44 protein-coding genes and 1 pseudogene (1 of these 45 cut by a window edge) are annotated in these 57,466 nt (G+C 72.6%); 14 read left to right on the top strand and 31 right to left on the bottom strand.

Annotated elements, in window-relative coordinates:
- From ACYVGN_RS10920 to ACYVGN_RS10895, 6 genes are all read right to left on the bottom strand, one after another.
- On the bottom strand, positions 1 to 808 hold the 5' portion of the coding sequence (locus ACYVGN_RS10920; RefSeq protein ID WP_460790750.1) for an alpha/beta hydrolase. 188 nt of this gene lie to the left of the window's left edge; the window shows 808 of its 996 coding nt (coding positions 1–808); the start codon lies at positions 806 to 808; its stop codon lies beyond the left edge, outside the window.
- A 27-nt stretch (positions 809 to 835) separates the two neighbouring features.
- The gene (locus ACYVGN_RS10915; protein WP_055992651.1) at positions 836 to 1,624 is read right to left on the bottom strand and encodes a hypothetical protein; all 789 of its coding nucleotides are present in this window, start codon (positions 1,622 to 1,624) and stop codon (positions 836 to 838) included.
- Entirely contained in the window at positions 1,621 to 3,504 is a 1,884-nt protein-coding gene (locus ACYVGN_RS10910; protein WP_460790748.1) for a glycoside hydrolase family 13 protein, read from the bottom strand. Before ACYVGN_RS10910 ends, ACYVGN_RS10915 begins: the two co-directional genes overlap by 4 nt.
- Before the next feature lie 77 nt (positions 3,505 to 3,581).
- On the bottom strand, positions 3,582 to 4,544 hold the full coding sequence (locus ACYVGN_RS10905) for a sugar ABC transporter permease (protein ID WP_134745587.1): 963 nt from the start codon (positions 4,542 to 4,544) through the stop codon (positions 3,582 to 3,584).
- A 1-nt stretch (position 4,545) separates the two neighbouring features.
- A complete protein-coding gene (locus tag ACYVGN_RS10900; protein ID WP_460790745.1) occupies positions 4,546 to 6,147 on the bottom strand; it encodes an ABC transporter permease subunit in 1,602 nt (533 codons plus the stop codon).
- A gap of 91 nt (positions 6,148 to 6,238) precedes the next feature.
- Positions 6,239 to 7,492, bottom strand: a complete 1,254-nt coding sequence (locus ACYVGN_RS10895; protein ID WP_055992642.1) for a sugar ABC transporter substrate-binding protein — start codon at positions 7,490 to 7,492, stop codon at positions 6,239 to 6,241.
- A 199-nt stretch (positions 7,493 to 7,691) separates the two neighbouring features.
- Here ACYVGN_RS10895 and ACYVGN_RS10890 point away from each other — a divergent pair, with 199 nt between their 5' ends.
- A complete protein-coding gene (locus ACYVGN_RS10890; protein ID WP_460790743.1) occupies positions 7,692 to 9,374 on the top strand; it encodes a glycoside hydrolase family 13 protein in 1,683 nt (560 codons plus the stop codon).
- 23 nt (positions 9,375 to 9,397) lie between these two features.
- Entirely contained in the window at positions 9,398 to 10,414 is a 1,017-nt protein-coding gene (locus ACYVGN_RS10885) for a LacI family DNA-binding transcriptional regulator (protein WP_460790741.1), read from the top strand.
- A gap of 27 nt (positions 10,415 to 10,441) precedes the next feature.
- On the opposite strand, the gene ACYVGN_RS10880 is transcribed toward ACYVGN_RS10885, so the two are convergent.
- Complete coding sequence (locus tag ACYVGN_RS10880) at positions 10,442 to 12,238, bottom strand: M23 family metallopeptidase (protein WP_460790739.1); 1,797 nt, start codon at positions 12,236 to 12,238, stop codon at positions 10,442 to 10,444.
- Between the two features lie 286 nt (positions 12,239 to 12,524).
- On the opposite strand from ACYVGN_RS10880, the gene ACYVGN_RS10875 reads away from it, so the two are divergent.
- Positions 12,525 to 14,054, top strand: coding sequence for a DEAD/DEAH box helicase (locus tag ACYVGN_RS10875; RefSeq protein WP_055992631.1), 1,530 nt, complete (start codon positions 12,525 to 12,527; stop codon positions 14,052 to 14,054).
- A 146-nt stretch (positions 14,055 to 14,200) separates the two neighbouring features.
- On the opposite strand, the gene ACYVGN_RS10870 is transcribed toward ACYVGN_RS10875, so the two are convergent.
- From ACYVGN_RS10870 to ACYVGN_RS10855, 4 genes are all read right to left on the bottom strand, one after another.
- Complete coding sequence (locus ACYVGN_RS10870) at positions 14,201 to 15,574, bottom strand: FAD-dependent oxidoreductase (protein ID WP_055992628.1); 1,374 nt, start codon at positions 15,572 to 15,574, stop codon at positions 14,201 to 14,203.
- Between the two features lie 76 nt (positions 15,575 to 15,650).
- Complete coding sequence (locus ACYVGN_RS10865; RefSeq protein ID WP_460790810.1) at positions 15,651 to 16,709, bottom strand: polyprenyl synthetase family protein; 1,059 nt, start codon at positions 16,707 to 16,709, stop codon at positions 15,651 to 15,653.
- A 29-nt stretch (positions 16,710 to 16,738) separates the two neighbouring features.
- On the bottom strand, positions 16,739 to 17,533 hold the full coding sequence (locus ACYVGN_RS10860) for a demethylmenaquinone methyltransferase (protein WP_460790737.1): 795 nt from the start codon (positions 17,531 to 17,533) through the stop codon (positions 16,739 to 16,741).
- Between the two features lie 72 nt (positions 17,534 to 17,605).
- A complete protein-coding gene (locus ACYVGN_RS10855; protein WP_134745597.1) occupies positions 17,606 to 18,142 on the bottom strand; it encodes a DUF402 domain-containing protein in 537 nt (178 codons plus the stop codon).
- A gap of 111 nt (positions 18,143 to 18,253) precedes the next feature.
- On the opposite strand from ACYVGN_RS10855, the gene ACYVGN_RS10850 reads away from it, so the two are divergent.
- The gene (locus ACYVGN_RS10850; RefSeq protein WP_460790809.1) at positions 18,254 to 19,498 is read left to right on the top strand and encodes an isochorismate synthase; all 1,245 of its coding nucleotides are present in this window, start codon (positions 18,254 to 18,256) and stop codon (positions 19,496 to 19,498) included.
- Positions 19,499 to 19,559: 61 nt separating this feature from the next.
- Here ACYVGN_RS10850 and ACYVGN_RS10845 read toward each other — a convergent pair whose 3' ends face one another.
- Together ACYVGN_RS10845 and ACYVGN_RS10840 are read right to left on the bottom strand one after the other, a co-directional pair.
- Positions 19,560 to 20,801: an FAD-binding protein gene (locus ACYVGN_RS10845; protein ID WP_460790736.1), complete on the bottom strand. Its 1,242-nt coding sequence runs from the start codon at positions 20,799 to 20,801 to the stop codon at positions 19,560 to 19,562.
- On the bottom strand, positions 20,801 to 21,922 hold the full coding sequence (locus ACYVGN_RS10840) for a glycerate kinase (RefSeq protein ID WP_460790734.1): 1,122 nt from the start codon (positions 21,920 to 21,922) through the stop codon (positions 20,801 to 20,803). The genes ACYVGN_RS10845 and ACYVGN_RS10840 overlap by 1 nt, the downstream gene beginning before the upstream one ends.
- 78 nt (positions 21,923 to 22,000) lie before the next feature.
- Here ACYVGN_RS10840 and metX point away from each other — a divergent pair, with 78 nt between their 5' ends.
- The 4 genes and pseudogenes from metX to ACYVGN_RS10820 all read left to right on the top strand — a co-directional run bounded on the left by metX (position 22,001) and on the right by ACYVGN_RS10820 (position 26,696).
- Positions 22,001 to 23,212 (top strand): homoserine O-acetyltransferase MetX, encoded by a 1,212-nt coding sequence (gene metX / locus ACYVGN_RS10835; protein ID WP_460790733.1) that lies wholly within the window; start codon positions 22,001 to 22,003, stop codon positions 23,210 to 23,212.
- Positions 23,212 to 23,841 carry a DUF4126 domain-containing protein gene (locus ACYVGN_RS10830; protein WP_460790731.1) on the top strand — a complete coding sequence of 210 codons (630 nt, stop codon included), beginning with the start codon at positions 23,212 to 23,214 and terminating at the stop codon, positions 23,839 to 23,841. Before metX ends, ACYVGN_RS10830 begins: the two co-directional genes overlap by 1 nt.
- Before the next feature lie 125 nt (positions 23,842 to 23,966).
- A pseudogene (locus tag ACYVGN_RS10825) lies at positions 23,967 to 25,017 on the top strand (agmatine deiminase family protein).
- Positions 25,014 to 26,696: an amidase gene (locus tag ACYVGN_RS10820; protein WP_460790729.1), complete on the top strand. Its 1,683-nt coding sequence runs from the start codon at positions 25,014 to 25,016 to the stop codon at positions 26,694 to 26,696. Before ACYVGN_RS10825 ends, ACYVGN_RS10820 begins: the two are co-directional and overlap by 4 nt.
- A 107-nt stretch (positions 26,697 to 26,803) precedes the next feature.
- Here ACYVGN_RS10820 and ACYVGN_RS10815 read toward each other — a convergent pair whose 3' ends face one another.
- From ACYVGN_RS10815 to ACYVGN_RS10805, 3 genes are read right to left on the bottom strand one after another with little or no spacing between them, the layout of a single operon-like run.
- Positions 26,804 to 28,186: an NAD-dependent succinate-semialdehyde dehydrogenase gene (locus ACYVGN_RS10815; protein WP_460790727.1), complete on the bottom strand. Its 1,383-nt coding sequence runs from the start codon at positions 28,184 to 28,186 to the stop codon at positions 26,804 to 26,806.
- Positions 28,183 to 29,763 carry an APC family permease gene (locus ACYVGN_RS10810; RefSeq protein ID WP_460790725.1) on the bottom strand — a complete coding sequence of 527 codons (1,581 nt, stop codon included), beginning with the start codon at positions 29,761 to 29,763 and terminating at the stop codon, positions 28,183 to 28,185. Before ACYVGN_RS10810 ends, ACYVGN_RS10815 begins: the two co-directional genes overlap by 4 nt.
- Before the next feature lie 28 nt (positions 29,764 to 29,791).
- Entirely contained in the window at positions 29,792 to 31,207 is a 1,416-nt protein-coding gene (locus ACYVGN_RS10805; RefSeq protein ID WP_460790723.1) for a flavin monoamine oxidase family protein, read from the bottom strand.
- Between the two features lie 112 nt (positions 31,208 to 31,319).
- Here ACYVGN_RS10805 and ACYVGN_RS10800 point away from each other — a divergent pair, with 112 nt between their 5' ends.
- Positions 31,320 to 31,787 (top strand): Lrp/AsnC family transcriptional regulator, encoded by a 468-nt coding sequence (locus ACYVGN_RS10800; RefSeq protein ID WP_230667712.1) that lies wholly within the window; start codon positions 31,320 to 31,322, stop codon positions 31,785 to 31,787.
- 22 nt (positions 31,788 to 31,809) lie between these two features.
- Here ACYVGN_RS10800 and ACYVGN_RS10795 read toward each other — a convergent pair whose 3' ends face one another.
- The 8 genes from ACYVGN_RS10795 to ACYVGN_RS10760 all read right to left on the bottom strand — a co-directional run bounded on the left by ACYVGN_RS10795 (position 31,810) and on the right by ACYVGN_RS10760 (position 42,332).
- Positions 31,810 to 33,027, bottom strand: a complete 1,218-nt coding sequence (locus tag ACYVGN_RS10795; protein ID WP_460790720.1) for an MFS transporter — start codon at positions 33,025 to 33,027, stop codon at positions 31,810 to 31,812.
- A 66-nt stretch (positions 33,028 to 33,093) separates the two neighbouring features.
- Positions 33,094 to 34,161 (bottom strand): Wadjet anti-phage system protein JetD domain-containing protein, encoded by a 1,068-nt coding sequence (locus ACYVGN_RS10790; RefSeq protein ID WP_460790718.1) that lies wholly within the window; start codon positions 34,159 to 34,161, stop codon positions 33,094 to 33,096.
- Between the two features lie 89 nt (positions 34,162 to 34,250).
- Entirely contained in the window at positions 34,251 to 37,580 is a 3,330-nt protein-coding gene (locus ACYVGN_RS10785; protein WP_460790716.1) for an ATP-binding protein, read from the bottom strand.
- Complete coding sequence (locus ACYVGN_RS10780; RefSeq protein WP_460790714.1) at positions 37,577 to 38,233, bottom strand: DUF4194 domain-containing protein; 657 nt, start codon at positions 38,231 to 38,233, stop codon at positions 37,577 to 37,579. The genes ACYVGN_RS10785 and ACYVGN_RS10780 overlap by 4 nt, the downstream gene beginning before the upstream one ends.
- Complete coding sequence (locus ACYVGN_RS10775) at positions 38,230 to 39,696, bottom strand: DUF3375 domain-containing protein (protein WP_460790712.1); 1,467 nt, start codon at positions 39,694 to 39,696, stop codon at positions 38,230 to 38,232. Before ACYVGN_RS10775 ends, ACYVGN_RS10780 begins: the two co-directional genes overlap by 4 nt.
- A gap of 202 nt (positions 39,697 to 39,898) precedes the next feature.
- The gene (locus ACYVGN_RS10770) at positions 39,899 to 40,228 is read right to left on the bottom strand and encodes a thiamine-binding protein (RefSeq protein WP_460790710.1); all 330 of its coding nucleotides are present in this window, start codon (positions 40,226 to 40,228) and stop codon (positions 39,899 to 39,901) included.
- A 23-nt stretch (positions 40,229 to 40,251) separates the two neighbouring features.
- Positions 40,252 to 41,469, bottom strand: coding sequence for a hypothetical protein (locus ACYVGN_RS10765; RefSeq protein WP_460790708.1), 1,218 nt, complete (start codon positions 41,467 to 41,469; stop codon positions 40,252 to 40,254).
- 23 nt (positions 41,470 to 41,492) lie between these two features.
- The gene (locus ACYVGN_RS10760) at positions 41,493 to 42,332 is read right to left on the bottom strand and encodes an ADP-dependent NAD(P)H-hydrate dehydratase (protein WP_460790706.1); all 840 of its coding nucleotides are present in this window, start codon (positions 42,330 to 42,332) and stop codon (positions 41,493 to 41,495) included.
- 53 nt (positions 42,333 to 42,385) lie between these two features.
- Between ACYVGN_RS10760 and ACYVGN_RS10755 the strand changes: the two genes are divergently transcribed.
- Positions 42,386 to 43,465: an NADH:flavin oxidoreductase/NADH oxidase gene (locus ACYVGN_RS10755; RefSeq protein ID WP_055992574.1), complete on the top strand. Its 1,080-nt coding sequence runs from the start codon at positions 42,386 to 42,388 to the stop codon at positions 43,463 to 43,465.
- Between the two features lie 70 nt (positions 43,466 to 43,535).
- On the opposite strand, the gene ACYVGN_RS10750 is transcribed toward ACYVGN_RS10755, so the two are convergent.
- From ACYVGN_RS10750 to ACYVGN_RS10740, 3 genes are all read right to left on the bottom strand, one after another.
- The gene (locus ACYVGN_RS10750) at positions 43,536 to 44,591 is read right to left on the bottom strand and encodes a hemolysin family protein (protein ID WP_055992571.1); all 1,056 of its coding nucleotides are present in this window, start codon (positions 44,589 to 44,591) and stop codon (positions 43,536 to 43,538) included.
- Positions 44,588 to 45,967, bottom strand: coding sequence for a hemolysin family protein (locus ACYVGN_RS10745; protein ID WP_082543156.1), 1,380 nt, complete (start codon positions 45,965 to 45,967; stop codon positions 44,588 to 44,590). The genes ACYVGN_RS10750 and ACYVGN_RS10745 overlap by 4 nt, the downstream gene beginning before the upstream one ends.
- A gap of 132 nt (positions 45,968 to 46,099) precedes the next feature.
- On the bottom strand, positions 46,100 to 46,579 hold the full coding sequence (locus tag ACYVGN_RS10740; RefSeq protein ID WP_460790703.1) for a hypothetical protein: 480 nt from the start codon (positions 46,577 to 46,579) through the stop codon (positions 46,100 to 46,102).
- A gap of 380 nt (positions 46,580 to 46,959) precedes the next feature.
- On the opposite strand from ACYVGN_RS10740, the gene ACYVGN_RS10735 reads away from it, so the two are divergent.
- Positions 46,960 to 50,664 (top strand): multifunctional oxoglutarate decarboxylase/oxoglutarate dehydrogenase thiamine pyrophosphate-binding subunit/dihydrolipoyllysine-residue succinyltransferase subunit, encoded by a 3,705-nt coding sequence (locus tag ACYVGN_RS10735; protein WP_460790807.1) that lies wholly within the window; start codon positions 46,960 to 46,962, stop codon positions 50,662 to 50,664.
- Positions 50,665 to 50,829: 165 nt separating this feature from the next.
- Here ACYVGN_RS10735 and ACYVGN_RS10730 read toward each other — a convergent pair whose 3' ends face one another.
- From ACYVGN_RS10730 to ACYVGN_RS10720, 3 genes are read right to left on the bottom strand one after another with little or no spacing between them, the layout of a single operon-like run.
- Complete coding sequence (locus tag ACYVGN_RS10730) at positions 50,830 to 52,125, bottom strand: GNAT family N-acetyltransferase (RefSeq protein WP_460790702.1); 1,296 nt, start codon at positions 52,123 to 52,125, stop codon at positions 50,830 to 50,832.
- 46 nt (positions 52,126 to 52,171) lie between these two features.
- Positions 52,172 to 52,417, bottom strand: coding sequence for a zf-HC2 domain-containing protein (locus ACYVGN_RS10725; RefSeq protein ID WP_055992559.1), 246 nt, complete (start codon positions 52,415 to 52,417; stop codon positions 52,172 to 52,174).
- Positions 52,414 to 53,220, bottom strand: a complete 807-nt coding sequence (locus ACYVGN_RS10720) for a sigma-70 family RNA polymerase sigma factor (protein ID WP_134746184.1) — start codon at positions 53,218 to 53,220, stop codon at positions 52,414 to 52,416. The genes ACYVGN_RS10725 and ACYVGN_RS10720 overlap by 4 nt, the downstream gene beginning before the upstream one ends.
- Positions 53,221 to 53,329: 109 nt before the next feature.
- On the opposite strand from ACYVGN_RS10720, the gene aroA reads away from it, so the two are divergent.
- From aroA to bcp, 3 genes are read left to right on the top strand one after another with little or no spacing between them, the layout of a single operon-like run.
- Positions 53,330 to 54,643 (top strand): 3-phosphoshikimate 1-carboxyvinyltransferase, encoded by a 1,314-nt coding sequence (aroA, locus tag ACYVGN_RS10715; protein WP_460790700.1) that lies wholly within the window; start codon positions 53,330 to 53,332, stop codon positions 54,641 to 54,643.
- 10 nt (positions 54,644 to 54,653) lie between these two features.
- Positions 54,654 to 55,703 carry a ribosome small subunit-dependent GTPase A gene (gene rsgA / locus ACYVGN_RS10710; protein ID WP_055992553.1) on the top strand — a complete coding sequence of 350 codons (1,050 nt, stop codon included), beginning with the start codon at positions 54,654 to 54,656 and terminating at the stop codon, positions 55,701 to 55,703.
- Between the two features lie 26 nt (positions 55,704 to 55,729).
- The gene (gene bcp / locus ACYVGN_RS10705; RefSeq protein WP_134746186.1) at positions 55,730 to 56,206 is read left to right on the top strand and encodes a thioredoxin-dependent thiol peroxidase; all 477 of its coding nucleotides are present in this window, start codon (positions 55,730 to 55,732) and stop codon (positions 56,204 to 56,206) included.
- Positions 56,207 to 56,211: 5 nt separating this feature from the next.
- Here bcp and ACYVGN_RS10700 read toward each other — a convergent pair whose 3' ends face one another.
- On the bottom strand, positions 56,212 to 57,006 hold the full coding sequence (locus ACYVGN_RS10700; RefSeq protein ID WP_134746187.1) for an alpha/beta fold hydrolase: 795 nt from the start codon (positions 57,004 to 57,006) through the stop codon (positions 56,212 to 56,214).
- Positions 57,007 to 57,466: the final 460 nt, after the last annotated feature.

Genomic DNA, 57,466 nt, shown 5'->3' with positions numbered 1-57,466 from the left:
AGCGGGTCAGGTCGTCGCTCCAGCGGACCGGCAGCGTGCTGCGCGCGGACAGCAGCACGCAGACCGGCGCGCGGACGCCGAGGCCGCGGGCCACCGCGTTGTGGCCGCCGAGGATCGCGTCCATCCACCCGGCGTAGACGGGGAACCCGCCTGCGGGACGCCAGTCGGGGTCGAACGTGACCGGATCGTCAGGGTCCGCCGCCTCCTCCTGCGCGCGCGAGTAGAAGCCGTGATCCGTGATCCGGATCCTGTCGAGCGGGCGCAGTCGGGCACGCAGCTCGACCACCGGCGAGAGGGCGGTGCGCGCCACGGCGCTCAGCTGGAACTCCAGCCACGGGCTGTTGAGGATGAGCGCCGCCGCCGCGTCGGGATGGCGCCCGGCCCACAGGCTCAGCACGAGCCCGCCGGTCGAGTGGCCGAGCAGGATGAGCCGCCTGCCGACGCTGTCGCCGCGCGCGTCGAGCGCGGCCCGGATGTCCTCGTCGTACGTCGCGAGGTCCGTCACGTATCCGGGGGTCTGCCATTCGCGCAGGCTCCGCCCGTACTTGCGCAGATCGAGCGCGAAGAAGCGGGCGCCGCGGTCGGTCCAGAAGCGCGCGAGCCGACGCTGGAAGAAGTAGTCCGACCAGCCGTGCACGTACAGCACATCCACGTCCTCGAGCAGCCGCGGCCGGCTCCAGAGCCGGCGCCGCGCGGGCAGGTGCCGGACCAGGGTGGCGACGACCTCGCCCTCCTCGTCCGCGCCCAGCGGGAGGGTCCGCTGCTCGAACCCCTCGCCGAGGACGTCGGCGACCCACACATCGGACACGGGGTTCAGCCTACGAGCCCGCCGTCGTCACCAGCCCAGCCGGCGGGCGACGGCGTCGGCGGCCGCGCGGGGGAAACCGGGCCCGCCGTCGTCGAGCGCCTCGCGCGCGATTGCGAACAGCTCCCGCGCCGCGTCCTCAGCGGGAAGCGCGAGAGCGTCCGCGATGCGCGCCGCCCAGTCCGGGAAGTCCAGCTCGAACCGGCGCAGCGCGTCGATGCGGTCGCGCGCGTCGCTCGAGCGCTGCGGGAAACGCCCGCGGAGCGCGCGGGCCAGCGACTGCACCGCCCAGCCGCGGATGAACTGCCCGCCCACGAGCACCTCGCCCCGCCGCACGCGACCCACCCCGATCAACAGCTTCACGAGCACGAGGCGCGCCTCGTTGCCGACGTCGATGCGGTCGCCGGCCGCGGCATTCGCCCGGCCGCGCTCCACGAGCGCGGCCGTGGTGCCGTCCTCGTCGTCCACCGCGACGGTCGCCTCGTTCACGAGGGCGCCGACGAGCTCATCCGGCTCGGCGACCGCGAACTCCATGACGTGCCCGTCGTCGTACACCGCGACGAAGCCGATCTCGCCCTCGCGCGCGGTCAGGACGAGCGCGTCCTGGTCGGGCAGCCACGACAGGTCGGGCCGCACGGAGCGTCCCGCGCCCGGCCGCACGAGCGCGAAGAAGTCGTGATCCGACCACTCGTCGCGGCGCGCGACCGCCTCGTCAGAGGCCGAGCCGAGCAGCACCAGCCCGATGAGGTCGGGATGCGCGCGCACCGCCTCGGCGAGATCCGCGCTGCGGCGCTCGTAGCGGTCGTTCGCCGTGCTCACGCGGCACCGCCTTCCGGGACCGCGACGCCCGGGAGCGCCCAGGCCGCGAACGCCGGCCCGCCGGCGCGCACGACGCCGCCGTCGAGCTCGAGGTCGCCGTACAGCCGCTCGGCGCGCGCGAGCCCGGGCACGAGGGCCTCGTCCAGGGCGGCCTCGAACGATCCCGACGCAGCCACGACAAGGACGGTCTCCTCGGCCGACTCGCGTACGAACGCGAAGCCCTCGTCGCCGACGGCCAGGATGCGCAGGCCGCCCGTCCCGAGAACCGGGTGCGCGCGGCGCAGCGCGATGAGGTCGCGGTACAGCGCCAGTCGCTCGGCGGTGCCGGGGGCATCCTCGGTGCCCCACGGGATCGGGGTGCGCGCGATCTCGCCGTCCTCCCCCACCAGGCCGAACTCGTCACCGGCGAACAGCACAGGGACACCCGGCAGCGTCATCGACAGGCCCACCGCGACCGGCACGACGTCGTCCGGCGCGTTCGTCGCGAACCGCGCGGTGTCGTGCGTGTCGAGCGCCTGCATGTTGCCGAGCCGGACGCGCCACGGGATGCCGGCCGTGAACCGCGTCATGGCGTCGACGAAGTCGCGAGCGCTGTAGCGCGGGATGCCGCCGATCGGCTGGCCGAAGAACCACGGCTCGGTGCGCTCGACGCCCTGCGCGTCGAGGTACGGCGCCCCGGTCGGCCGGCACAGCCAGCCCCACAGCGGGCGGGTGAACGCCGGGTACGTCATCGCCCCGTGCCATCCGTCGCCCTGCAGGTCGCTCGCGGCGTCGTTCGTGGACTCGCCCAGGAGCACCGCGTCGGGGTTGATCTCGAGCATGGTCTCGCGCAGCAGCTGCCGCACCTCGGCGTTCAGGTCGACGTCGCCGAGGCGGCCGGTCATGTTGGCCACGTCGATGCGCCATCCGTCGATCCCGAACGGCGGCTTGAGCCAGCGCGCGACGACCGAGTCGCCGTCCGTGATGAAGCGCTGGCGCAGCTCGATCGACGACCAGTCGAACTTCGGCAGGGTCGGCGTGCCGAGCCACGACTCGTACTCGGTGTTGCCCTCGTCGCGGAAGTAGTAGAACCGCTCGGAGTGGGCGCCCGGGTTGCCCAGCGCGTCCTGGAACCACTCGTGCCGATCGCCCGAGTGATTGCTCGTGAGGTCGCCGATCACCCGCATGCCGCGCGCGTGCGCGGCCTCGATCAGGCGGACGTACGCCTCGTCCCCGCCGAGCAGCGGGTCGACGCGCTCGAAGCTCGCGGCGTCGTAGCGGTGGTTCGACGCGGCCGGGAAGACCGGGGTGAGGTAGATCAGATCGACGCCCAGCCGCTCGAGGTGGTCGAGGTGCTCGACGATGCCGTCGAGGTCGCCGCCGTAGAACTGCTGGCTGCGGCCCGGCATCACGGGGTCGACGGGCTCGTCCCACGCCGCCGCGATCGCCCACTCGGGCGTCTCGCGCTCGTCAGCCGCGGCCGAGCGGGCGAACCGGTCCGGGAAGATCTGGTACATCACGGCGTCGTTGAGCCACGCCGGCGGGGCGGGGTACGCGACCAGCGCGAAGTCCTCGGCGTCGAGCGTCTCGATCCGGTGCAGACCGGTCTGGTTCAGCCACTCGACCGTGCCGTCCTCGTGCACGAGCAGCCAGCGATACCCGTGACGGCGGTTGCCCACCGTGACGGGCGCCTCCCACCACGTCCATCCGTCGGCCTCGCCGATCACCTCGGCGTCGGTCCACTCGGGCTCGTGGTCGGGGTTCGAGCGCGTGCGCACCGCGCGCAGCGGCCCGTAGCCCTCGGGCACGCGCAGACGGACGCGCACCACCTCGCCCAGCTCCGGGGCGGAGTTCGACACGTAGAGCGGCGAGCCGTCGTGGTGCGGCAGGAGGTGCGACATGCGGGGCCTTTCCGGGCGCGCGGGACGCGCCGAAGTGAAGCGGGCGGAGTCTCGGGAGGGTCGGGCGGGCGCGGCGGTCACTTCACCGAGCCGGCCGTGAGGCCGCCCACGATGAAGCGCTGCAGCGCCAGGAACAGCGCCACGGGGATGATGGCCGCGAGCACGGCACCGGCGGCGAACACGCTCCAGTTCCGCGAGGTCTCCTGCGAGATGAACTGATACAGGCCCACCGCGAGCGTCTGCTTCTCGGGGTCGACGAGGATGACCGACGCGATCACGAACTCGCTCATGGTGCCGAGGAACGACAGCAGGCCGACGACCGCCAGGATCGGCGCGACCAGTCGCAGGATGATCGTGAAGAAGATGCGCGCGTGCCCCGCTCCGTCCAGCTTCGCGGCCTCGTCGATCGACGCCGGCACGGTGTTGAAGAAGCCGTACATGAGGTAGGTGTTCACGCCCAGCGCGCCGCCCAGGTAGATCATGATCAGACCGATCTGGCTGTTCAGGCCGAAGCCCGGGAAGATCTCGTCGATCGCCGACATGAGCAGGAAGATCGCGACCATCGCCAGCAGCTGCGGGAACATCTGCACCAGCAGCAGGGTGATCAGGCCGAACCGGCGCCCAGTGAAGCGCATGCGCGAGAACGCATACGCGGCGAGCGCGCCGAGCAGCACCGTGCCCGCGGCGGACACGAGCCCGATGACCAGCGTGTTGAGGAACCATGCGGCGTACGGCTGCTGCGGTCGGTTGAACAGCTCGACGTAGCTGCCGAGGCTGACATTCGAGAACAGCGAGTTCGCGGTGACGAGCGTGCCGCCCGGGTTGAGCGACGCCGACAGCACGTACAGCAGCGGGAACGCCGCGAACACGAGCATCGCCAGACCGATGATGTGGCGCCATCCGGTCTGCCTGAACCACACCTTGAAGGGGCGCTTGGGGTGCGGCGCGCCGCCCTCGTCGACCGTGGTCAGCAGGCGGGTGGCGTCGCCGCCGGCGGGAGCGCTCTGCGCGAGGTCGCGCGTGATCGAGATGTCGGCCATGTCAGTTCAGCTCCTCGAGCGTCTTGGTGCGGCGGAACGCGATGACCGAGATGGTCGCGACCAGGACGAAGATGATGATCGAGAACGCGCTCGCGAGCCCGTAGTCGCGGTTGGCGCCCACGAACGCGACCTTGTAGACCATCGAGATCAGGATGTCCGTGCTGCCCACGTTGATGCCGGCGGCCACGTCGCGCGGCCCGCCGCCCGTGAGCATGTAGATCAGGTTGAAGTTGTTGAAGTTGAACGCGAACGACGAGATCAGCAGCGGCGCGACCGAGACGAGCAGCAGCGGCAGCTTGATCATCCGGAACGCCTGGAACGGCGTCGCGCCGTCCATCTGCGCGGCCTCCGTCAGCTCGTCCGGGATCGACTGAAGCGCGCCGGTCGTCACGAGGAACATGTAGGGGAAGCCGAGCCACAGGTTCACGATGATGATGCTGAGCTTGGCCAGCCACTCGTTGGTAAGCCACGGCACGTCGGCGCCGCCGAGCAGCACCGTGTTCACGAAGCCGAACTCCTGGTTCAGCATGCCCGCCCACACCAGCGCGGACAGGAAGCCCGGGAAGGCGTACGGCAGGATCATGATCACGCGGTAGTACTTCTTGCTCTTCATGCGCGGATCGTTGAACACGATCGCCAGGAACAGGCCGAGCAGGAAGGTCGTCGCGACCGAGAGGAACGCGAAGACGAACGTCCACACCGTCACACCGAGGAACGGGCCGCGGATGGACTCGTCGCTGAACGCGCGCACGAAGTTGTCGACGCCGACGTTGATGCGCCATCCCGGCAGCAGCTCCGTGCCGTCCTCCGCCACGAACGCGCCCGTGCCGCGGTCGCTGTACACGGCCCCGGTCTGCGAGTCGGTCATGGTCTCGGCGGCGTCGTCGTAGACGTAGCGCGAGACGTAGGAGAACGCGGTCAGGCCGTCCTGCGTGCGCAGCGTGCCGTCGTTGGGGTCGTCGCTGAGCGGCACCGCGAGCGACGTGATGTCTCCCTGGCGGGCCAGCAGGCCCTGGAAGTCGAGGGACGTGTACCCGGGGGCCGCGACGGCCTTGCCGCCGTCGAACTCGGCGTCGGGCACCTCCTCCAGCGGCCGCTCGGCGCCGCCGAGCATCGCCTCGCCGTCCGGCGTCGTGACGAGGAAGGACAGCTCGCCCGCGAAGCCCTCGACGACCGTGAGCGGGTAGGAGGGCGAGTCGGGCACCCGATCCTGGTTCTGCAGCAGGATCGCCTCGACCGCGTCCTCCTTGGTGCTGTTGTGCCCCGTGCCGTAGTTCGTGAAGGCGACGTAGCCGGAGTAGAGCACCACGAAGATCTGGAAGACCAGCAGGAAGATCAGGCCCGGGATGAGGTACTTCGCCGGAAGGCTGCCGCGCCGGAAGTAGACGACGTTGATGAGGATCGTCGCCAGCACGACGATCGTGCCGACCACGACGTCGCCGCTCGCGAACAGCACGAGGGCCGCGTACACGGCGATCGCGTCGATGATGCCGAGCGCGATGATCTTGAACACCACGAGCTTCCAGCCGCCGCTCGCCGCTTCGGCGATGCGGGCGGCGCGGCGGGAATCGCGCTCACGGGTGGCGAGAGGGGCCGAGGTCATGCGGGTCTCCTGAGCCGAGGGATGGGGTGTGGCGGACGGATGGCGGGGCCCGTGGAGGCCCCGCCATCCGGTCGATGCGCGTTGCGGCGGATCAGCCCGCGACGGCTGCGGCGATGTCGTCGGACATCTTCTTCCACAGCTCGGCCGGGTCGCCCTCGCCCTTGATGATGGCCGTCTCGGTGACGCCCCAGAACTCCCACACGGCACCCATCTCGGGGATGCTCGGCATGGGCACGGCCGCCGCACCCACCTGGCCGAAGCCGGCCACGATCGGGTCGTCGGCCACGGCGGCCTCGAACGCCGCCGTCAGCGCCGGAGCGCGGCCGCCGACCTCGTAGAGGGCCGTCTGCACCTCCTCGGAGCCCACGTAGTTCGTGAGGAAGTTGGTCGCCGCGACGACGTTCTCGCTCTTCGCGCTCAGGAAGAAGCCCTGCACGCCCACGAAGGGCTGCGCCGGGTTCGGGCCCGGAGCCGGGATCGGGTCGACCGCGACGTCGATGCCGGCCTCCTGCGCCGACGGGACGTTCCACGGGCCCGTGACGTAGAACGGGGCCTTGCCCGCGTTGAACGCCTCGCGGGCCAGGTCGCCGTCGAGGTTCGGGTTGAACACGCCGGCGGCGCCCTGCTCGGCGAGCCACTGGGCGAACTGCGTGCCGCCCTCGTTGCCGATCTGCAGGTCGTCGGCGTTGTAGGTGCCATCGGCGTTGGTGCCGAAGACGGGGGCGCCGAACGAGGTCTGGAACGGGTACATGTGGTACGGGTCGCCCGCGGCCGGGTCGAGGCCCACGAGCACCTTGTACTCGGTGCCGGCGGCCTCGGCCATCTGCACCATCTCGTCGAACGAGCCGGGCGCCTCGGGCGCGAGCTCGGTGTTGCGGATCAGGGCGATGTTCTCGATCGAGTACGGCACGCCGTAGACCTTGCCGTCGTACGTCCACGCGTCGGTGGCGACCTTCTCGAACTCCTCGGCCTTGTCGCCGAGCTCGATCGGGGCGACCACGCCGTTGGTGACGAGCGTGCCGAGCCAGTCGTGCGCGCCCACGGCGATGTCCGGGCCCTTGCCGGTGGGGACCTGCGACACGAACTGGTCGCGGATCTCGCCGAAGTCCTTCTGCACGAGCTCGACCTTGACGCCGGTCTCGGCCTCGAAGTCGGCCGCGGGGTCCGCGAGGACGCCGGCGCGGTCGGCGTCGACCCAGACGGTCAGCGTCGAGGTGGCTCCCCCGCCGTCCGCGGGAGCCGAGGTCTCGCCGCCCTGCGGCGCCGCCGACGAGCAGCCGGCGAGACCGAGCGTCGTCGCGACCGCGAAAGCCGCGATGGCGCGGCCCCTGCTGTTCACCTTCATTGGTGTGTGCCCTTCCTTTTCGCCCCGGCAGCCCTGCCAGGTTTCTGCAAGCGGTTACAGGGTTGCATGCCGTGGGGCGATCCGCAAACCACCGGATCTGCGCAATCGGCCGTTCGATACGGATTCGTGATGCACACCTGGGCGAACCTGAACTGCAAGCGTTTCCATACACCGGGAGTTTCCCGTAGAGTCCGATTCCATGACTTCCGTGGAACTCAGCGTCGAGTCGGCGCCGGCCGCCCAGGCCTCCCCCCGCGAGTGGTGGCGCACCGCCGCGATCTACCAGATCTATCCCCGCTCCTTCGCCGACGCGAACGGCGACGGGATCGGCGACCTGCCGGGCATCACGTCGCGCCTGGACGCGCTGCGCGACCTCGGCGTGGACGCCATCTGGCTCTCGCCCTTCATGACCTCGCCGCAGAAGGACGCCGGCTACGACGTCGCCGACTACTGCGACGTCGACCCGCTGTTCGGCACCCTCGCCGACTTCGACGCGATGCTCGCGGCGGCGCACGAGCGCGACATCCGCGTGATCGTGGACCTCGTCCCCAACCACTCGTCCGACCAGCACGCGTGGTTCCAGGCCGCGCTGGCGGCGGCGCCCGGCAGCCCCGAGCGCGCGCGGTACATGTTCCGCGACGGCCAGGGCGAGGACGGCGAGCTGCCCCCGAACAACTGGCAGTCCGTGTTCGGCGGCCCCGCGTGGACCCGCATCACGGAGGCGGACGGCCGGCCGGGCCAGTGGTACCTCCACCTGTTCGACTCGTCGCAGCCCGACTTCGACTGGGCGAACCCCGAGGTCCAGGAGGAGTTCCGTCGCATCCTGCGCTTCTGGCTCGACCGCGGCGTCGACGGGTTCCGCGTCGACGTGGCCCACGGCCTCGTCAAGCACGACGAGCTGCCCGACTACATGCCGCCGGAGGACTCGGACTCCATGGGCGGTCAGGAGCCCGTGCCCTACTGGGGCCAGGAGGGCGTGCACGAGATCTACCGCGACTGGCACCGCCTGCTCGAGGAGTACCCGGGCGACCGGGCGCTGTGCGCCGAGGCGTGGATGCCGACGGCCGAGGAGACGGCCCTCTGGGTCCGCCCCGACGAGATGCACCAGGCGTTCAACTTCCCCTACCTGATGGCGGAGTGGGACGCCGAGCAGCTGCACGAGGTGATCGACGTGTCGTTCGAGGCGTTCGGCGGCGTCGGCGCCCCCACCACCTGGGTGCTCTCGAACCACGACGTGATCCGCCACGCGTCGCGCCTCGCGCTCGGCGCCGAGCACCCGCAGGGCCACGGCATCGGCCCGCTCTCGAAGGGCAAGCCGGACCCCGTGGTGGGCCTGCGCCGCGCCCGCGCCGCGACCACGCTCATGCTGGCGCTGCCCGGATCCGCGTACCTGTACCAGGGCGAGGAGCTGGGCCTGCCCGAGGTCATCGACCTGCCCGACGACGCCCGCCAGGATCCGACCTGGTTCCGCACCGAGGGCGAGCGCTACGGGCGCGACGGCTGCCGCGTGCCGATCCCGTGGGAGGCCGACGCCCCCGCGTACGGCTTCAACGCGACGGGCGCGTCGTGGCTGCCGCAGCCGGCCGAGTGGCACGGCCTCGCGCGCGACGCCCAGGACGCGGACCCGGCGTCGACCCTCAACCTGTACCGCGCGCTGCTGCGCCTGCGTCGCGAGCACGGCGTCGCGGCGGCCGAGTTCTCGTGGATCGAGGACGCCCCGGCCGACACCGTCGCGTTCCGCAGCGGGCCCGTCACGGTGATCGCGAACCTCGGCGCCGAGCCGGTCGCCCTGCCCGCGGGAGCCCGCGTGCTGGTGTCGAGCGCGCCCCTCGAGGGCGACGCCGTGCCGACGGACACCGCCGTCTGGCTCGCGAACGACTGATCCGGAACGGGAGGGCGCGGGACATGAGCATCGCCGAGGTGGCACGGCTGGCCGGGGTCTCCACGGCGACCGTGTCGCGCGCCCTCTCCGGCCGCGGGCACGTGTCGGCCGCGGCGCGCGAACGCGTGGTCGCGGCGGCGCGCGAGCTCGGATACGTGGTCTCGCAGGCCGCGTCGAGCCTGGCCAGCGGCCGGACCCGCAACATCGGGATCGTGCTGCCGTTCCTGAACCGCTGGTACTTCACGACCGTGCTCGAGGGCGCCCAGCAGCGCCTGATGCGCTCGGGCTACGACGTCACGCTCTACAACCTCGCGGGCGACGGCGACGAGCGGCGCACGGTGTTCGAGCACTTCCTGCTGCGCCAGCGGGTCGACGCCGTGATCGCGGTTTCGCTCGAGCTCACCGAGCCCGAGGTGACGCGCCTGCACACGCTGGGCAAGCCCCTCGTCGGCGTCGGCGGGCCCATCCCGGGCGTGCGCACGCTCGCGATCGACGACGTCGCGGTGGCGCGGCTCGCGACCGAGCACCTGATCGGCCTGGATCACCGCCGCATCGGGCTGATCGGCGGCGACCGCGCGTCCGACGCCGACTTCCACCTGCCGACCAAGCGCCGCCATGGCTGGGAGTCCGCACTGCACGAGGCCGGGCTCGACGCCTCCCCGCGCCTGATCGCGAACGCGGACTTCACCGTGCAGGGCGGCTACCGTGCCGCCAAGCAGCTCCTGGGGGCTCCGCTCCGCGACCGTCCCACCGCGATCTTCGCGGCGTCGGACGAGATGGCGTTCGGAGCGATGCTCGCCGCGCGCGACCTGGGGCTCAGCGTGCCTCACGACGTGTCGATCGTCGGGGTCGACGACCACGACCAGTCCGAGTTCTTCGGCCTCACGACCATCGCGCAGTTCCCGCGGGAGCAGGGCGCGCTGGCGGTCGACATCCTGATGGCGCAGCTCGAGCCGGGCGAGGACGACGCGGTCGCCTCGGACCTGCCCCTCCCCTTCGAGCTCCGCGTGCGCGACTCGACGGCCCGCCCGCGCGACTGACCGGGCGGCACGTCAGAGGCGAGGGGCTCAGCGCTCCACCGGCAGCCACTGCATCGGGTCGACGATCTGACCGTCCACGCGCACCTCGATGTGGAGGTGGTTCGCCGTGGAGTTTCCGGTCGAGCCCATGTAGCCGATGATCTGGCCCGCCACCACGCGCTGCCCGGCGCGCACCGGGGGCGTGTTGATCATGTGCGCCGAGCGTGTCTCGACGGGCTTGCCGTCGACGACGTGCCGGACGGTGACGAGGTTGCCGTAGCCGCCGGACCATCCGGTGAAGGACACCACCCCGTCCGCCACCGCGTGGATCGGCGACCACGCGGGCTGAAGCAGGTCGGCGCCGTTGTGCGTCTCGGTGATGGTGCGGCTGAGCCGGTACTCCCCCGCCAGGGGGAACACGACCGACGACTTGGGCACGGAGGTGGGCTGCGGGAGCGAGGAGGGGGCCGGCGGGGGCGCGGGCAGCGCGAGCCGCCACGTGCCGACGCCCACGTCCACGATCGACGGCCCGGCGGCGAGGGTGCCGGATCCGGATGCGGCGCGCACCCCCGTCACGACCGTGCGGCGCTCGTCCGGGTACAGCGGCGCGAGGGACCCGGCCGCCGGGCGCCGCGACACGTACTGGAGGACCTGCAGCGATCCGTCGGCCGAGTGCGTCGCGGTCAGCGCTCCGCCCGCGCCGCCGTAGAGCGCGAGCTCGCTGCCGTCGCCGGCGCTCTCGAGCGCTTCGAGGGAGCTCACCGGGTGGAGCGTGACGACCCACGCGCCGGTCGACGAGATCCGGATGGAGCGCGCGTCGCCCCCGGCCGGGTCGCCCCACAGCGCCGTGCGGGCTCCGGCCACGCCCCCGACGATCCGCTGGGCGGTGCCGTCGGCCGCCACGACGTCGACCGTCAGGCGCGTGTCCGCCGACGCGATCGTGACGAGTCCTCGGCGCGCCGACGACGGCAGCGCGATCGTGCGGTTCCCGGATCCGATCGTGGTGGTGGCGCCGAACGCGCCGTACGTGCCGTCGGCCCACGACACCACGTTGGCCGCGGGGCGCGATCCGCGCCGCACGCCGAGCGTGTCGGCGCCGTCGCCGTTCCAGTCGCCCACGAGCGTGGCGTCGCCCGGGCGGCCGTACGTCAGCACGCGGTCCGCCTCGCCGCCAGTGAAGTCGTCCTTCACGAAGTACCGCGCCTCGCGGCGCACCGCCAGGGTGTCGACGCGGTCGCCGTTCCAGTCGCCGACGTAGACGACGTCCTCGGCCTTGCCGTACGGCACGCGGATGTCGGCCTCGCCGCCCGCGAGAACGTTGCGCAGGTAGAACACGTTGCCGCGCCGCACGCCGAGCGTGTCCCGCCCGTCTCCGTCCCAGTCGCCGACCAGCACCTGGTCGTCGGCCCGGCCGTAGCGGATCACCGCGCTCGCGTCGCCGCCCGTCAGCTCGTCGTTGAAGTAGTAGGTGTTGCCGCGCCGGACCGCGAGCGTGTCACGGCCGTCGCCGTTCCAGTCGCCGACCAGCGTCACGTCCGCGGGGCGCCCGTAGATGAAGCTGTGCGCGGGGGCCTCCACGCCGTGGCGGTCGGCGAGCAGGTAGAAGCTGCCGCGCCGCACGCCGATCGTGTCGACCCGGTCCCCGTTCCAGTCGCCGACGACGGCGCCGTCGCCGGGCAGTCCGTAGTCGTAGACCTGGTTGGCGGTGCCGCTCCAGCCGTCGTTGAGGAAGTAGTCGTCGCCATAGCCGCCGATCTCGGGGCCGGCCGCGGAGGCCGGGGCGGGGGCGAGGAGGGCGGCGACGACCGCGATCGCGGCGGCCGTCGTCGGGAGCAGGACGCGCATGGTCGACAGCCTAGGGGTGCGGAGGGGCGCGGCCGGGACCGGCTGCTCACAGGGCGCCCGCATCCCCGCGTGCTAGCCTGGCCACTGCGCGCGGATCTCGCGCGCATCGTCGTGTCTCGACAGGTCTCCCCGAGACCAGGGCGCGCCGGCCACGGCCCGCGCTCCACACTCCTGCCGCGGCGAACGGATCCGGCATCCGCCGAGTTCGCCTCCCACCGGCCCTGCAGCGCCTGACGGCGCCGCGCCCCTGCGCGCGATCCCGGCCGACCCATCGGAAAGACAACACATGACCTCTGCGCCCACGCAGAACCCCACCTTCGCCGACCTCGGCGTCCCCTCGGTGCTCGTCGACGCGCTCGTCGCGATGGAGCGCCCGACCCCCTTCCCCATCCAGCGCGAGACGCTGCCGTCGACCCTCGCCGGGCGCGACGTGCTCGGCCGCGGCAAGACCGGATCGGGCAAGACGCTCGCCTTCGCGATCCCGCTGGTCGCGCGCCTCGCCGCCGCCCGCGTGACCCGTCGCGCCGGCACGCCCTCCGCGCTCGTCCTCGCCCCCACGCGCGAGCTCGCCACGCAGATCACCCGCACGGTCGAGCCCCTCGCGAAGGCGGCCGGCCTCACCGTCACCACGGTGTTCGGCGGCGTCTCGCAGAAGCCGCAGGAGGCCGCGTTCGCCCGCGGCGTGGACATCGTCGTGGCCTGCCCCGGCCGCCTCGAGGACCTGATCGGCCAGGGCATCGTGAAGCTCGACCGCATCGCCGTGACCGTCCTCGACGAGGCCGACCACATGGCCGATCTCGGCTTCCTCCCGGGCGTCACCCGCCTCCTCTCGAAGACGCCGGCCGGCGGCCAGCGGATGTTCTTCTCCGCCACGCTCGACAACGGCGTGGACAAGCTGGTCAAGAAGTTCCTCTCGAACCCGGTCAGCCACGCGATCGACCCGGCGGAGTCGCCCGTCCCGGCGATGACCCACCACGTGTTCGAGTCGTCCTCGCCCGAGGCCAAGACCGAGCTGGTCAAGGCGCTCGCGTCGGGCACCGCCCGCCGCATCCTGTTCACCCGCACGAAGCACCAGGCGAAGAAGCTGGCCCGCCAGCTCACCTCGGGCGGCATCCCCGCGGTCGACCTGCACGGCAACCTGTCGCAGAACGCCCGCGACCGCAACCTCGCCGACTTCTCATCGGGCGCCGTCAAGGTGCTCGTCGCGACCGACGTCGCCGCGCGTGGCGTGCACGTCGACGGCGTCGACCTGGTCGTGCACGTCGACCCGCCGGCCGAGCACAAGGCCTACCTGCACCGCTCGGGCCGCACGGCGCGCGCGGGCGCGGCCGGTGACGTCGTGACGCTGATGCTGCCGTCGCAGCGCAAGGACACCGAGGTGCTGCTGCGCCGCGCCGGCATCGGCGCCAAGCCGCAGGCGGTCACCACCACCAGCCCGCAGGTCGTCGAGCTGATCGGCGAGGTCGCCGAGCGCGTCGCTCCCCGCCCGGGCGGTCCGGGCGTGGGCAACGCGCCGGAGGCCACGGCTCCCGGCACGTCGCAGGGCGCCAACGCGCGCCGCAAGCGCGCCGCGCGCAGCGAGCGCCCCGGCGAGACCGCGGTCCGCCAGGGCGGCCGTCGCGGCGGTCAGGGCCAGCGCTCGGGCGAGCAGCGTCGCCAGGGCCAGGGCTCTTCCCAGGGCCAGGCGCGCGGCGGCCAGCCGGCGCCGATGTACAGCACGTCGACCGGCCAGGGCGCCCAGCGCCCCGCGTCGTCGGCGACGACCCCGACCCGCCGCGGCCCTCGCCGCGCGTCGTCCGCCGGCACCGCGCGCTGACGTCGCATCCGCCCGCGCGAGATCCCATGTGGCCTGCGACGCCACATCCGGATGCGGGTGACGTCGCCGGTTCCGTGTGATCTCACCGGATGGAGGAAGCGCCCGGTTCCTGTGGAAGGGACCGGGCGCTTCGTCGACTCAGCGGATCACTCGCCGCGCGAGATCCGGATCATCTCGTCGCGCGGGACGACCTTGATGCGCGCGCGCCCCTCCGGCGCGCCCAGCGCGATCTCGTGCTCGTCGAGGCGGTGCCAGCCCTCGAGGTCGGTCCAGGCGATGCCGCGCTCGGCGAGGAGCCGCGGGATCGCCTCCTCCGACGGGTCGGCCGGCTGCCACCACGAGCCCTGGCCGTTGACCAGGTGCTGGATGGTCTCCATCGCGTCGGACTTCGTGTGGCCGATCAGACCCACCGGGCCGCGCTTGATCCATCCGGTCGCGTACATGCCGGGGATGCGCTCGTTCGAGTCCGGCGAGAGCACCTGGCCCTCGTGGTTCGGGATCACGCCGTGGCGCTCGTCGAACGGGACGCCGGGCAGCGGCGAACCGAAGTAGCCGACGGCGCGGTACAGCTGACCCATCGGGATCTCGCGGATCTCGCCCGTGCCGACCACGCCGCCCTGGCCGTCGGGCCGGGTGCGCTCGTACACGAGCGCGGCCACGCGACCCTGCTCGTCCTTCTTCACCTCGAGCGGCTTGGCCCAGAAGTGCAGGTGCAGTCGGCGCGACGCCGTGCCGCCCGCGTTGTTGACGGAGTCGCGCTGGCGCCACGACTGCAGGATGCGGTCGATGACCTTGACCTGCTTGTTCGTCTCGACGGCGGCCTTCGACGCCTCGTCGTAGTCGAAGTCCTCGTCGTACACGACCATGTCGACGTCGCGCAGCTCGCCGAGCTCGCGCAGTTCGAGCGGCGTGAACTTCACCTGCGCGGGGCCGCGGCGTCCGAACACGTGCACGTCGGTCACGGGCGAGGCCTCGAGGATCTCGTAGACGTTCTGCGGCACCTCGGTCGGCAGCAGGTCGATCGCGTGCTTGGCCAGGATGCGCGAGATGTCGAGCGCCACGTTGCCGTTGCCGATCACGCCGACAGACGAGGCGGTGAGCGGCCACGTGCGCGGCACGTCGGGGTGGCCGTCGAACCAGCTCACGAAGTCGGCCGCGCCGAACGAGCCCTCGGCGTCGATCCCCGGGATGTTCAGGTCGGCGTCGCGCACGGCGCCGGTCGCGAAGATCACGGCGTTGTAGTGGTGCTTGAGGTCGTCGAGCGTGATGTCCTCGCCGAAGCGGACGTTGCCGAAGATCCGGATGTCGCCTCGGTCGAGCACCTCGCGCAGCGCGTTGATGACGCCCTTGATCCGGGGGTGGTCCGGCGCGACGCCGTAGCGGACGAGACCGTAGGGCGCGGGCAGGTGCTCGAACAGGTCGATCGAGACGTCGAACTTCCGCTCGGTCTTGAGCAGGATGTCCGCGGCGTAGATGCCGGCGGGTCCCGCGCCGACGATGGCCAGCCTCAGCTTGGTCATGGAGAGGTCCCTTTCGTGGATCTGCGTTCACCAGTCTCGCGCGGCCGGCTGAGCGGATGCCGCGCCGCGGGACCGGTCAGCTGCTGCGGTCGACGAGCGACTCGGCGAACCGCGTGAGCGCCTCGCGCACTCCCCCGCGGGGCAGCGGGGCGAGCGCCTCGACGGCCTCGCGGGTCCAGGTGAGCGCGAGCTCGCGCGTGCGGGCGGTCGCCTCGTGGTCGCGCAGCGCGGCGAGCGGCTCGTCCAGGATCGCCGGGTCCTCGCCCTGCGCGATCCGGTCCACGCCCTCGTCGATGCGCTCGGTGAGCGAGCGGGCGTCGGCGCCCCCGTCCTCGGCCAGCAGCAGGTACGGCATCGTGGGGACGCCCGCGCGCAGGTCGGTGCCCGGCACCTTGCCGGTCTCGGCCGGGTCGGCGGAGAGGTCGATCACGTCGTCCAGGAGCTGGAACGCGACGCCGACCTTCTCGCCGTAGACGCGCAGCGGCTCGCGGTAGGCCTCGTCGGCGTTCGCGAAGATGGCGCCGGCCTGCGCGGAGGCGGCGATGAGCGATCCCGTCTTGTCCGCCAGCACCTGGATGTAGAACTCGATGGGGTCGTCACCGGGCTGGGCGCCGACCGTCTCGTGCATCTGGCCGAGCACCAGGCGCTCGAACGTGTCGGCCTGCAGGGCCATGGCCCGCTCGCCGAGCCGCGCCATGATCTGGCTCGCGCGCGAGAAGAGCAGGTCGCCGGTGAGGATCGCGATGCTGTTGCCCCACACCTGGTGCGCGCTCGCGACGCCGCGGCGCCGGTCGGCGCCGTCCATGACGTCGTCGTGGTACAGCGAGCCGAGGTGCGTGAGCTCGAGCGCCGTGGCCGCGTCGATCACGGCCGGGATGGCGCCGTCGCCCAGCTGCGCGGACAGCATCGTGAGCATGGGACGCACGCGCTTGCCGCCGGCCTCGTAGAGGTAGCGGCTCGTGGCGTCGACGAGCCGGTCCGTGGATCGCAGCTCCTCGGCCAGCTGACGCTCGACGGCCTCGAGCCCGTCCTCGATCCGGGCGATGAGCTTCTTCGCCCCGGGACCGGCGAACACGCGCTCGCTGAGGCCGAAGCGGCTCGCGATGCGCGAGCCCGGGATCGAGGGCTTCGCCATCGGCGAGCCCGGCGCGGATGGGCTCGGAGTCACGCGTCCAGCCTACCGGCGGGGTCCGCACCCTGGTCGCCGTCGCCCGCGGGCCCGGCGGGCACGGCGGGCTTGACCGCCCGGTGCAGCGCGACGATGCCGAAGCTCAGGTCGCGCCATGCGACGTCCGTCCATCCGGCGTCCCGGATCCACGACGCGAGCGTGCGCTGATCCGGCCAGGCCCTGATCGACTCGTTGAGGTAGTCGTACGCCTCGGTGTTCGAGCTGATGGCGCGCGCGATCCGCGGCAGCACGCGGTCGTTGTAGAAGCGGTAGAGACCGCGGAACGCGGGCCGCGGCGGGTGCGAGAACTCGCAGATCACGAGGCGACCGCCGGGCTTGGTGACGCGCAGCAGCTCGGCGATGGCCTGCTTCGGCCGGTCGACGTTGCGCAGCCCGAACGACATGGTGACCGCGTCGAACTCCGCGTCCGCGAACGGCAGGGCCGTCGCGTCGGCCTCGACGAAGGTCAGGTTGCGCACCGCGCCGTGACGACGGCGGCCCTCCGCGATCATCCCGGGCGAGAAGTCGGCGGCGACGACCTGCGCGCCGCTGCGCGCCAGCGAGACGGACGACGCGCCGGTCCCGGCCGCGAGATCCAGGATGCGCTCGCCGGGCCGGGGCGCGACGGCCCGCGTCGTGGCGGCGCGCCACAGCTGGTCGTTGCCGACGCTGAGCACGGTGTTGGTGACGTCGTAGCGGGCGGCGACCTGATCGAACATGCCGCTCACGCGCGCCGGGTCCTTGCCGAGGTCGGGGCGGTTGGCTGCGGAGCGGGCGTCGCGGTGCTTCACGCCCTCGAGTCTAGGCGCGGGCGGTCAGGCGGTTCATCCGTGGAGAAGGCGGCCGCGGCATCCGGACGGCGCTCAGCGCGCGAGCCCTGCCAGCACCGCGAACCACCGTTCGGCGGTGGCGTCGTCGAACGGCTCCTCGTGCGCGCGCACGCGCGCCGCGAGGTCGTGCGCCGTGGCCTCGAGCAGCTCGATCACGCGCGCCGGGTAGCCGTAGCGGACGCGGTGCTCCTCCCACTCGTCCTCGTCGTCGATGTACACGCCGCGGTAGTCGAGGCGGCGCACCACGTCGAGGTCCATGTCGATCGCGACCGGCTGGCCGCCGTCGTCCCAGCCCACGGCCCACGCGATGTCGATGTACACGCGCGTCAGCTCCGGCTCGCCGTTGAAGGTCAGCACGTAGTCCTCGCGCCCGGCGGGGAGCAGGACGACGCTGGGCGCCCGCAGCGTGATCTCGCGCCCCGGGCGGAAGCTGTGCGACCCCGGAACCTGCCCCAGCCAGTCGCCGTACTCGTCGGCGCCGAGGTACACGCACTCGTGCTGCCAGTGGGGCGACCCGTCCCACTTGCGCCAGCGGAAGGTGAGCGGCGTGCCGGCGGCCGTACGGTCCATCCCTCGAGCCTAGGCCCGCGGGTGCCGAACTAAGCTGGGCAGGTGACCGACTCGCGCCCCGCTCCGCCGTCGGGCAGCGCGACAGCATCGAGCACTCCCCCCCCGCGCCTCGTGGTCGAGACGCGCGAGATCGATGCGGTCGAGGACCTGCTGCCGTGGACCGACGCGCGGAACCCGCTGATCTGGCAGCGGCGCGGCGACGGCATGGCCGGCTGGGGCGAGGCGCTCGCGATCCGCGTCGACGGCCGGGGCCGGATCGCGACGCTGGCCGACGCCTGGCGCGAGATCGCCGCCGCCGCCGAGGTGCACGACGAGGTCCGGCTCCACGGCACGGGGCTGATCGCGTTCGGTGCGTTCGCCTTCGACGACTCGTCCGCGCTGCCCAGCACCCTGATCGTGCCCAGCGTGATCGTCGGGCGGCGCCGCGGCCGATCGTGGATCACGCGGATCCGGCGCGCGGAGGCCCCGGGGGATGTCGCGTTCGGGCCGACCGAGTACGGCGCGCACTGGTCCGCGACGCTCGGGCCGGGCCGGATGGATCCCGCCGCGCACGGCGACGCGGTGCGCGCCGCGCTCGCGGCGATCGAGCGCGGCGAGGCGCAGAAGATCGTGATCGCCCGCGACATCGCCGGCACGGTGCCGGCGCACGCCGACCTCCGCCGGCTCGTCCGCGCGCTGGCGAGCGGCTACCCCGACACGTGGGCGTTCGCGGTCGACGGCATCATCGGCGCCAGCCCCGAGACCCTCGTCACGGTGCACGGCGGCGAGGTCACGGCGCGCGTGCTGGCGGGCACCCGACCGCGGGGCGCCGACGCCGACGAGGACACCGCGATCACGTCCGAGCTCGCCACGAACCAGAAGGACATCGACGAGCACGAGTACGCGGTGCGGTCCGTCGTCGACGCGCTCCGCCCGCACACCTCCGCGCTCGCGGCCGCCGAGCAGCCGTTCACGCTCAAGCTGCCGAACCTGTGGCACCTCGCGACCGACGTCGAGGGCACGCTGTCGAACGGCTCCAGCGCGCTCGACATGGTGCGCGCCCTGCATCCCACCGCCGCGGTCGCCGGCACGCCGCGCGACGCCGCCATGGCCGCGATCCGCCGCATCGAGCCGTTCGATCGGGGCCGCTACGCCGGACCCGTGGGCTGGATCGACGCCGAGGGCGACGGCGAATGGGCGATCGCGCTGCGGTGCGCGCAGTTCGGCCCGGCGGACGCCGGCGCGCCGACGGACCCGTCTGCGACGCGATCCGTCACCGCCCACGCCGGCGGCGGCATCGTGGCGGGCAGCCTCCCCGAGGCGGAGCTGCTCGAGACCCGAGTCAAGTTCCGCCCCATCGTCGACAGCCTCAATTAGAAGACGGTCGCACGCGTGCGGGCACCCCTTCGGGGGCCCTTCGCGCGCGAGAACGTCGAGATCAGAGCTCGTCGAGGAAGGACAGGTAGGGGTTGCGCAGGCGACCCGCCGGGTCGAACTCGCGCGTGAGCGCGGCGAACTCACGCAGGCGGGGCCACACGGCGGCACGACCGGCGGCGTCCATCGCGGACAGCTTGCCCCAGTGCGGACGCGCCTGGAACGGCGCCAGCGCCGCCTCGATCTCGGCGACCACGGCCTCGACCGCAGGCTGGTCCGGCAGCCAGGTGAAGTGCAGCCCGACGGCGTCCGTCTCGTAGGCCGGGCTGAGCCAGAGGGAATCCGCCCGCATCGAGCGGATCTCGGTGACCTGGATCAGCGGGGCGATCCGGTCGGCCAGCTCGCGCACGGCGCGGATCGCCGCGACCGCGTGCCGGCGCGGCACGAGGTGCTCGGACTGCAGCTCGGCGCCGGCGGAGGGCGTGTGGCTCAGCCGGAAATGCGCGAGCCGATCGAGCCAACGGCCCGGCTCGCCGAGCTGCGGCGTGCACGCGGCGGGTGAGACGCCCGCCAGCATGTGAACCGGCCCGGCCGCCGGCGCCGGATCGCCCGGCAGCACGGGCGGCTCCGCGGAGCGCGATTTGGTCCATACCTGATCGACGACATCCCGGTCCCCCCACCGGAGGAAGAGGCTGACGCTGTAGGCGGCGCCCATCAGGGCGTCGAAGTCGGCCAGGGCGGTCTCGAGCGGGAGGTTCTCGTACACGCGCTGGCGCACCTCGAACGAGGGCTCGATGTCGAGCGTGATGGAGGTCACGACGCCGAGCGCGCCGAGGGAGACCACCGCGGCGTCGAACGCCGGATCGCCGCGGCGCAGCCGGACGACGTCGCCGCCGGGCACGACGAGCTCGAGCGCGGCCACCGCGGACGACAAGGTGCCCACCGCGTCGCCCGACCCGTGCGTCCCGGTGGCCACCGCGCCGGCGACGGAGATGTGCGGCAGCGACGCGAGGTTGGCGAGCGCCCAGCCCTCGGCCTCCAGGGCGCGGGCCAGCTCGCCGTAGCGGATGCCGGCCCCGACCGTGACGGTGCGGGACTGCGCGTCGACGACGGGCGCCGCGGCGAGGCCCGCGGTGGAGATCAGGGTGCCGTCGGTGTCGGCGATGAGGCTGAAGGAGTGCCCGCTGCCGAGTGCGCGGAACGGTCCCGGGCCCGACACGATGGCGCACACGTCGTCGACGCTCGCCGGCGTGGCGATGCGCTCGGCGCGGAAGCGGACGTTGCCCGCCCAGTTGACCAGGTCCATCAGGACTTCCCTCGGATCGTGTGCGCGAGCCGCTCGCCCGCGTCCCTCAGCCAGCGCGCGGGCTCGGCCATCGCGGACTCCGCGGATCCGGCGAGCGCCGTCAGCGACAGAGCCTCGATCCCCGACGTGTCGGCGTCGTCGGCGATCCGGCCCGCGACGACCGCCACCCGGGCCCCGGCCTCGCGGCCCAGGCCGAGCACGAAGGCCGGCGTCTTGCCCGCGGCAGACTGGCCGTCGTATGACCCCTCGCCCGTGATCACCACGTCGGCGCCCGCGATGGCGTCGGCCAGTCCGGTGAGCTCCGCGACCTCGGCCGCACCGGGAACAAGCTGCGCTCCCCACGCCAGGAGGCCGTAGCCCGCGCCGCCCGCGGCGCCCGCGCCCGGCGCGCCGGGATCGGCGCCGAGCAGCTCGGCGAGGCGCGCCAGCCCGGCGTCGGCGCGCGCGATGCCGTCGGCGTCCAGGCCCTTCTGCGGCCCGAACACCGCGGCCGCTCCGCGGCGGCCCATGAGGGGGTTCGTGACGTCGGTGAGGACCAGCGCGCCGGCCTCGGGAACCGGGCGCAGGCGCGTGAGGTCGACCTTCGCCAACTCGTCGAGCCCGGCCGCGCCGGGCGCCACCGAGACGTCGTACGCGTCGGTGAACCGCGCGCCGAGCGCCGTCAGCAGCCCGATCCCGCCGTCGGTCGAGGCGCTCGACCCGATCCCGAGGATGAGCCGCGAGACGCCGTGGTCGATCGCCGCGCGCACGGCCTGGCCGAAGCCGAGCGTCGAGGCGTCCCGGCCGCGGAGCGCGTCGCCGAGCAGCTCGATCCCGGAGGTGGAGGCCAGCTCGACCACGCCGGTCCCGCCGGGGACGTCCTCGGTCGGCGGCAGGAGCAGCCAGGCGGCCTCGATCGGCACGCCGGCGGGCCCCGTGACCCGCAGCGGCATCCGCTGCGCCCCCTCGACGGCCCGGGCGAACGCCTCGAGCGTGCCCTCGCCGCCGTCGGCCATCGGCCGCACCGCGACGTCCGCGTCGGGCTCGGCCCTCCGCCAGCCGGCAGCCACGGCCTCGCCGGCCGTCGCCGCATCGAGCGTGCCCTTGAAGCCGTCCATCGCCACCACCACGCGCGTCGCCATCCCCCCATCCTGGCCCAGTCGCGGGCTCGGCCCGTAACAGTGGCCCGGGCCGGCCGCGGGGCACGGGAGAATGAGGCCATGGACTGGCAGATCTCCGAGGACACGGTGCCGTCGAGCCTCGTCACGGAGGCCGACGCCCGGTCCATGGTCGGCCGGCCGCCCGCGTCCGGCGCGTGGCGCGACGGCGACCCCGCGGGCGACCGCCGGTTCGCGGGCTTCGGCGAGCTGCGCCTCGAGGGCGGCGGGGTGCTGCCGTCGTTCCGCCTCGCGTACGAGACCTGGGGCGAGCTGAACGCCGCGCGCGACAACGCCGTGCTCATCCTGCACGCGCTCACGGGCGACAGCCACGTGCGCGGTCCGGCCGGCCCGGGTCATGCGACCGCCGGCTGGTGGGAGGACATCGTGGGCCCCGGCGCCCCGATCGACACCGACCGCTGGTTCGTGGTCGCGCCGAACATGCTCGGCGGCTGCCAGGGCTCCACGGGCCCGGCCAGCATCCACCCCGATGGCGAGGAGTGGGCGTCCCGCTTCCCGTACCTGACCGTGCGCGACCAGGTGGCCGCGCAGGTGCGCCTCGCGGATGCGCTCGGCATCGACGTGTGGGCGGCCGTGGTCGGCGGCTCGATGGGCGGGATGCACGCGCTCGAGTGGGGCGTCGGGCACCCGGATCGTCTCGCGCGGCTCGCCGTGCTGTCGGCTCCCCCGGTCAACACGGCCGACCAGATCGCGCTCAACTCCGTGCAGCTCGAGGCGATCCTGATCGACCCCCGCTTCCGCGGCGGCGACTACTACGAGGCCGCAGACGGCGAGGGACCGCACCGCGGACTCGCGCTCGCGCGCCGCATGGCGCTGCTGAACTACCGCAGCCCCACCGAGCTGAACCAGCGCTTCCAGCGGTCGTGGCAGTCCGGCGTGAGCCCGCTCGGTCACGGCGGCCGCTTCGCGGTGGAGTCGTACCTCGACTTCCACGGCAACAAGTTCACGCGGCGATTCGACGCCAACTCCTACATCCGTCTGGTCGAGGCCATGGACTCGCACGACGTGGGCCGCGACCGCGGCGGCGTGGAGCAGGCGCTCGCCGCCGTGACCGCGAAGGCCCTGGTGCTCGGCATCGACACCGACCGCCTGTTCCCCGTGGACGGCCAGCACCGCATCGCGCGGGGCATCCCGGACACGCTCGACGGGGACGAGGCCGTGGTGCTCGCGAGCGACTTCGGTCACGACGGCTTCCTGATCGAGACCGCCGCCGTCGGCCGCCATCTGCGGCGCCTCCTGGACGCGGACGTCTGATGGACGCCGTCTGGACCGCGGCACTGCTGGCGATCGCGTCCGGCACCGCATCGGGCCTGCGCCCGTACTTCGTCGTCTTCACGCTCGGCCTGGTCAAGGCGCTCGTGCCCCTCGGCGCGGCCGGCCCGGCATCCGGGGTGATCGAGGCGATCCCGCCGATGCTGGCCGAGCCGTGGCTGCTGATCGTCGTCGCCGTGCTCGCGATCGGCGACACCCTCGTCGACAAGGTGGCCTACCTCGACTCCGCATGGGACGGCATCCACGCCGTGCTGCGCCCGCTGTTCGCCGCGGCGCTGGGCCTCGGGATCGGCGCCGAGCACGGCACTGCGGTGGCGGTCGGCACCGCGGTCGCCGGCGGCGTCACGGCGGCGGGCGTGAGCCTCGGCAAGATGACGACACGGGCGGCCGTGAACCTGCTGCCGGAGCCGGTCTCGAACGTACTGGTCAGCCTCGGCGAGGACGCCACCGCGATCGTCCTGCTGGTCCTGGCGTTCCTGCTGCTGCCGCTGGCGGCGATCCTGGCCGCCCTGCTGCTCGTCGGCGCGATCGTGCTGGTCGTCAAGCTCGGCGGCGGGATGCGCGAGTGGCGCCGCCGTCGGCGCGTCTCCGGCCGCGGCACGCCGGCGTAGAGCGGGTCACTGCGCCCCGAGCATGCCCTCGACGGCGCGAAGCAGCAGGTCGGAGCGCCGGGCCGTGTCGCCCCAGCGCACGAGAGCCTGGGCGTTGACGCCGTCGATCATGCCGGGGAGACAGCATGACGTGGCGGATGCCCGCGGAGACCGCACCGCACGAGCGGACCTGGATGGCCTTCCCGCGCGAGGGCCTCACTCTCGGCGGCACCGCGGCCGAACGCGAAGCCGGGTACGAAGCGTGGGCGGCCGTCGCCCACGCGGTGGCGCGCTTCGAGCCCGTCACGATGGTGGTCGACCCGAGCGAGACCGCCCGTGCGCGCCGCATGCTGTCGTCCGACATCGCGATCGTCGAGGCGCCGCTCGACGAGTTCTGGATGCGCGACTGCGGCCCGACGGTTCGTGCTGGACGAGGACCGGCCGGGAGTGCTGGGCGCCGTCGACTGGGTCTTCAACGGCTGGGGCTCCCCCGCCTGGGCCGAGTGGACGCTGTCCGCCGGCATCGCGCGCATCGTCGCCGAGCACGCGGACGCCGAGGTCGTGAGCTCGCTGCTCGTGAACGAGGGCGGCGGCATCCACGTCGACGGCGAGGGCACCGTGCTGCTCACCGAGACCGTGCAGCTCGACCCGCGCCGCAACCCGCACGCGGACCGTGCGCGGGTCGAGGCGGAGCTCGCGCGCACGATCGGCGCCGCGCGCGCCATCTGGCTGCCGCGCGGGCTGACGCGCGACTACGACGACCTCGGCACGAACGGCCACGTCGACATCGTCGCGACCCTGCCCTCTCCCGGGCGCGTGCTGCTGCACCGCCAGGACGACCCCGCGCATCCGGATCACGCCGTCACCCGCGAGCTGCGCGCCATCCTCGCCGAGCAGACGGATGCCGCAGGCCGGCGCCTCGATGTCGTCGACCTCCCCGCGCCCGCCACGCTGACCGACGCGCACGGCCCGGTGGACTGGAGCTACGTGAACCACCTCGTCGTGAACGGCGGCGTGATCGCGTGCGGTTTCGGGGAGCCGGACGCGGATGCGCGGGCGGCGGCGATCCTCGCCGACGCGTACCCCGGCCGCGAGGTCGCGACGGTCGACGCGCGCGAGATCTTCGCGCGCGGCGGCGGCATCCACTGCATCACCCAGCAGCAGCCGGCCGTCGCCGCCGACGGGGGTGCCCGATGATCGAGGTCCACGAGGCGTCCATCGCCGACCTGCGCGCGGCGCTCGAGCAGGGTCGTGCCACGGCGGTCGAGCTGGTCGATGCCTACCTCGCGCGCATCGAAGCGTACGACCGGGAGCTGAACTCGATCGTCGTGCGCAACCCCGAGGCTCTCGCCGAGGCCGCCGCGTCCGACGCCCGGCGCGCGGCCGGCGCGACGCTCGGTCCGCTCGACGGCGTCCCCTACACCGCCAAGGACAGCTACCTGGTCCGCGGCCTCACGGCCGCGGCGGGCAGCCCGGCGTTCGCCCATCTGATCGCGCAGCGCGACGCGTTCGCGATCGAGCGGCTGCGCGCGGGCGGCGCGATCTGCCTGGGGCTGACGAACATGCCGCCCATGGCCAACGGCGGCATGCAGCGCGGCCTGTACGGTCGCGCGGAGAGCCCCTACAGCCGCGACTTCCTGACGAGCGCGTTCGGATCCGGATCCTCCAACGGGTCGGGGACCGCGACGGCGGCGAGCTTCGCCGCCTTCGGGCTGGGCGAGGAGACGTGGTCCAGCGGCCGCGCCCCGGCGTCGTGCAACGCGCTGTGCGCGTACACGCCCTCGCGCGGCGTCATCTCCGTCCGCGGCAACTGGCCGCTCGTGCCGACCATGGACGTCGTCGTGCCGCACACCCGCACGATGGCGGACCTGCTCGAGCTGCTCGACGTGATCGTGGCCGACGACGATCGCACGCGCGGGGACTTCTGGCGCGCCCAGCCGTGGGTGCCGATCCCCCGGGCCTCCGACATCCGGCCCGCGTCGTACGTCGCTCTCGCGGCCGAGGGGTCGCTCGCGGGGCGCCGGCTCGGGGTGCCGCGCATGTACCTCGGAATGGACCCGGATGCCGGCACCGGCACCGGCATCGGCGGCCCGACCGGGCAGCGCATCGAGCCGCGCCCGTCCGTGCTCGCCCTGTGGCGCGAGGCGCGCGCCGCGCTCGAGGCCGCCGGCGCCGAGGTCGTCGAGGTCGACCTCCCGCTCGTGTCGAATTACGAGGGGGATCGCGCGGGCGCGTCCACCATCCGCACGCGCGGCCTCGTGTCGCCGGAGTTCCTGGACCGCGAGATCCTCGACCTGTCGGCGTGGGCGTGGGACGACTTCCTCGCCGCGAACGGCGACCCGGCCTTCCCGGGGCTCGCAGGCGTGGACGGCTCCCGGATCTTCCCGCATCCCGCGGGCGCGCTGCCCGACCGCTACACGGGCTTCGACGACGACATCGCCGCCTACCCGGCGTGGGCGGCGGCGCACCCCGGCACGACGCTGGAGGACTTCGCCGACCTGGCCGAGGGGCTCGAGGGGCTCGAGCGCACACGGCGCGTGGACCTCGAGGAGTGGATGGACGGGCTGGGGCTCGACGCCGTCGTCTTCCCCGTCATGGCCGACGTCGGCCCGGCCGACATGGACGTGAACCCCGCGTCGGCCGACCTCGGCTGGCGCAACGGCGTGTGGGTCGCGAACGGCAACCTGGCGATCCGCCACCTGGGCGTCCCCACCGTCACGGTGCCCACGGGGACGATGCCCGACATCGGGATGCCGGTGGGCCTGACCTTCGCGGGCCGCGCCTACGACGACACCGCGCTGCTGACCCTCGCGTGCGCCTTCGAGGCCACGGGCTCCCGCCGCACGCCTCCCCCGCTCACCCCGCCCGTCTCCTGAGCGGCGGACGTCGACGGGCCACGCACCTGAGGCTGCGAAAAGGCGCCGAGCGGCCCTTCTGCACGAGGAGAAGGGCCGGTCGGCACCGAATCGGCTTCAGCGTCGCGTCACGCCACGCGGATGAGCTTCTTGTTGACGAACTCGTCGGCCGCCAGGAGGCCCAGCTCGCGCGAGGTGCCGCTGCGCTTGACGCCGCCGAAGGGCAGCTCGGGGCTGTCGGCGAGGACGCAGTTGACGTAGACCATGCCGGCGTCGATCGCGTCGGCGACGCGCGAGGCCTGCTCGGGGTCGGTCGTGTAGACGTACGACCCGAGGCCGAACGGCGTGTCGTTCGCGAGCCGCACGGCCTCGGCCTCGTCCGCCACGCGGTACACGACGGCGACGGGGCCGAACAGCTCCTCGCGGTAGACGTCCATGTCGGGCGTCACGCCGGTCAGCACGGTCGCGGGGAAGAACGCGCCGTCGCGGGCGCCGCCGGTCTCCACCCGCGCGCCCTGCGCGACCGCGCGGTCGACCTGAGCCTGCAGCCGTTCGGCGGCCGCGAGCGACGACAGCGGACCGAGCACGGTGTCCTCGACCATCGGGTCGCCGACCTTCGCGGCGGCCATCGCGGCCGTGAACCGCTCGAGGAAGGCGTCGTACAGCCCGTCGACCACGATGAAGCGCTTGGCCGCGTTGCAGGCCTGCCCGGTGTTGTCGAGCCGCGCGTCGACGGCGTGCTGCACGACGGTGTCGAGGTCGTCGGTCGACAGCAGCAGGAACGGGTCCGACCCGCCGAGCTCGAGCGCCACCTTCTTGAGGTGCTGCCCCGCGAGCGCGGCCACGGCCGATCCGGCGCGCTCCGATCCGGTGACCGAAACCCCCTGGACGCGCGGGTCCGCGATGATCGTCGCGGCCTGCTCGTTGGTCGCGTACACGTTCACGTACGCCCCGGCGGGCAGACCCGCATCGCGATAGACGGCCTCGAGGATCGCCGCCGACTCGGGGCACTGGGGCGCGTGCTTCAGGATGATCGTGTTGCCGACCGCCAGGTTGGGCGCCGCGAACCGCGCCACCTGGTACGCCGGGAAGTTCCACGGCATGATCCCGAACAGCGGCCCGAGCGGCGCGCGGCGCACCACGGCGGAGCCCTCCCCCAGGATGTCCAGCGGCTGATCCGCCGTCACCCGCTCGGCGTTGTCGGCGTAGAACTCGACGATGTCCGCGGCGAAGTCGACCTCGCCCTCCGCTGCGGCGAGCGGCTTGCCCATCTCGCGCACGATCGCGGCGGCGAACTCGTCGCGCCGCTCGCGGTGCAGCTCGGCGACCCGGCGCAGCGCGGCGGCCCGCTCGGCGACCGGAACTCCGCGCCAGGCGGCGAACCCGTCGTGGGCGGCGGCGATGGCGTCCTGGATCTCGGCATCGGTCGCCGTGGGGTACTCGGCCACGGTCTCCCCCGTCGCGGGGTTCACGACGGCGTACATCGCGGGCGCGGTGGTCACGGTGGTCATCGGATGGTCTCCTTCTCGCTCGCAGGGGCCTCGACGGGCAGGATCTCGCCGCGGAAGAACGCGGGCTGGCGCACGGCCATGACGATCATGATCACGACGCCGATCCCGATGATGAGCAGCCCGAGCACGCCCACCAGGCCGACGCCCGCGATGTTCTCGCCGGAGCCGTACGACGGGTCGAGCGAGTCGCGCAGCGTCATCACGAACAGCGCGAGCAGGATGATGCCGCCCACCAGCGGCGACAGGAAGCGCGTCAGGAACGCCGACACCGAGTCGAACCACTGCCTGCGGAAGAACCACACGCAGGCGAACGCCGTGAGCCCGTAGTAGAAGCAGATCATCATGCCGAGCGTGAGGATGGTGTCCCACAGCACGTTCTCGCTGATGAAGCGCATCACGGCGTAGAACGCCCCGGCCACGGCGACCGACACGATGATCGCGAAGACCGGCGTGCGGTGCACGGGGTTCACCGAGTCGAACTTCGCCGGCAGCGCCTTGTAGTGCCCCATCGCGAGCAGCGTGCGGGCGGGCCCGATGATCGTGGACTGCAGCGACGCGGCCGAGCTGACGAGCACGGCCAGCGAGATCAGGAACGCGAACGGCCCCATGATCGAGTCCGCCAGGCCGAAGAACACGTTCTCGACGACGCCCTCGTTCACCAGGCCGCCCTCGCCGTCGCCGACGCCCGCGAACATGATGAGCGCGACCGCGAGCAGCAGGTACAGGCCGCCGACCACGACCACCGTGAGCGTCGCGGCGCGGCCGGGGGTGCGCTCCGGATCGATCGTCTCCTCGTTCATCGTGAGCGTGACGTCCCAGCCCCAGAAGATGAAGATCGAGACCGACAGGCCCGCGACGATCGCCGACACGCTGCCGACCGTGAGCGGGTTGAACCAGCTCAGCTCGAACGGGATGGCGTTGGGCGCGCCGCCCGAGATCGCGGCGCCTATCGCGAGGACCGCGAACAGGACGAGCACGGCCACCTGGAAGCCGACCAGCACGACCTGGAAGACCTTGGACTCCTTCATGTCGCGGAAGGACAGGTAGGCAGCGCCCACCATGAACGCCATGCACACCGCGACGTTGATGAACGGGTTGTAGGTGAGATCGGCGATGCCGGGCACGCCGGTGATCTGCGAGAGCAGCAGGAACAGGAAGTCCACCGCGACGGCCGCGAGGTTCGACAGCACCAGCACCGTGGCGATCACGAGACCCCACGACGCCATCCAGCCCACCCACGGACCGAACGCCCGCGTGGCCCACGTGAAGGTCGTGCCGGAGTCCGGCATGGACTTGTTGAGCTCCCGGTAGCCCAGGGCCACGAGCAGCATCGGGATGAACCCCAGCAGGATGACGGCGGGCGCCTGCGGGCCGACCTCGGCGACCGCCGGGCCCAGCGAGATCGTGAAGGTGTACGCGGGTGCGACGGTCGAGACGCCGATCACGGTGGCGCCGAACAGGCCGACCGCGCCGACGGCGAGGCCCTTGGCCGAGATCACCTGCGTGATGAGACCGGGCGCGGCTTTGCCGGCGACGGCGCCCGGGACGCCGTCTTCTGCCTGGACTGTGTCTGTCATGGGGTTTCCTCTGGGGTTCGGGTGGAGCTCAGCGGACGAGCATCGACGCGGTGGGGATGGCGTCGAGCTCCGGGAGGGTCTCGCCGCGCAGGTCCGCGGCGATCGTGTCGGCGACGAGGCGGCCCATCCGGACCGCTCCGTCGACGTGCTGGTAGCCGGCGCCCGCCATGTCGCTGCAGGCGAAATGGATGGGCCCGACGGGCGTGCGCAGGTCGGCGCCGTAGCGGTGCAGGCCGCCGAGGTCGAAGCTCGCGGCGTACGCGCCGCGGGTCCACTCCTCGCTGCCCCAGTCGCTCTCGTAGTACACGACGGGGTTCTCGGCCTCGGGGCCGAAGTACGCCGCGAGGGACGCGAGGATGCGCGCCCGGCGCTCCTCGTCCGGGAGCGTGAAGACGTCGTCCGCGTGCGTGTCGGAGACGAAGGCGACCAGGGTGCCGCGCTCGTCGCCGTGGTTGGTGTTGTCGTACGCCTCGTGCACGAGCTGGTAGGGGCTGAACACGGTGCCCGACAGGCCCTGCTCGCGCCAGAACGGCCGGTCGTAGACCGCGTGCACCTTGATCACGAGGCCCATCGAGAGGTGCTGGTGCAGCTGGTGCTGGCGGCGCGGCAGCGGCGGATCGAACTGGATCCGGCTGTACAGCACCGGCGCGTGCGCCAGGACGACGCGCTGCGCGCGCACCGTGATGCCGTCCGCGGCGACCGTCACGCCGTCCGGGCCGTGCGCGATCCGGCGCACCGGCTGTCCGAGGTGGAGGTCCCCGCCGAGCCGCTCGGCGAGCCGGATGCTCACCTGCTGCATGCCGCCGACGATGCGCTTGTCGAGGATGAAGTCCGCGTCGACCAGGTGCGAGAAGCCGCCGGCGCTGGACGCCATGAGCAGGGCCTGCAGCACCGAGAAGGCGTGCGCGGGCTTGGTCAGCATGGCGGGGCCGATGAACAGGGCGATGTTGTCGCGGGCCTCCTGGTCGTCGGTCTCGGCCGCGAGCCACGCCTCGAACGAGATCGCGTCGAGCTCGGCCGCGCGCGGGTGCTCCCAGGGCCGGTCGGGGTCGACCTCGGCGGCGAGCGCGTCGATCTTCTCGATCAGGCGCACCAGTTCGGCCTCGGTCTCGGGCGCCACGGGGAAGATGTCGCCCGTGAAACGGCGCAGCTCGCCGTCCTTCGTGAGGTAGACGCTGTCGCCCTCGCGGTAGCGCTCGAAGGTCTCGAGGCCGAGCTCGTCGAGGAGCTCCAGCAGCGCGGTCTGGTCGGGCGAGACCCACTGGCCGCCGATCTCGAGCGTCGCGCCGTCGATGTCGTCGGTCCACGTGCGGCCGCCCACGCGGTCGCGGGCCTCGAGTACGGCGACGGTGAGGCCGGCCTCCTTCAGTCGCGTCGCCGCGGTGAGGCCGGCCGGGCCGGCTCCCACGACGACGACGTCACGGGTGATCTCGGTCGAAGTCATGCGGCGAGCATAGGCCATCCGGCCAGGCTTTGGAATACGGATTCCGAAGTTTTCCGCGTGCCACACTACGGATTTCGTGGTGTTATGCCCGACTATGCGCGATAATCGAGGTGTGAGCACAAAGCGCAGCACCCCGGTCCTGGACGACGTGGCGAAGACGATCATCGAGCAGCTGCAGCAGGACGGGCGGCGCTCCTACGCCGAGATCGCGAAGGTCGTGGGTCTCAGCGAGGCGGCCGTCCGGCAGCGCGTGCAGAAGCTGACCGAAGCCGGCGTCATGCAGATCGTCGCCGTCACGGATCCGCTCCAGGTCGGGTTCGCACGCCAGGCGATGATCGGCATCAAGGTCACCGGCGACACCCGGAAGGTGGTCGAGGCGCTCAACGCGCTGCCCTCGGTGATCTACGTGGTGCTCACGGCCGGATCCTTCGACGTGCTCGCCGAGGTCCTGTGCGGCGACGACGACGAGCTGATCGACATCCTCAACTCCGAGATCCGCGCGCTCGAGGGCGTCGCATCGACCGAGACGTTCGTGTACCTGAAGCTCGGAAAGCAGCAGTACACGTGGGGCACGCGCTGACGCGTCTCCCCCGCCGCGCGGCTCAGGCGGCCAGCTCGACCGAGCGGCGCTCGAGCGCGAAGCTGCCGAGCACGATGCCGACGCCCAGCAGCGCCAGGACGACGCCGAGCCAGGCCGGTGCCGCGTAGCCCCAGCCGAGCGCGATCACTCCGCCGCCGAGCGCCGCGCCGAGGCTGTTGCCCACGTTCATGCCCGAGTGGTTCAGCGCCGCGGCGATCGTGGGGCGATCGCCCGAGACGTCCATGAGGCGGGTCTGGACGGCGGGGCCCGCGAGCGCGCTGATCGCGCCGAACAGGAACATCGCGATCACGAGCGTGACCGGATGCGCCGTCGCCGCGCCCACCACGGCCGATCCGGCCGCGAGCAGCAGGAACGCCGCCAGCATCGCGCGGGCGAGGTTGCGGTCGGCGACGACGCCGCCCACGAGGTTGCCCACGGTCATGCCGAGGCCGGTCGCGACGAGCGCGATCGGCACGGCCCACTCCGGCGCGCCGGCGACCTCGGTCATGATCGGCGCGATGTAGCTGTAGATCGCGAAGAACGAGCCGAACCCGATCGCGCCCACGCCGAGCGTGAGCCACACCTGGCCGAGGCGGAAGACGCCGAGCTCGTGCCGCAGCGAGCGGGAGCCGTCACCCGGCATGGCCGGCACGATGAACGCGACCATGAGCGCGCCGAGCGCGAAGACGCCGACGACCACCGCGTACGAGACGCGCCATCCGGCCACCTGGCCCAGCCACGTGCCGAGCGGCACGCCGACGACGTTCGCGATCGTGAGACCGCTCATCACGATCGACACGCCCTGGGCGCGCCGGCCGGGGCCGAGCAGGTCGGCCGCGACGATCGCCGCGATGCCGAAGTACGCCCCGTGCGGCAGACCCGCGATGAGCCTCGCCAGCGCCGCGGTCTCGAACGTCGGCGCCACGACGGTGAGGAGGTTGCCGAGCATGAGGGCGCTCGCGAGCGCGATCAGCACGCGATGCCGCGGGAAGCGCGCGGCGTACCCCGCGATGAGCGGCGCGCCGATCACGACGCCGAGCGCGTAGACGCTGATGAGCAGGCCGGCCTGCGCGATCGCGTCCTCCTGGCTGGACGCCCACGCGTCCGGCAGCAGGTCGCGGGCGATGCCCGGGAGCAGCCCCATGGAGACGAACTCGGTCATGCCGATGCCGAAGGAGCCGATGGCGAGGGAGAGGAGCGCCCACATCGCCGCCCCCCTCGACGCGGTCGAGGAGGTCATGGGTTCCAGCGTAGGGGCTCTCGGCTGAGTGGGCGCCGCGACGGCCCGCGCGCACGCGTCCGCGGCTCACGGCACCGACGGCAGTCCGGCCCAGGCCACCGACAGCGCCTCCACCGCCGTCTGCCAGGGCACGCGCTCCTGTTCGAGGCGCACATCCCCGGCAGCTCGAAGCGCCGCCAGAGTCCGCTCCTCCGACTCCGTGAGGTGAGCGAATCGCCCCCGGGCAGGCTGCGATTCGACCACCCACAGGTCGGAATGCGCGCGCAGCGTCTCCTCATCCATCAGCGCTGACCGGACGTCGTCATGGTGTGCCCTCAGCTGGTGGAGGATGGCGAAGCCGTTCGAATCCACGTCGCCCCAGTACACGACGGGCGTTCGCGCCAGCCACGGCACGTCCCGGAGCCGTCCGACGGCATATCCCGATCCGTGGATCGCGATCGCTCCGGGCCACGCCGGCATCGCCAGCACCGACTCGAGATTCTCGAAGACGAACGCGCCGCGCGGGGCCAGGGCGAGCAGTTGCAGCTGCGCCACCGGAGCAGCGAAATCGAGCGGACCACCGGGAAGCAGCGACGGATCGAGCACCCGCACGCGCACCAGGGGGTCTGCGTCCACGATGCCCAGATCGTCGACGCCGCTCGTCGCCGCGAGCGCGCTCACCACCGAGCGGTGCGCCCCGAACCACTTGCTGTCGACGCCGCGGATGGGAAGCTGCCGCGGGCGCAGTCCGCGCACGTGCTCGCCGATCACCCATGCCGCCGCCGCCAGGACCTGGTCGAACTCGCGGTCGCCGTAGCCGATGAGCGTCGCGGCATGCCGACGGATCGCGGTCGCGAGCGCCGCCGGATCCGCGCCGTGCAGGTGATCCCGGATCGTCGCCGCTCGATCCCTCAAGCGCGTCCACTCCGCGGCGGCCCGGCCGCCGACGAACGCCGCGACGGCGTCCGGATCGCGCAGGTGCAGACGCACCGGAAGGCGCTGCCGGCCCACCGTGCGCCACTCGCGCGACGCCCACTCGACGTCCGCCCCGTCCGAGACGGGCCACGTGAGCCACTCGCGTGCCCACGACTGCGCCGCCGCCTGGTCCGCCCGCGCCTCCCGTTCGCTCGGAGGCCTGAGGGGCACAGTGAGCACGGGGGCTTCCGAGGGCGGCTCGGTCGCCCATGTCGATCTGCGCGAGCCGAGTCGGGCCGACGCGATGGCCCGAGCCGCGGCGACGTCGATCACCCTCGACCTCGCCAGTCGACCTGCGCGAGCACGCTGCGCCGCCGGGTGGGGTTCTCGACGGAGGTCGCGGCCCCCACGTACGGCTCGATCGTTCGCAGCAGCTTCTGCGGCGTGGCGAGGATCATCTGGAAGCCGAACTCCACGAACACGTTCAACGCCATCCTCGTGTAGCCGCTGTCGGCTTTGTCGAACGCCTCGTCGAGCACGATCGTGCCGTAGCGGGAGAACGGCGCATCGGGATCCGCGAGCTGGTAGCGCAGCGCGGCCGCAAGGCAGAACACGACGAGCTTCTGCTGCTGCCCGCCCGACATCGCGGCACCCGAATCGTACGTGGCGTGCACGCGGTCGTGCTCGTCGACCTCGTGCGCCCGGAACGTGGCATGCAGGCGGGTGTCGAGACACTCCGCGTACCAGCGACGGTCGATGTGGTCGCTCGACCCGAACCGTCGCATCAGCTCGGCCAGGAGGGCGAAGCGGCGTTCAGCCGACGCGTCGTCCTCGTCGGTCCAGCTGTCGTCGGCGATGTCCTTCAGCTCGGCGAGGAAGCGCTTGACCGTCGCGCTGTGGACCTGCCGAACCTGGAGCCGGAGATAGCGTCCCTCGTCGAACGCGGAACGGCGCAGCGCGGCATTCACGCTGTCGATCCGATCCTGGATCGCGCGCGTGGCTCCCAGGATCTCGCCGCGCAGGTCCCCGATCAGGTCGCGCGAGCGATCCCTCAGCAGAGTCCGGAAGCGCGTCTCCTGCTCGGGCAGGCCGTTGGCGAGGATGCGGTCGAGCATGTCGATGAAGCCGCCGCGGTCGTCGATGGCGGCGATCCTCTCGGCCGATGCCTCCGGCCACCGATCGATGAACTGCGCCGCGAGTCGGGTCACGTCGTTGCCGGCGTGCGTGGCCCGACCGATCGCGGCATCCCGCTCGGCGATCAGCACACCGCCGACTCGCTGGCCGATCTCCGCCAGCTCGCGCCGCGTGAGCGTCCGCTTCACCGCGCGGAACCTCCGGGCGAGCTCCGCACGGGTCTGCTCGCCGACCTGCTCCACGCGTCCGGCATCGAACTCCGCCACAAGGCCCGCCTCATCCTCAGCCGCGGCGGCCCGCGCCGCGCGACCCGCGTCGAGCGCGACCTGCGCGGCGCGGTCGACGGCGGATGCCTCATCTCGATCCCTCTCGGCGGCCTGGCGCACGACGATCGCGTCGCGCAGCGCGCCATCGGCCTTCGTGAGCTCTGCGAGTCGCCGCTCGAGCGCGGCGACAGCCTCGGCGGCGCCCGACCGATCGACGCTGTGCCAGGAGGCCTCCCGCAGCGTCGCGAGCGCCCCGCGCCGGCGCTCTTCGAACGCCCGGCGCTCCTCGGCGCGATCGACATCCCGCTGTGCGGCGGTCACCTCGGCATCTGCCGTTGCGCGCAAGGCGATCAGCGCCTCCAGCTTCGCGGCGCGATCGCCCAGCACCCACGCGGCCCGATCACGGATCCTCACCCGGTCGTCCTTCTCGTAGCGGGTGCGGGACGACTTGATCTGGCCGTTGATCGTGACGGCCCGGACATGCTCGTCCATCCCGTCCGGGGTCTCGACGCACGCGTAGTCGAACTGCTCCGACAGCCGCGCCGAGAGCCAGGTGCCGAACGGGCCCTGGGCCACGCGCACACGGTTGACGAGCGAGGTGCTGCTCGCGGCGGGCCGCGGCGGGCCCGCCGATCCGCCGGCTTCCTCGAACACCAGGCGCACCGCGATCTCGTTCGCGTCGACCCAGCGCCGCACGGCCGGGAGATGCTCCGGCCGCACCAGCATCGTGAGAGCAAGCGGACGGAGCACCCGCTCGATCGCGCCCGCCCAGGCGTCGAACTCAGGCCTGACCTCGAGCAGCTCGGCCGCGAACGGCAGAGCCGACGCCGGTACGCCCACGCCGGCCGCGATCTGACGCCGGGCCTCGAGCAGCCCCCGCGGCACGGTCGTGCCGCTCGTGCGCAGCGCGTCGATCTCCCCGTCGATCCGGCGCAGCTCGCGCTTCGCCACGGTGAGTCGTTCATGCTGCGGATGCGTGGCGCCTGTCACGCTCGTCGCCTCGCCGAGTTCGCGATCGATGGCTGCGCGGAGCTCCGTGAACTCCTCGGCGGTCTCGGGCGCATGCTCGATGCCCACCGTCGCGAGCTGACGCGCGAGGGTCTCCCACCGTTCGCCCACGTCACGAGCGGCACGCCGGGCGTCGTCGAGCCGCTGCTGCAGATGCTCGGCCTCAGCTCCCCCGCGTTCCATCGCCGCGTCGCGCGCGGCGAGGTAGGTGTCCTCGGCCCGCGCGGCGACAGCCCGCGCGCGTTCCGCGTCGATCTCGAGCTGCGCGATCCGCTCATCGAGGTCGCCGAGCTCCTCACGCACCAGTCGAAGCGCCTCGCCCTTCTGGTACGGCACGTTCGCGTCGATCAGGACCTGGGATCGACCGACATCGAGCTGCGCGGCGTCGAGCACCGTGGAGGCATCTCGCAGCTGCAGTAGATGATCGCGCTGACGACGCAGGTCGACGACGCGATCATGGGCGTCCCGCAGCTCGCCGAACTGCTCGCGCGCGGTCTCCGCGATGTCGAACGTCGCGGGTCGGTCGAGCATGAAGTCGCGGAACAGCTGGTCCAGGCTGTCGAGGTTCTTGGCCGACTGAGTCTTGTGCAGGAGCTGCAGCGCGTTCTCCTGCGCGATTCCGAAGATGGACTGCAGCCGGGCGTAGAAGCGACCGTGGCTGCGGTTCGTGGTGATGAGGGCGTCGGGCCAGCGCGCCTGCGCCTTCCTCGCCTCGATGCCGCCGCGCGCGAAGTCCTCGAGGTCACGCAGGTCGACGGGTCCACGTTCGATCAGGCAGAGGTCCTGCAGGTCCGCGAGCGCAGAACCGCTCTTCTTGAGGAAGAACAGGCGTGCAAGGCTCGCGGTACCGCCACCGCCGTCCTCGTACCGGAGGAGGATCCCGCTCCAGGTGGAACCGGGACGCAGGTAGGTGCTCACGACGCGCCCGTCGGTCTCGTCCTCGGCGCGGGAGAACGCGCCGCGCACGTAGCTGACGAGCCCGCGCTGCTCGGTGCGCGCCCCGGCGCCCTGCGCGGCCTGGTTGAACCGCAGCCACTTGTCGGGGGTCAGCACGGCGGCGATGGCGTCGAGCAGGGAGGACTTGCCCGATCCGGAGGGTCCCGTGAGAAGGTGCCCCTGACGGGCGATCGGCACACGATGGATCACGCCGTCGAACGTGCCCCAGTTCGCGAGCTGCACCTCGGCGAGCCGCCACTGGCCGACGGCGAGCGCGCCGTCGGCCGCGGTGCGCAGCGCATCCGTGTCGGTCATGCCTTCTCCTCCACGTCATCGCGTCCACCCGCACCGGCGCCGGACGCGATGTCCCCATACACGACGGCCAGCGCGCGCACCCTCTCCTCGTCGATGAGGTACCGCACGACCGGCGAGATCTCGACTCGGTCGTCGCCGACGTCGTGGATGACCCGGAACCTGCTCTTCATCCGGGTCCACGCCGCGTTGAGGTTGCGTTCGAAGGTGCCCTCATCTGCGCCGGCACGATAGACCGCGAGTCGGTCGTACACCTCGTCGCGTCCCGCGATCACGCGCCGGTCGCCCATCGCCGAAAGCTGGATCTGCCGCAGGACGAGCAGCATGGCCGTATCGATGAAGGTCAGCGCCTCCGACCGCAGCGCGCTGGGCACGTCGATCTCGTCTGTCCGCACCTTTCGCACGAACGCGAACTCATCGACGGGATCGATGACGAGTTCGAGGAAGAGCTCGTGCAGCCGCGAGCGGATCGCTCGCTCGTCGGCGACCAGGGCCGCCCACAGCTGAGGCTGCTGTCGACCTGACAGATACGGGCCTTTGAGCACCTCCAGCAGCGCCCGCCGGGACCGCTCGTGCAGCCGGCCGAGATCGCCGTGCCAGAGCCCATCCGACTCGAGGTGCTCTGCGGGATCTTCGTGTGCGTCCATACCGGTCATGCCGGGATCTCCTTCGTGAAGACGTGTCGCTCGACATCGGCGGAGCGCGCGGCGCCGTCGGCTCCGGTCCAGCTGAGCCGCTCGGCGACACCGCCGTCGATCGCTCCGTGGCGCGTGGCGAGCGACAGCAGGCCGATGACGCTCGCGAGGCCCTGGCTCGCCGGGTGCGCTTCGAGCACCTCCCCGACCGACGCCGGCTCTCCCCGCGCGACGACGCGGTTCACCGCCTCCGTGAGCTCGACGAAATCGATCTCGGTCTCCCGGGCGATCGCTGCGAGGCTGTCGAAGTCGACCAGACCCGGTTCGCCGTCCTCGAGCGGCGCGCTCGGCTCGAACTCGGCGGGGTCGTGCGGCGTCAACTCACCCGCGCTCCGCAACGAGCTCGCCGTGAGCTCCAGCTCGATCCCCGCCGCAGTGTACGGCTTCACCCGTCGGCTCGCCGGGACGGCGGCGGCGAGCGCTTCCTGGATCGCGTCGCGCAGCGCGCGGTCGCGCTGGAACTCGTGGGACTGGACGTAGCGCCTCAGCCCCCGCGCGAACTCGGTCAGCACCACCTGCACCTCCCTGCTGCCGGACTTGAGCTGCCTCACGAGGGCGCGCAGTATCCGTCGCGCCTCGGGCGCGAGCGCGAGTGCGAAGTCCCGTGACAGCACCGCCGACAGGTCCGACTCGAGCTCGTCCGAGCGCTCGGCGTCGCGCACGAGAGCCGCGAACGCGGTGAACGTGCGCCCCTCGTCGGAGGACTCGATGAGGTCGACGCCGCGGAATACGTCGTCCAGCACGCTCCCGGGGGTCTTGCTCGAGTCGAGGATCCGTGCGCGCAGGTCGTGGTTGAGCGCTTCGAACTGCGCTCGCACACGTGCGAAGTCCGTGGGGAGATCCTGCGCCATCACGAGCACCTCGGTGGCGCGTTCCCGGGCACGGCGCTCATCCACCGGCTCGATGTCCCCCGATTCGAGGCGCGCGATCTCGGCGTCCAGGCGGGTTCTCTCAGCCCGGAGCCCGTCGATTCGGCGCGTGACGTCGGGGTCGGTGTCGATCGCCAGCTGCCGCACCGCGGCCGCCAGGCTCACGAGCCGGGACTCGGTGAGGGCCGTCCGAGGCGCCTCGAGCTGCTCGAGCACCCGAAGCGCGTCGATGGCGTCGGGCGACAGTTCGTAGGTCTCGCCCCTGGCGTCGCTCGCCGCACGTCGCACGAGCAGACCCGCGGCACGCCAGTCGTCGCAGTACGCCTTGCCCGTGCGCTCCGGGAGCTCGAGATGAGGGCGCAGCTCCTCCAGATCGATGTCGAGCCGCTCGTGCAGTTCGGCTGTCGGGATCCTCGCACCCGGCGCCCCGAGGTGCGTGGGCAGCAGGGCACCCGCCAAGGGCAGGTTGGACGATCGCAGCAGACGCAGCGCGGCGTTACCGCCTGCGGGCTCGATGAGCCGCCGGATCGCCAGCGCACGCGCGAGAACGGACATGCTCCTATCCTGCCGGTGGTGCCGGACATCGCCGTCCCGCTGTCAGAGGGCGAGGGAGTCTGCGAGTGCCGCATCCGGCGCGGCCCGCTGCCCGGCATCGAGCGATCCGCGCCGCCGGACCAGGCGGCGGATGTGGACGGCTCGCAGATGCTCCGGTCGGGTCCTCGAATCCATCGACAGTCCGGCGGGTGCCGGGCGCGCTTCAGCCGGCGCCGGCGTCGCGCTCCGCGATCGCGGCCTCGAGCCGCTCGATCTTGCCGTCGAGCTCGCCCGTGTACCCCGGGCGGATGTCGGCCTTCAGCACCAGCGAGACGCGCGATCCGAAGGGCATCACGGCCTCGGTCGCGCGCTTGACGACGTCCATGACCTCATCCCAGGTCTCGCCCTCGATCTCGGTGAACATCGACGTCGTGCGGTGCGCGAGGCCGGATTCGCGGACGACCTTGACGGCGGCGGCGACCGCGTCGTGCACGGAGCCGTCGGGGTTTGCGGCGTTCGAACCGGAGGGAGCGACGGAGAAGGCGACGAGCATGAGGGGTCCTTTCGACGGGGCGATCAGGGGACGGAGACGACGGGGGCGTCCCGGCGCAGGCGGACCGGCACGCGGGCGACCCGCACCACCGCCCAGACCAGCAGGACGACGAGCACGAGATTGCGGGCGGTGAGCGCGGCGGCCGCGACGGGCTGCGCGGCGAGCAGCTCGCCGTACAGCAGCGGGTAGACTACCTGCGTCAGCGCGGCCGACAGCAGCGCGAGCGCCGCGAGCGGCCTCGCCCGGCGGCGGTCCAGCACGATCCACAGGACGAGCGGCGCGATGAGCCAGTCGTGGAACTGCGGCGAGCCGACCTTGTTCAGCGCGATGAGCGCGACCACGAGAGCGAGCGCGAGCGGCGGCAGGAGCCGCACGACCGGCGCCCCGCGTCGCGCCTTCACGGCCCCGAGCAGCAGGATGGCCCCCGCGGCGAGCGCGAGCGCGGGCGTCATCGCCGCGATCACGATGTCGACGTGCGGGCCGGTGACCTGGAAGGTCAGGATGTCCTCGTCGTAGAACAGCCACCAGCCGTCCACGTCGAGCACCGCACCCCACAGGTAGACGCTGCTCACGGGCGCCTCGAGCTGCAGGCCGCGGTCGGTCTGCGCCGTGACGTATCCGAGCAGGTGCGCGGCGCCGCCTGCGAGGACCACGGCCCCCGCGACGACCGCCGAGGTCACGAGCGCGCCCGCGACGATGTCGAGCCGGCGACGCACCGCGACGAACGCTGCCGCAAGCAGGGCGGCCGGCCACACCTTGATCCACGCGCCGGCGGCCAGGAGCGCGGACGCCGCCATCGGGCGCCGCGCCACCCACAGCAGGCCCGCGATCGCAAGCGACACCGTCACGGCGTCGATCCGGTACATCCCCACCGGACCGAGCAGCAGGACGAACGCCAGCCAGAAGCGGGCCGCCGCGCGCCGCCCCCGGGAGCGCCCGTCGCCCAGGAGCAGCCGGAACGCCGCCGCGTCGCACAGCGTGACAAGCACGGCCCACGCCTGCGTGTAGCCGCCCAGCCACGCGAGCGCGTGGGTGAGCATCATGGGCGCGAGCGCCAGGTGCGGGTACACCCACGGCTCGGTGATCCCGACGATGTCCGTGCCGCGCAGCGCGGCGGTCGACCAGGGCTCGTACACCAGGTACACGTCGCCCATCGGCTGGTTCGGCAGGGCCCAGCCCAGCCATCCGACGATCAGGTGGACGGCCGCGAACGCGACCCACATCATGATCCGTCCGCGCACGCGTCCCATCCTAGGAACGCCGCTCAGGCGCTCAGCGCGAGGGCGAACGCGGCGGGCAGGTGCTCGGCGACGTCGAGCGCGGCGATCGGGTGACCGGGGACCTCCCCGTCCACGCGCGCCGCGAGCCGGCCCGCGGTGCCGTGCAGCCACGCGGCCGCGGCGGCGAGCGCGCCGAGCTCCTCGGCGCCGACGGTGCCCTCCGCCGCGGCGGCCGCGACGAGCGCGCCCAGCGCCCCCGCGAGCACATCCCCCGTGCCCGCGGTCGCGAGCCACGGCGTCCCCGCGCGCACGGCGCGCACGACGCCCGAGGGCGTCGCCACCACGGTCTCGGATCCCTTGCGCAGCACGACCCCGCCGAGCGCGGCCGCGGTCTCGGCGACGGCGCCGACGTCCTCCGCGGGGCCGTCGAGTCCCAGGCTCGCGCGCAGCTTCGCGAACTCTCCCGCATGCGGCGTCACGATGAGCGGCGCGGTCGCGTCCGCCACCAGGTCCAGCGCGCCGGCGTCCACGACCACCGGAGCGTCGCCCACGAGGATCTCGCGCAGCAGCGCGGCCTCCCCCGGCTCGCGCGCGTCCGGGTCCGTGCCCGATCCGACGGCCCACGCGTCGACGCGCCCGGGCGTCGTCACGACCTCGGGGCGGCGCTGCATCACGAGCCGGGCCACCTCGGCGTCGCCGAGCCAGCGCACCATCCCCGCACCAGCGCGCGCGGCGCCCTCGGCGGTCAGCACCGCGGCGCCGGGGTACGTCGGCGACCCGGTGCGCAGCCCCACCACTCCGCGGGAATACTTGTGGGCGTCCCCGGTTGGCACCCGGAGGACGGCCGCGGTGTCCGCCGCCGTCCACTCCCGGGCAACCGTCATGCCCGCCACGATAACGCCATCGCCCGTCCGCGGACCGGCGAGAACGGAGATCCATGAGCCTGCTGTTCAGCCCGCTGACCCTGCGCGACGTGACGTTCCGGAACCGGCTGTGGGTGGCGCCGATGTGCCAGTACAGCGCGCTGGACGGCGTGCCCAACGACTGGCACCACGTGCACCTCGCGCAGTTCGCATCGGGCGGCGCCGGCCTGGTGGTCGCGGAGGCGACGGCGGTCGTGCCCGAGGGCAGGATCTCGCCCCAGGACGTGGGCCTCTGGAACGACGCGCAGCGCGACGCGTGGGCGCGCGTGGTCGCCGCGGTGCACGCGCGCGGCGCGCGTGCGGGCCTGCAGCTCGCCCACGCGGGCCGCAAGGCGTCGACCTGGTCGCCGTTCTCCGGCGAGCACGGCACCGTCCCGGCCGAGGCGGGCGGCTGGACCACGGTCGCGCCCTCCGCCATCGCGTACGAGGGCTACGCCGAGCCCGTCGCGCTCGACGAGGCGGGCATCCAGCGCGTCGTCGACGCCTTCCGGGCGGCGGCGCGCCGCGCGATCGACGCGCGCTTCGACGTGCTCGAGGTGCATGCCGCACACGGCTACCTGCTCCACGAGTTCCTGTCGCCGCTGTCGAACCAGCGGGACGACGCGTGGGGCGGCTCGCTCGAGAACCGCGCGCGGATCACGCTCGAGGTCGTGCGCGCCGTGCGCGCGGAGGTCGGCGAGGACGTGCCCCTGCTCGTGCGCTTCTCGGCCTCGGACGCCGCGCCGGGCGGCCTCGAGCCGGACGACATCGCCCAGGTGTCGCGCTGGGCGGTCGAGGCCGGCGCCGACCTGATCGACGTCTCGAGCGCGGGCCTGGTCGCCCACCAGGAGCTGAAGGTCGGGCCGGGCTACCAGGTGCCGTTCGCGGCGCGCGTGCGGGAGCTGTCGGACGCCCCCGTGGGCGCGGTCGGCATCATCACGACCGGCACGCAGGCCGAGGCCATCCTGCAGGCCGGCCACGCCGACGTGATCTTCGCGGCCCGCGAGTGGCTGCGCGACCCGCACTTCGGCCTGCGCGCCGCAACCGAGCTCGGCGAGGACCCCGAGGGCCTCTGGCCGCCGCAGTACCTCCGCGCCTTCCGCCGCCCGTCCTGACGCCCGATCCGGTGCGGATCGGCCCTTCCGAGAGCTCGAAGGGGCCGATCCGCACCCGGTCGCAGCGACGTCAGGGTCGGCGTCGCGTCGCGTCATCGATCTCGCCGATGAGCTCCTCGAGGATGTCCTCGAGGAACAGCACGGCGGTCGTGTCGCCCTGCGCGTTCCGCACGCGTGCCAGGTGACGTCCCGCGCGGCGCATCACCGCGAGGGCGTCCTCCAGGTCGGTGGTCTCCTGCACCGGCACCATGTGGTGGATCCGCTTGGCCGGGATCGGCCGTGTGAGCTTCTCGGGCAGGTCCTCGTCGCTCGCGGCGCGGAGCACGTCCTTGAGGTGCACGTATCCGACCGGCTCGCCCTCCGGATCCACGATCACGTAGCGCGAGTAGCCGTGCTTCGCGACCGCCCGCTCGATCTCCTCGGGCGTCGTGTTCTCGGGCAGCGACACGATCTCGGCGAGCGGCACCGCGACGTCGCCCGCCTTCTTGTCCGTGAACTCGACGGCCGCCGCGACCGCGCCCGACACGTCGTCGAGCACGCCCTCCCGGCGCGACTGCGCGACGATCGTCGCGACCTCGTCGAGCGTGAAGGTCGACGCCGCCTCGTTCTTGGGCTCGACCCCGAACAGCCGCAGCACGCCGTTCGCGATCCAGTTCAGGACCCAGATGACGGGGTGGAACACCTTCGACACCCACACGAGCGGCGGCGCGAGCAGCAGCACGGCGCGGTCGGGCACCGAGAACGCGATGTTCTTGGCGACCATCTCGCCGAACACGACGTGCAGGTACGACACCAGGATCAGCGCGATCGCGAACGCGACCGTGTCGACGAGTCCCTCCGGGAGACCCGTCAGCCCCAGCGGCACCTCGAGCAGATGGTGGATCGCCGGCTCCGAGACGTTCAGGATCAGCAGCGAGCAGATCGTGATGCCCAGCTGCGAGGTCGCCAGCATGAGCGTGGCGTGCTCCATCGCGTACAGCGCGGTCTTCGCAGCCCGCGACCCGCGCTCCGCGAGTGGCTCGATCTGCGAGCGGCGCGCGGAGATGACCGCGAACTCGCCGCCGACGAAGAACGCGTTCGCGAGCAGCAGCACCACGAGCCACGCGATCCCGGCCCAGTCGCTCATCGCGCACCCCCCTTGCCGTTCGCGTCATGGCCGGCGCGGGACGTCCGCGGCTCGTTCTCGTTGCGGACGACGGGATCGGGCTCCGGCAGCGGGTCGGGTGTGAACCGCACGCGGTCGACGCGACGGCCGTCCATCCGCTCGACGGTCAGCACGCCGTCGTCGATGCGCACGGAATCGCCCACGTTCGGGATGCGCTCCAGGACGCTCATGATGAAGCCGCCGACCGTGTCGTACGCGTCGTCCTCGGGCACCTCGACCTCGGCGCGGTCGCGCAGCTCGTCGGGGCGCAGCTGGCCGGGGAACGTCAGCGAGTCGCGGTGGCGGACGACGCCCGCGAGGCGGCGATCGTGCTCATCCGACACCTCGCCGACGATCTCCTCCACGAGGTCCTCCAGCGTGACCACGCCCGCGGTGCCGCCGTACTCGTCGACCACCACGGCCATCTGGTAGCCGCGCGAGCGCAGCTCGGACACCAGCTGGTCGAGGTGCACGGTCTCGGGCACGCGCAGCGGCTCGGTCGCGAGCGCGGCGGCCGGGACGTCGGGGCGCCGGTCGCGCGGAACCGCGACGGCGGCCTTGAGGTGCACGATGCCGACGATGTCGTCCATCGAGTCGTCGAACACCGGGAAGCGGCTGTGGCCGGTCTGGCGCGCGAGCTCGATCACGTCATCGGCCGAGTCGCCCGCCGCGACGGCGTGCACGCGCGGTCGCGGCGTCATGACGTCGCCCGCCGTGAGCCGCGCGAACGTCAGGCTGCGATCCAGAAGCGTCGCGGTGTCTTCCTCGAGCACGCCGGCCATCGCCGAGCGGCGCACGAGCGACGACAGCTCCTCGGCCGTCCGCGCGCCCGACAGCTCCTCCTTGGGCTCGATGCCGAAGCCGCGCAGCACCGCGTTGGCGCTGCCGTTGAGCAGGGCGATCGCGGGGCGGAAGACGGTCGTGAAGGCGATCTGGAACGGCGCGACGACCTTGGCGGTCGCGAGCGGCAGGGCCAGCGCGAAGTTCTTGGGCACGAGCTCGCCGAGGATCATCGACAGGATGGTCGCGATCGCGACCGCGACGACCGTCGCGATGGGAGCGACCGCGCCCTCCGCGACCCCCCACGTGGTGAGCACGGGCTCGAGCAGGTGCGAGAACGCCGGCTCGAGCGTGTAACCGGTCAGCAGCGTCGTCAGGGTGATGCCGAGCTGCGCGCTCGACAGATGCGTTGACGTCTGGCGCAGAGCCGAGATCGTCATGGCGAGGCGGGACTCGCCCCGCTCCCGGCGGGCCTCGAGATCCGCGCGGTCCAGGTTGACCAGCGCGAACTCGCTCGCGACGAACAGGCCCGTGCCGACCGTCAGAAGCAGCCCCACGCCCAGCAGGATCAGGTCCATCTCGATCCACCTCCCCGGATCGGAGAGGTCAGGCTGTGGGGCGAACTACTGCAACTGGGAGGGTCATCCATAGTGCTCCGAGTCTACGGGGGCCGGTTATGGATCCGCCGAACGGTTTCGCTCCGCGACGCGTCAGGCCCCCGGCTCGTCCCCCGCCGCCGTGACCGGCTCCGCCACGAGCGTCGCGGCCGGGGCCGGCGCCGCGACGGTGGCCGGGCGCATTCCCTCGCCGATGCCCTCGCCGACCGCGCGGCCGGCGATGATCGCGGCCAGGTCGACGCCGGTCGCGGCCTTGACCGCGTCGAACGTCGCGCGCATGCCCACCGCCTGCTCGCTCGCGAGGTGCGCGGACGCGCCTCCCTCGCCGCCGAGCACCGTGATGGAGCCGACACGCTGGTAGCCCTTGGCGAACTCCGCCATCATCGGCACGACGGCCTCGATCGCGCGCTGCGCCATGAGCGCCGCCTCGTGCTCGGCGATCGCCGCGGCCTCGGCCTTGATCGCCGCGGCCTTGGCCTCGCCGGCGAGGCGGATAGCCTCGGCCTGCTTCTGCTGCTCGTAGGCTTCGGCGTCCGCGCGCTGCTGGCGCTCGTAGGTCGCGGCCTCGGCCACGCGCCGCACCTCGGCGTCGAGCTTGGCGGACTGGGCGTGAACTGCTCGATCGCGCCGTCCTGCGAGGCGAAGCGCTCGGCGGCCCGGCGCACCTGCTCGGGCTCGGAGCGGATCTTGAACAGCGCCACGCCCGTGACGTCGACCGTGACGCCGTTGGACGACTGCGCGGTCGGCTCGACGTTGATCTGCCGGGCGCGCAGCGCGCCCAACATATCGACATCCGTCGGGGGCGCGCATCCGTCCTGGGGAGGACCTGCGTACGCGGCCCCTCCGAGGAGAGGAGGAACCGATCTGGGCTAGGCTTTCAGGGCGTGCGCGCGTGACCGCTCGAGCGGTGCGCGGGTCAAGGATTTTCACCGATGAAAGAAGGCGAATCGGCCGTGTCGAGCCAGGGAACGGGCACCGGGACCACGAGCGACGGGGAGTTCGGAGCCAATCAGTGGCTCGTCGAAGAGCTCTACCAGCAGTTCAAGGCGGACAGGAACTCGGTGGACAAGGAGTGGTGGCCCATTCTCGAGGCCTACCAGTCCGAGACACCCGCGGCTCCCGCCGCCGCGGCTCCCGCGCAGGCTCCGGCCGGCCCGGCCGCCGCGCCCTCGGCCGCCCAGAACGGCCACCCGCCGACCGCGCCGGTCCCCGTGATCGGCCAGCAGCCCGTCGCGCGCACCACGGCCAAGCCGGCCGCGCCCGCGCCCATCCCGGCCGACGCGCCGCAGCAGGAGGCCGCGCCGGCCTCCTCGGCCGAGAAGCCGCAGGAGGACGTCGTCACGGTCCTCAAGGGCATGCCCAAGACCCTCGCCAAGAACATGGACGAGTCGCTCACCGTTCCCACGGCCACGAGCGTCCGGACCATCCCGGCGAAGCTGATGATCGACAACCGCATCGTCATCAACAACCACATGTCGCGCACGCGCGGCGGCAAGGTGAGCTTCACCCACCTGATCGGCTGGGCGCTCATCCAGGCGCTCAAGGAGTTCCCGAGCCAGAACGTGTTCTACGCCGAGATCGACGGCAAGCCGTCGGTCGTGGCCCCCGCGCACGTGAACCTCGGCATCGCGATCGACCTGCCCAAGCCCGACGGCACGCGCGCGCTGCTCGTGCCGAGCATCAAGAACGCCGACACGCTGTCGTTCACCGAGTACCTCGCGGCGTACGAGGACCTCGTCAAGCGCGCCCGCGGCAACAAGCTCACGGCGGGCGACTTCGCGGGCACCACGATCTCGCTGACCAACCCCGGCGGCATCGGCACCGTGCACTCCGTGCCGCGCCTCATGAAGGGCCAGGGCTGCATCATCGGCGCCGGCGCCCTCGAGTACCCGGCCGAGTTCCAGGGCGCGAGCGAGAAGACGCTCAACGAGCTCGCGATCGGCAAGACGATCACCCTGACCAGCACCTACGACCACCGCGTCATCCAGGGCGCGGGCTCGGGCGAGTTCCTCAAGAAGGTGCACGAGCTCCTGCTCGGCCAGCGCGGCTTCTACGAGGGCATCTTCGCGGCGCTGCGCATCCCGTACGCGCCCATCGCGTGGAACAGCGACGTCGCCGTCGACCTGGCGGAGCGCGTCGACAAGACCGCTCGCGTGCAGGAGCTCATCAACGCCTACCGCGTGCGCGGCCACCTGATGGCCGACATCGACCCGCTCGAGTACGTGCAGCGCCTGCACCACGACCTCGAGATCGAGTCGCACGGCCTCACCTTCTGGGACCTCGAGCGCGAGTTCGTGACCGGCGGCTTCGGCGGCCGGCGCACCATGAAGCTGCGCGAGATCCTCGGCGTGCTCCGCGACTCTTACTGCCGCACGACCGGCATCGAGTACATGCACATCCACGACCACGAGCAGCGCGAGTGGTTCCAGCAGAAGCTGGAGATGAAGTACACCAAGCCCGACCACGACGACCAGCTGCGGATCCTCGGCAAGCTGAACGAGGCCGAGGCGTTCGAGACCTTCCTGCAGACCAAGTACGTCGGCCAGAAGCGCTTCTCGCTCGAGGGCGGCGAGTCGCTCATCCCTCTGCTCGACCGCATCCTGCAGGGCGCGGCCGTGGCGGGCCTCGAGGGCGCCGCGATCGGCATGGCCCACCGCGGCCGCCTGAACGTCCTCACCAACATCGCCGGCAAGACCTACGGCCAGGTGTTCCAGGAGTTCGAGGGCGCCCTGCCCGGCAACAAGCGCGGTTCGGGCGACGTGAAGTACCACCTCGGCACGCAGGGCACCTACGTCGCCGACGGCGGCGAGGAGCTCGCGGTCTACCTGGCCGCCAACCCGTCGCACCTCGAGACCGTGGACGGCGTGCTCGAGGGCATCGTCCGCGCGAAGCAGGACCGCCGTCCCGTCGGCTCGTTCACGTGGCTGCCGATCCTCGTCCACGGCGACGCGGCCTTCGCGGGCCAGGGCGTGGTCGTTGAGACGCTGCAGATGTCGCAGCTGCGCGGCTACCGCACGGGCGGCACGGTGCACGTCGTCGTCAACAACCAGGTCGGCTTCACGACTCTGCCGCAGGATGCCCGCTCCTCGGTCTACGCGACCGACGTGGCCAAGACCATCCAGGCCCCGATCTTCCACGTGAACGGCGACGACCCCGAGGCCGTCGTCCGCGTGGCCGAGCTCGCGTTCGAGTACCGGCAGCGCTTCCACCGCGACGTCGTGATCGACCTCGTCTGCTACCGCCGCCGCGGTCACAACGAGGGCGACGACCCGTCGATGACGCAGCCGCTCATGACCAACCTCATCGAGGCGAAGCGCTCGACCCGCCGCCTCTACACCGAGGCGCTCGTGGGCCGCGGCGACATCACCGAGGAGGAGTACGAGCAGGCCAAGCGCGACTTCCAGGAGCGCCTGGAGATCGCGTTCGCGGAGACGCACGCCGCCGAGACCGGCTCGCACCCCGTGGTCGACGCGGAGGCGCCCGAGGTCGAGGTCGCGGGCGAGCCCGAGACGACGGGTGTCGCGGTCGAGGTCATCCACCAGATCGGCGACGCGCACGCCAACAAGCCCGACGGCTTCACCGTGCACCCGAAGCTGCAGCAGCTGCTCGACAAGCGCGTGCAGATGAGCCGCGGCGGCCAGATCGACTGGGGCTTCGGAGAGCTGCTCGCGTTCGGCTCGCTGCTACTCGAGGGCACCTCGGTGCGCCTGGCCGGTCAGGACGCGCGCCGCGGCACGTTCGTGCAGCGTCACGCCACGTTCCACGACCGCGTGAACGGCCAGGAGTGGCTGCCGCTCGTGAACCTGTCCGAGAACCAGGGCCGGTTCTGGGTGTACGACTCGCTGCTGAGCGAGTACGCCGCCCTCGCCTACGAGTACGGCTACTCGGTCGAGAACCCGGACGCCCTGGTGCTGTGGGAGGCGCAGTTCGGCGACTTCGTCAACGGTGCCCAGTCGGTCATCGACGAGTACATCTCGGCGGCCGAGCAGAAGTGGGGCCAGCAGTCGAGCGTCGTCATGCTGCTCCCCCACGGCTACGAGGGCCAGGGCCCCGACCACTCGTCGGCCCGCATCGAGCGCTTCCTGCAGCTGTGCGCGCAGGACAACATGACGGTCGCGCGCCCCTCCACGCCCGCGTCGTACTTCCACCTGCTGCGCCGCCAGGCCTACGCCCGCCCGCGCCGCCCGCTGATCGTCTTCACCCCGAAGGCGATGCTGCGCCTGCGCGGCGCGACCAGCGAGGTCGAGGAGTTCACGTCGGGCCGCTTCGAGCCGGTGCTCGACGACAACCGCGGCGTCGACAAGGGCGCGGTCAAGAAGGTCCTGCTGCACTCGGGCAAGATCCACTGGGATCTGCGTGGCGAGCTCGACAAGCGCCCGAACCCCGAGATCGCCCTCGTGCGCCTCGAGCAGTTCTACCCGGCCCCGGTCGGGCAGCTGAACGCGGTGCTGGCCGAGTACCCGAACGCCGAGCTGGTGTGGGTGCAGGACGAGCCCGAGAACCAGGGCGCCTGGCCGTTCATCTCGTTCGAGGTGGCGTCGCAGCTCGGCCGCGAGATCCGCGTGGTCTCCCGCCCGGCCTCGGCCTCGCCCGCCACGGGCTCGTCGAAGGTGCACGCGGTCGAGCACGCCGAGCTCATGAAGCGCGCGCTGTCCTGAGCCCGACTCACGCGAAGCGGCCGGCCCTCCTCGGAGGACCGGCCGCTTCGCATTGCGCGCCTTCACAGGAGATCGCGGGTTCTCAGGACCGGAACCGCCCTTCCCGCCCTGAGAAGCCGGGATCCCCTGAGCTGACGCGCGCGCCGCGGGCGCGAGCCTCCGGGATCAGTACACGATGCTGAGGAACGGCGCACGGGGCACGCGCAGCGCCGCGTCCAGCGCCGTGATCGCGGCATCGGAGCCCTCGACGCGGCCCGCGGCGCGCAGGACCGGCAGCGCGAAGCCGCCCAGGTAGGCCGAGCCGAGCTCGATCACCGAGAGGGACACGTCGGGGTCGCCCTCGTCGGGCGTGACGGACGCGCGGCCGTCCGCGATCGAGACGCGCCAGGTGCCCTCGGCATAGCCGAGCGGATCCGACACCCGCAGCGTGAGGTCCGCGTCGGCGGCATAGGAGCGGGCCTCGAGCACGGCGGGCACGTCGAGGATGCGCAGCCAGCCGTGGTCCTTGATCGACGACACCGCGACCCGCGGGTCCGAGATCAGCCACGGGAGCGGCTCGTCCACGGGGCGCATGTGGGCGACGACGCGCCCCACCAGGTCGTGCTCGAGCGCGAAGCGCCAGAGCGCGCCGAGCGCGGCGTCGTCCTCGGCGATCAGGTACTGGATGGTCAGCACGCCGCGTCCGTCGTCCTCGGGATCCCCCTCGATCGCGTACGCCATGGCGCCCCGCGGCTCCCCCGCCGCGTCGACGTAGCGGACCGTGCGCACCCCGTCGTCCTTGTGCTCGGCCAGGCCGACGCGACCGCGCCAGCGGCGCGGCCAGCCGGGGATCTCACCCAGCCGCTGCGACAGCGTGCGCTCGTGCAGCTCGCCGATCAGCAGCGCGGCGTCCTCGCGGTCGAGGTACTGCACGCGCCCCGGCGCCTCCGGGCCGATCCACTCGGCGCGGCGCGCGTCGACCTTCCACGTCGCGACCAGCGTGGCCGGCGCGAAGCCGTAGCGGCCGTAGATCGTCGCCTCGCTCGCCGTCAGCCCGGCGACGGGCACCCCCGCCGCGTGGGCGTCGCGCAGCTCCGCCTCCAGCATCCCGCGCGCGATGCCCCGCCGGCGATGCGTGCCGGCGACCGTCACGGTGCTGATCGCCCACAGCGGCACGGTCCCGACCGGGATGGTCGTGGGCGTCACCCACGAGCTGGCCGTGGCCACGGGCCGGTCCGCCTGCGGGCTCGCCGGGTCGTACACGCCCGTCACGCGCCGCCACGACATGGGCTCGCGCCACTCGGTGATCTCCTCGGCCGAGAGCTCGGGGCCCGCGAAGCCGCGGCGGACCGCGTGGCTCCACGCGTCCATCACCGCGGCGCGGTCGTTCTCGATCAGCCGGTACTCGAGGCCGCGCTCCGCGAGCGCGGCGCGCGTTATCTCGTCGAGCGGGAGGGTGCGGACGTCGGGGAACTCGGCCATGCGTCCGACCCTAGCGAGGCCGCCGGACGGGCAGGTGCCCCTTGACTCAGTGGGCCGCGGCCTGCGCGTCGCGCAGCCGCGCGAGCACCATGTTCTTCAGCTCCTCCGGAGCCGTCTCCTTGCACGCGCGGGCCACGACCTCGGTGAGGGTGCGCGCCACGAGCGCCTCGTCACGGCACGACTCGCACGTGTCGAGGTGCTCCTTGATGTCGGTGTGCTCGGTCTTGCAGACCTCGTTGCGGAGGTACTCTTCGAGATCCTGCCGCGCCTTCTCGCAACCGCAATCGGTCATTTCCTGCTCCTCGGGGCTTTCTCAGCGGTGGCGGCCTGGATTCCTCGCTCGGCCGCGTAATCCTTCAGCAGGTCACGCAGAAGACGCCTGCCGCGGTGCAGGCGGCTCATGACCGTGCCGATGGGGGTCTTCATGATGTCGGCGATCTCCTGGTAGGCGAAGCCCTCGACGTCGGCGAGGTACACCGCCATCCGGAAGTCGTCGGGGATGGCCTGCAGGGCGTCCTTGACCGCGGATGCGGGCATGCGGTCGATCGCCTCGGCCTCGGCCGACCGGCTGCTCGTCGCCGTGGTCGACTCGGCGCCGCCGAGCTGCCAGTCCTCGAGGTCGTCGATCGTGCCCTGATACGGCTCGCGCTGCCGCTTGCGGTACGTGTTGATGTACGTGTTCGTCAGGATGCGGTACAGCCACGCCTTGAGGTTCGTCCCCTGCGTGAACGACGCCCACGAGGCGAACGCCTTGACGAAGGTCTCCTGCACCAGGTCGGCCGCATCGCTGGGGTTGCGCGTCATGCGCATGGCCGCGCCGTACAGCTGATCCATGTAGGGCAGCGCCTGCTCCTGGAACTGGTCGCGCGTCTCGGCCGCGGTGAGCGGCGAGCCCGTCGGCGCGCCCTCCTCCGCCGGCTCCTCGCCCTCCAGGTGCCGTACGTCGTCGGTGTCGGCCAGATCGCGCTCGTCGTCCATCACGCGCCAGTCTAGGGCGGCGGCCTGTGCCCCGACCGCGTGCGCCCCACCCCCGCGCGAAGGGACGCCGAGGGCATGCACGGCGACCGGCGCGGGACGCGACAGCGTGGCGATCATCCGGTTCCTCTCCTGGTTCCCGGGGCCCGTCCGGATCCGCATCTCCGGGCCGGATCGGCCGGGGCGGTGATGGGGACGTTCAGTAGGGTAGGAACCGATGAAACCGCGCGTGTATTCCCCCGACGCCCCGCAGGGCGAGTATGCCGCGCCGACCGCGGCCGGTCCGCTCGAGGCGGTCCTGACCATCCCCGGGTCCAAGTCGCTCACGAACCGCGAGCTGATCCTCGCCGCGCTCGCCGAGGGCCCCAGCCGCCTGCTGTCGCCGCTGCAGTCCGACGACTCGCGCCGCATGCTCGAGGGCCTGCGCGCCCTGGGCGTGGAGGTCGAGGAGGTGCCCGGCGACGGCCCGTTCGGCCCCGACCTGCTGGTGCATCCGGCGGCGCCGTTCACGGCGCCCGCGACCGTCGACTGCGGGCAGGCCGGCACCGTGATGCGGTTCCTCGCTCCCCTCGCCGGCTTCGCGTCGGGCGAGGTGACGGTCACGGCGCACGAGAGCGCGCTTCACCGCCCCATGGCCGAGATGATCCGCGCGCTGCGCGACCTCGGCGTCGACATCGACGACGGCGGCCACTGGGCGCTGCCGTTCACGGTGCGCGGCCACGGGCACATCCGCGGCGGCGAGATCGCGATCGACGCGTCCGCGTCGAGCCAGTTCGTCTCGGGGCTGCTGCTGGCCGCGCCGCGCTTCGACGTGGGCCTGCACCTGCGGCACACGGGCGCGCGACTGCCCAGCATCCCGCACATCGACATGACCGTCGAGGCGCTCGCGCGCCGCGGCGTGCACGTGGAGCGCCCTCGCCCGGGCGAGTGGATCGTGCCGGCCGGGCCGCTCCGCGCCAAGGACATCGCGATCGAGCCCGACCTCTCCAACGCCGCGCCCTTCCTGGCGGCCGCGATGGTGACGGGCGGTTCGGTGACCGTATCGGGATGGCCTCCGCACTCCACGCAGCCCGGTGCGCAGCTGGTCGAGATCCTGCAGCTGATGGGCGCGCGGGTGAGCCGCCGCGGCGGCGCGCTGACGGTCGCCGCCGGGCGCGGCATCCACGGCCTGGAGCTCGACCTGTCGGCGGTGAGCGAGCTCACCCCGACGCTGGTGGGCCTGGCGGTGTTCGCGGACTCCCCCACGACCTTCCACGGGATCGGGCATATCCGCGGCCACGAGACCGACCGCATCGCGGCGCTCGCGCAGAACGTCACGGCGCTCGGCGGCGTCGCCGAGGAGATGCCCGACGGCATCCGGATCACCCCGGCCGAGCTGACCGGCGGCACCTGGAAGGCCCACCACGACCACCGGATGGCCACGACCGGAGCCCTCATCGGGCTGCGCGTGCCGGGCATCGTGGTCGACGACATCGGGACGACGGCCAAGACCCTGCCCCAGTTCACCCAGCTGTGGGACGAGATGCGGGGCGTCCGCCCGTGAGGGCTCGGGGATGAGCTGGCTCGACGATCCGCTCGGGGAGGACGACGACCTCGAGTACGACGAGAGCGACGTGCGGGTCCGGCCGAACCCCAAGGCCAACCGACCGCGCACCAAGCGCCGCCCCGCGCACGAGGACGCGACGATCGCGCGCGTTCTCGGCGTGGACCGCGGCCGCTACTCCGTGCTCGTCGGCGAGGACACGCCGGACGAGCGCCAGGTGACCGCGGCGCGCGCCCGCGAGCTGCGCAAGACGCCGATCGTGACGGGCGACCGCGCCCGCGTGGTCGGCGACACGAGCGGCGCCGAGGGCACGCTCGCCCGCATCGTCGGGATCGAGGAGCGCACGTCGCTGCTGCGCCGCAGCGCGGACGACACCGATCAGGTCGAGCGGGTCATCGTCGCGAACGCGGACCAGATGCTCATCGTGGTGGCCGCGGCCGACCCCGAGCCGCGCCCCCGGCTGGTGGACCGCTACCTGATCGCGGCGCTGGATGCGGGCATCCGGCCGCTGATGGTCGTCACCAAGACCGACCTCGCGGATCCCGCGCCGTTCCTCGCGCACTTCGCGGGCCTCGACGACCTGCGGGTCTTCACGAGCGCGCGCGACGAGGCGCCGGTCGACGCCATCGGCGAGGCGCTGGTGGGCCACAGCACGGTGTTCGTCGGGCATTCGGGCGTGGGCAAGTCCACGCTCGTGAATGCGCTCGTGCCGGGCGCGCGGCGCGCGACCGGGCACGTGAACGAGGTGACCGGCCGCGGCCGCCACACGTCGTCCTCCACCGTGTCGCTGCGGTACCACGGGCCCGCGGGGTCGGGCTGGGTCATCGACACCCCCGGAGTGCGCTCGTTCGGCCTCGGGCACGTCGACCCGGCCAACATCATCCGGGCCTACAAGGACCTCGAGGCGGTCGCCGAGCAGTGCCCGCGCGGCTGCACGCACCTGCCGGATGCGCCGGACTGCGCGCTCAACGAGGCGGTCGCGGACGGCCGCCTGCCCGCCGAGCGCGTCGACTCGCTGCAGCGCCTCCTGGCGACGTTCAAGGACCGCACGGACTACTGACGCTCCCGCGAACGTAGGCTGGTGGGGTGACCACGACGCGCCTCGAACCCGGTACCCCCGCCCCCGACTTCACCCTGCTCGACCAGGACGGCCGCGAGGTCTCGCTCGCTGACTTCCGCGGCGGCAAGGTCGTGCTGTACTTCTACCCCGCCGCGATGACGCCCGGCTGCACGACGCAGGCGTGCGACTTCCGCGACAGCATCGGCTCGCTGGCCGCCGCCGGATACACGGTGCTGGGTGTCTCGCGCGACGAGCCGGCCAAGCTGGCCGAGTTCCGCGAGCGCGACGCGATCCCCTTCGAGCTGCTGAGCGACCCCGACGCCGCCGTGCACCGCGCGTACGGCACGTGGGGCGAGAAGATGAACTACGGCAAGGTCGTCGAGGGCGTCATCCGCTCGACGTTCGTGCTGGACGAGCAGGGCGTCGTCACCCACGCGCTCTACAACGTCAAGGCCACGGGCCACGTCGCGCGGCTGCGCAAGGACCTCGGCATCGACGCCTGACGCGCTCAGGCGTCCTGACGCAGGAACTCCACGCCGGCCTGGCGGAAGTCGCGTGATCCCGGCGCGTTGAAGTGGTGCCGCCCCGGCACCTCCACGAACGTGCCGTTCGGCACGGCCGCGGCCAGGCGGCGGGAGTCCTCGAGGATCGCGTCCTCGGTGCCCGTCGCGAACAGGATGCGCTGCTGCGGCGGGTGGCCGAGGTCGGGGTCAGCGTCGCCGAAGCGCATGCCCTCCGCGAGCGCGATGATCGCCCGGAGGTCGTTGCCCGGCACCCGCTCGGCGAGCGTGATGTAGTTGCGCGTGACCTTGTCGGTCACCTCCTCGCCGCGCTCGGCGAAGGCGCGGGCCTGCGCGAGGTCCAGGCGCCCCAGCGGACGCCCGTCCGGGATGCCGCCGAGCACCGCCCGCTCGATGCGGTCGCCGAGCTCGACCGCGACGTGCCACCCGACGCGGGCGCCGAGCGAGTACCCGAGGTAGCGCACGGTGTCGATCAGGTAGGTGTCGAGCACGACCTCGATGTCGCGCACGAGCGCGTCCATCGTGTACTGCGCGGCGTCGTGCGGCCGGTCGCTGGCGCCGTGGCCGCGCTGGTCCACACCCAGGACGCGGAACCCCGCGCCGAGCAGCTCGCGCACCCATCCGGTGTTGACCCAGTTGTCGCGGCAGCTCGAGGCGAAGCCGTGCACGGCGAGCACGACGGGCGCGTCATCCTCTCCCCACGAGTAGGTCGCGATCCGGTGCCCCTCCTCGGACATCACGAACTGCGGATCCGGCATCTCGGTGATCAGCGGCACGCCCATGCCCGCCATTCTGCCGGTCGCCGCGCCGGAACGACGAAGGGCGCCCCCGGAGGGGCGGAAGGACATATTCACCTCTCCCGAATGGAACTGCGCCGGGTGATGCTGTCAGGACGCCCTGTCGCCCCATCCGGAGGTTGCTTGCCGATGACCGAAGCCTGGGCGGCGCGTTGGCCGGAACTCTTCGCGCTTCTGGTTTCGGCCGTCATCGCGATCGGGGTCATCGCGCCGACGCTCCTCATGTGCCTCGCCCGTCCGAGCAGCGGCGTGTCGCGAGTCGAGAGACTCCTGGCACACGCCCCCGAATGGCTGAAGCAAGTAGGCGGCCGATCCGCCGTTCCGGAGACGCTCGCCGCGGAGCCTGATCAAGCGGTCCGGCGGAGCGCACACATTACGGGCTCATCGCAGCTGAGCGTGTAGCGGTCGGCAACGTCGGGGTCCCCGGGTAGGCGTCGAGGTCTCC

Source organism: Microbacterium lacusdiani (assembly GCF_054779895.1).
Note: the sequence above shows the minus strand (reverse complement) of the source record. Positions and strands in the feature narration are given on the sequence as shown.

Excerpts from the sequence above, each read along its gene's own strand:
- ACYVGN_RS10750 (WP_055992571.1), bottom strand. The coding sequence starts at position 44,591 with ATGAGCGACTGGGCCGGGATCGCGTGGCTCGTGGTGCTGCTGCTCGCG.
- ACYVGN_RS10820 (WP_460790729.1), top strand. The coding sequence starts at position 25,014 with ATGATCGAGGTCCACGAGGCGTCCATCGCCGACCTGCGCGCGGCGCTC.
- ACYVGN_RS10895 (WP_055992642.1), bottom strand. The coding sequence starts at position 7,492 with ATGAAGGTGAACAGCAGGGGCCGCGCCATCGCGGCTTTCGCGGTCGCG.
- ACYVGN_RS10785 (WP_460790716.1), bottom strand. The coding sequence starts at position 37,580 with ATGACCGACACGGATGCGCTGCGCACCGCGGCCGACGGCGCGCTCGCC.
- ACYVGN_RS10865 (WP_460790810.1), bottom strand. The coding sequence starts at position 16,709 with ATGGCGAAGCCCTCGATCCCGGGCTCGCGCATCGCGAGCCGCTTCGGC.
- ACYVGN_RS10700 (WP_134746187.1), bottom strand. The coding sequence starts at position 57,006 with ATGGGCGTGCCGCTGATCACCGAGATGCCGGATCCGCAGTTCGTGATG.
- ACYVGN_RS10830 (WP_460790731.1), top strand. The coding sequence starts at position 23,212 with ATGGACGCCGTCTGGACCGCGGCACTGCTGGCGATCGCGTCCGGCACC.
- ACYVGN_RS10780 (WP_460790714.1), bottom strand. The coding sequence starts at position 38,233 with ATGACCGGTATGGACGCACACGAAGATCCCGCAGAGCACCTCGAGTCG.
- metX (WP_460790733.1), top strand. The coding sequence starts at position 22,001 with ATGGACTGGCAGATCTCCGAGGACACGGTGCCGTCGAGCCTCGTCACG.
- ACYVGN_RS10770 (WP_460790710.1), bottom strand. The coding sequence starts at position 40,228 with ATGCTCGTCGCCTTCTCCGTCGCTCCCTCCGGTTCGAACGCCGCAAAC.
- ACYVGN_RS10890 (WP_460790743.1), top strand. The coding sequence starts at position 7,692 with ATGACTTCCGTGGAACTCAGCGTCGAGTCGGCGCCGGCCGCCCAGGCC.
- ACYVGN_RS10880 (WP_460790739.1), bottom strand. The coding sequence starts at position 12,238 with ATGCGCGTCCTGCTCCCGACGACGGCCGCCGCGATCGCGGTCGTCGCC.
- ACYVGN_RS10795 (WP_460790720.1), bottom strand. The coding sequence starts at position 33,027 with ATGACCTCCTCGACCGCGTCGAGGGGGGCGGCGATGTGGGCGCTCCTC.
- ACYVGN_RS10910 (WP_460790748.1), bottom strand. The coding sequence starts at position 3,504 with ATGTCGCACCTCCTGCCGCACCACGACGGCTCGCCGCTCTACGTGTCG.
- ACYVGN_RS10810 (WP_460790725.1), bottom strand. The coding sequence starts at position 29,763 with ATGACAGACACAGTCCAGGCAGAAGACGGCGTCCCGGGCGCCGTCGCC.
- rsgA (WP_055992553.1), top strand. The coding sequence starts at position 54,654 with ATGAGCTGGCTCGACGATCCGCTCGGGGAGGACGACGACCTCGAGTAC.
- ACYVGN_RS10870 (WP_055992628.1), bottom strand. The coding sequence starts at position 15,574 with ATGACCAAGCTGAGGCTGGCCATCGTCGGCGCGGGACCCGCCGGCATC.
- ACYVGN_RS10840 (WP_460790734.1), bottom strand. The coding sequence starts at position 21,922 with ATGGCGACGCGCGTGGTGGTGGCGATGGACGGCTTCAAGGGCACGCTC.
- ACYVGN_RS10760 (WP_460790706.1), bottom strand. The coding sequence starts at position 42,332 with ATGACGGTTGCCCGGGAGTGGACGGCGGCGGACACCGCGGCCGTCCTC.
- ACYVGN_RS10900 (WP_460790745.1), bottom strand. The coding sequence starts at position 6,147 with ATGACCTCGGCCCCTCTCGCCACCCGTGAGCGCGATTCCCGCCGCGCC.
- ACYVGN_RS10730 (WP_460790702.1), bottom strand. The coding sequence starts at position 52,125 with ATGGCCGAGTTCCCCGACGTCCGCACCCTCCCGCTCGACGAGATAACG.
- ACYVGN_RS10745 (WP_082543156.1), bottom strand. The coding sequence starts at position 45,967 with ATGGACCTGATCCTGCTGGGCGTGGGGCTGCTTCTGACGGTCGGCACG.
- ACYVGN_RS10885 (WP_460790741.1), top strand. The coding sequence starts at position 9,398 with ATGAGCATCGCCGAGGTGGCACGGCTGGCCGGGGTCTCCACGGCGACC.
- ACYVGN_RS10875 (WP_055992631.1), top strand. The coding sequence starts at position 12,525 with ATGACCTCTGCGCCCACGCAGAACCCCACCTTCGCCGACCTCGGCGTC.
- ACYVGN_RS10905 (WP_134745587.1), bottom strand. The coding sequence starts at position 4,544 with ATGGCCGACATCTCGATCACGCGCGACCTCGCGCAGAGCGCTCCCGCC.
- ACYVGN_RS10815 (WP_460790727.1), bottom strand. The coding sequence starts at position 28,186 with ATGACCACCGTGACCACCGCGCCCGCGATGTACGCCGTCGTGAACCCC.
- ACYVGN_RS10725 (WP_055992559.1), bottom strand. The coding sequence starts at position 52,417 with ATGACCGATTGCGGTTGCGAGAAGGCGCGGCAGGATCTCGAAGAGTAC.
- ACYVGN_RS10755 (WP_055992574.1), top strand. The coding sequence starts at position 42,386 with ATGAGCCTGCTGTTCAGCCCGCTGACCCTGCGCGACGTGACGTTCCGG.
- ACYVGN_RS10845 (WP_460790736.1), bottom strand. The coding sequence starts at position 20,801 with ATGGACCTGGTCAACTGGGCGGGCAACGTCCGCTTCCGCGCCGAGCGC.
- ACYVGN_RS10720 (WP_134746184.1), bottom strand. The coding sequence starts at position 53,220 with ATGATCGCCACGCTGTCGCGTCCCGCGCCGGTCGCCGTGCATGCCCTC.
- ACYVGN_RS10855 (WP_134745597.1), bottom strand. The coding sequence starts at position 18,142 with ATGGACCGTACGGCCGCCGGCACGCCGCTCACCTTCCGCTGGCGCAAG.
- ACYVGN_RS10775 (WP_460790712.1), bottom strand. The coding sequence starts at position 39,696 with ATGTCCGTTCTCGCGCGTGCGCTGGCGATCCGGCGGCTCATCGAGCCC.
- ACYVGN_RS10805 (WP_460790723.1), bottom strand. The coding sequence starts at position 31,207 with ATGACTTCGACCGAGATCACCCGTGACGTCGTCGTCGTGGGAGCCGGC.